This window comes from Nitratireductor sp. CH_MIT9313-5, assembly GCF_037029545.1.
In the GTDB taxonomy this organism is placed as follows: domain Bacteria; phylum Pseudomonadota; class Alphaproteobacteria; order Rhizobiales; family Rhizobiaceae; genus Chelativorans.
This window is the reverse complement of the sequence record NZ_JAYMER010000016.1, coordinates 193,578-246,783: the sequence shown is the minus strand read 5'-3', so window position 1 is coordinate 246,783 and position 53,206 is coordinate 193,578. Positions and strand designations below refer to the sequence as shown.

Sequence of the window (53,206 nt, the reverse complement as noted above, 5' to 3'; positions counted from 1 at the left end):
GGTAATGGTGATTAGCTCCACCTGCCCCCGGCTCATCTAACACAACGAGGGCAAGGCGGTCGTTCGCTGCGTTTACAACATGCTCAGTGATCGTGCGCATATGTCACGTCCTTTCGATTAGTCTGTTTGGATTTGTCCCCCGATATTAGCCTATTTACCGCAGGACACCCTCGGGAGCGGGGCAGCGTTCGTGTCAGGACGGAAGGTCGGTCGGCTTTGGGGGCCGATGCATCCAGGTTCGCCGCGTTGCTAGCGTGCGGCTTACTCCCAAGCCTTCATCTCGATGACAGTAGCTTTTGCCGTCCTGATTGAGATGACCCCACGCCCGCTAGCCTCACGGATCGCCATGTTCTCATGACTGGTATGCAATGCAGTGACCGGGGTCTTGTTGAGGTAGCCCGCTCTCGCCTGCTTCTTCGCTACGAGGCTTCTGTGATGTTCAGGGAGGCGGGCTGTTCTTGAATTGGATATGCCAGTTACCAGCTTCTGGCGTCACTGTTACGCCGTGACGGTGCGCTCTGCTTGCGAGGGCGGGACGCTACTCCCGCTCTAAGATGCCTCTGGCGCGTATCACGGCATTACCCGGTTAGGACATCTCACATGCCTGCGCGCTTCTGCTTTCAGCGCCGCCTCGCAACTCACACTGCCATTTGGCAGAAACCAGGGCGAGCGGCCCGAAGACCGCCGCCGGGTGAACCCTACTTGCTAGGTTGTGCCTAGTTTCAGGTTCGAAGAAGAAGACCCGCCCAGAGGCGCATCAGGCCGGAGCACAGAGAGGCGGGGCGGGATAGGCCACACAGACTATAGCGCGCTGCCTGTGCGGCTTGAAACTCGTACCGGCGCAGAAAGCGCCATCTAACATTAATGACTTCCGTAGCCTGATTTGTGACCAATGTCAAGTTATAACATCACCGCTGTTTCTTGCCCTTCGAAAAGTGCCTGTTGAGAACATTCGCAAGCGCCTTCACCGACCCAAGCAGATACGGCACCCGCTCCTTGCGGATCACTGCAAAATCGAGCGCGGCCCAAAGGTTGCTGGACCGGTCACACTGTTGCGCCTCGCGGATAGCGTCACGAATACCGCCTTCACCTGTCCAGCGTGCCTTTGCCATCCTCACCCATTCCTTATGGGCTCCCTCGTCGCCTGTGCTGCCATTATGGCCGTCATAGTACGCTCCTGGCGCACCAATGGCCTTGAGGTAATCGTTGTGCGCCTCCTGACAGCTTAGGAGCGCGTAGTATTGGGCTGTTGAAAGCGAGTGTTCAGGCTGGCACTTGTCGAACTTCTTGCCCTGCCCTGCGGCCTTCTTTGCTTCATCTTTCCAGTTGATATAGGCGAGATGCAGCGTGCCTAGATACGACTCCGCGTCTTGGCTCATTGCCTGCTCAATCGTGATCTGGCGCATTCTTGCCCTCGCTTCCAATGCCAGTTTGCTTGCTGGCTCCTTTGAGCGGCTTTTGCGCCCGTTCGGTTCTCTTGCTACCCCTTCCTCACGCGGTCGCCCACGCTTGGCCTTTATCTTGAGTGAGCGTGTTCTTGCCTTGGTCATTGCCCTCGTATCCCCGCCGCTAATCTTTCAGGCCAAGAAGTTCGTTAAGCTCTTCCTGCCAATAGAACCTGCGCCTACGTCGATATTCATTCTCAATGAACCGGTTCAGCATTCGCGCTTTCTGGGCTGGGGCAACTGACCGCAGCCCATCCAGACGGGAGCGTTCGACAGTCTCCAAGCGTTCTCGACGCTCCATCGAATCCAGCTTCTTCGTCTCTTCATCTTCCCCGAGAAGCCGAGCCTTGAGGCGCTTTATCTGTTTCGCCTTCCAATCATCGTTACCGCCTGCACTCTCAACGCCAGTAGAACCGATGGTTGAGACCCTCGGAATATACTGGGTGGCGTTCTCAGCCACTCCCTGCGCCAGTGTCGGTCCAGAAGCTACAGCCCCGCCTAGGAAGCCTAGAAACCCTCGTCTTTTCATCTCGTATCCCCGCCGCTTGGATCTGGTTAGTACCCTGCTATTCCGTGCCGTCTCCACGCTCGCAGAACACAGGTGTGGTCGCGATCCCCGAATAAGCGAGCCACACGCACCGAACCGATGCCCGGATGCACCCGTTTGATTTCGGCCATGGCGCGGTAGCGGCTATCAACAATCTTCCGCCTCCGGCTTTCCCCGACGAGATCGGCCAAGGTCAGCCCGTCCTCATGTGCGACGCGGGTTGCGATATCGATCGCGCGCACCTTGTGAGATTGCGAAGGACCGCCGAGCCGCTGGATCAGCGAAGAGAACCGAACGTCCGCCTTCATCGTGAGTAGTGCTATATTGTTCATGCTCCCTGCCCTTTTTGTTCTTTCTGAAATTCGCCGTTTTCCCATCGTCTTGAGAAATGGTTCTTGGGGAGGACGGCACGCTGCTTCATGGGAACGACGTTCTCACTGGCCTGCGCTTGGCTGGCATGGAGGCGTGACTGATACTCTCGCCAGAGTTCTGCGCCATCCTCGTAAGCCCTGCGGTTGAGCCACGTCGAAGCATGGACGCGGAAGTCTCCTGCATTGCCGCCATTGTGCAGGAACCACTTTGCACCATCGGCCATGTCCTGCGCATCTGCACCGTAAGACACATGCCTGTAGAACTCGTCGCGGGCCGCGCCCCTGCCATCGTTCTTGTTCATGTTAGGACGCCATGCAGCCCAAAATTCGCGGAAGGCTTCGCACTCGTCTGCCTTGGTTGTTGGTCTTGCTCTTTGTCTGGTCATGCTGCCTCGTCCTTCTTCCGGTTTGCCGCCCGCTCATAGTCAGCAGAGGCTTGCTTGAGTGCGGCTAGGTTTGCCTCTTGATCTTCAACTTCATGACGAGGGCGCTTTGTCCCGTGGTCGCGTAGCCATGTTTCCTTGCTCCAGATCATGCGCTGTAAGCGGAAGGCCATTTGCTCGTGAGGGATGCGCTTCATGCTGCCATCGCCTCTTCTGCTGGCTGGACAATCACCACGCATTCAGCGTCTAGGCCCGCATCCCACTGTAAAGTTATGCGCTCCGCGAGGCAGTCATCCTTGACCACGCCATGCGTAACCAGGAGGTCACTCACCACCTTCTCGATATTGCCGAGATCCCTGCGGCGCTTGTCTGGCCTGCGTGCCGCTATGTGAAGGCTGTAGGGGCCAAGAGCCTGCCGGTGCGCATCCTTGATGCATGTGCCTGCCAGTTGCTCCCATGCGCGATATGCTGCCGTCTTGTGGCGACCGCGCTTGTTGCCTCCATTGGCATAGGCCGCATTGATGCTTGGCGGGTATGGCAGGGATATGCGGATCATGCTGCCTCCCCGCCGAAGAGGCTTTCCTGCTTAGGGGATTCTGCTTTTGTTCCTGCAAAGAGATCTGGTCTTGCCGCCGCATCACGGATGCGCTTCACCGCGATCTCGAAATACGGCTCGTGCAGTTCAATGCCGATGAATGGCCTACCCATACGCACTGCCGCAACGCCTGTACTCCCCGCACCCATGAATGGGTCCAGAACCGTTCCCCGCGTCCATTCCAAGATCGCCGCCATCAATTGAACCGGTTTCTCAGTCGGATGATGTTCATTTCCGGTTCGCGGTGCATGAATAACGTCAGACGGACGCGCCTTTGGGAAATCATGATTGGGGCCGGGGTAAAACGCAGCTACCTCCGTCTGGCGTCCATGTTCGTGCGCAAGGTCGCCCATTGACCAGTTGTTCTTTACCCATGTCACAAGCGACTTTGGTTTTGGAATGTCGCGCAGGTTATCCCACCTGCAGAACACGTATTTTGAATGACCGGCTTCGAGTCCGCAGGCCCACTGGAGCAATTCGGTCTCGCCATCGCCCGCAATTGCCTCGTGCTTCACGGCCCGGTGATTGCTGCGAAACGCCATTCCAAATGGAGGGTCTGTAACAACAGCGTCGAAGCCCTCTAAGACCGGGACAATAGCCGTCGAGTCCCCAAGATACAGCGTCACATCACCAATGCGCTCGACGCGCTTCCATGGATCTTTTTCCGGCCAGTGCTTATCCCCGCGCTTGCGCTTGGCTTCTACCGCCGCGAAATAGCTGTCGTGCGCGTCTTTCTTTGGATCGTAATCAGCCATCACACCCACCCCGCGAGCCAGCAGAGGCCGTAAAGCACCGCGAACAGAACAGGTGGCGCACAAAGGCAAACACCTATCTCTCTTGATGTGGGATGATGCTTGTTGAAGTAGCTCATGATCCCCAACCCCTCAGTCCTCGGCTTCCGGCAGAATCCATGCCGCGAAGTCTCGCCACCACATGCTCTTGTCGCGGTGTCTATGCGCTCGCTTGCGAGCCCAAGTAGCGATCCTGACGCGCATCGAGTGCGGCAAGTGTCGCATCCAGCTCAGAAAGCCGCTCACGAAGTTCCCGTTGTTCACGCTTTGCCTCTTCAAGCTTGGCCAGACGCAGCACTTCCGCTTCTTCCGCATCAATGCGTCTGGCAGTCCCTTCCCAAATCGAACGCGCCCGCCGCTCTGTGAACGGCTTCTGCACCTTCGGTCCCATAAAACGATAGGCGGCATAGATCGCGGCTTTCGCGGCCCCATAGCGGGCCTTTGGAAAGGCTTCGCGCATCAAGTCGCTGTAATAGGCCGTGTCACTCATCGCCTTGTCCTTGTCACGCTGTGACAACACCTTGCGTCTCCTTCGGTCTACGGTTGTTCTCGTAGACGAAAGGAGCGTTAGAGAAATGATCGACATAGGCGCAGATGCTGCTCGACTGCTGCGAACTCTTGAACAGCGCAAGCGCCTGGTGGGTGGGGTTTCGGGCGTCCCAAAACAAAGGCCCGAAGAGATTCCGAATACGCGCTATGCCCTCGGCGCGTTTGTGCAGGGAGGCGGATATCCCCGTCCTCGTCTTAGCCGCCTCCCTGCGCTCAGGCTTGCCGCCGCAAATTGCAATGAGAGAGTTCATGCCGCATTCCTCCGCTCGTGACGAAAGCTTTGCGGCTTGCGCCCCTCGTACCAAAACATGACGCGAGGCGGCTCTTGATAAGCGGCGAGCGTCAGCGGGTTATTCTCCCGATACCGACGCGCTGCTTTACGTATCGTTTTGCCAGTTTGGGTGGCCGTGTCCACAATGAGAAGGCGACCCAGATGATCCGGTGCCGGAGACCCAAAAGGGATGAATGGAACGCGAAGGATGTGGGATGCGTAAACAGCCGCGACGGCACCAGACCTGCCGGGGCCAGTCACACACCCCACCTCTGCGAAATCACCTTGCAGAAGCAAGCGCTGTAACCGTAAGCGGAACTCAATCTCCGTCACGACACGGTTCATAGCGCCCTCCTGCCGGTAGTGGTGGAGAGGCATATCGCCGCGAAGAAGAACGGCCACAGGATTACCGCCAGAACAGCGCGAGCAACCGGAACAGGCCGCTCAAGCGTGTAGTAAAGCAGGCAGGCCGTTGGAAGAACGCCAACGAAATAGAGATATGACGCGACAAGCCAAGCCATCAAAGCTGCTCCGCTTCTTCGACGGTCAACGTCTCGCTGGTGATGTGCTGAAACCGCGTGATGGTGCAGGACACAAGGCAATCCCAATGTGGGCCGCGTTCGATCAGGTCATGCACTTCCGCGATTTCATTGACATAGTGCGTGATATCCAGCGGGCCGCTTTCCGTGCGGTAGACGATAAACACCTTCCAGCGCTTCTTCCCCTGGATCTGTCCAGCGATCTTTCCCATCACCAGTACCTCGCTTTGCTGACGGTCCACGGCGAATACAATTCCGAGCAGGCCGGTCGGTCATCACGGATTGGGGTCGCCCCCGCATCTGCATTGGAAACCCGCTGCAATGCGGTTTCTCCACCTGCTCGGATACTGCCGATAACAAGGCGGAGTGACCTTGCTTTCCCGCTTGAAACACGTTCGGCAGTGGAAGAAGTGGCACCGGAGGCCGGGAGGAAAGCCCCCGGTGCGCGGTCAACCGTGGGGAGGTGGCCACGGTTATTCGTGTTGGCTGGTGAGAGGGTCATGTTAGCGGCCCTCTGCTTTGGAAACAGCGGCAGAAGCGCGGCGAAGGTCGCCAATGGTCACGACGATCTTGACGGTATCCCCGTCTCTCCAAGTGGGGTCATCTGCACGGCGGTCTTGCGCGTGATCTGCGAACGTCTTGAGCGCTTCCAGCAGATCGGGTGCAGCGGCTATGAGGCGGGCGTTGGCTTCTCGGTTCTGCCCCTCGTATTGAGGCTCGTATGTGCCGCGCCCGTCTTCCCACTCCGCGCTACCCTTAAGTTCGCAAATGCTGTTCCACGAGTCGCCGGTGAGAACCTGGAAACCGAATTTAGATGCCACCCACGGCCCAGGAGTGTGCTTTGCGCGCTCCTCAGCCAGCGCCTCCTGATAGGCAGCTTCATTGATGAACATGCTCTTGGAGAGGTTGCTCATGCCGCGTTCCTCCGCGCTATGAATGCAAGGATGGTGATGAAGGGAAAGGCCAATAGGTCGGTGAAGGTGATAGCGTCAGCGTATGTCATCGGGACGCCTCCAGAACGGAGTAGTACTTGCGGTATTTGGGGCAGATGCGCTTGACGGCCTCACCCTCGTGTCCGGTGTCCTCAAGGATGCGGCACACGCTGGCAATCTGCCCTATGCGGATGCCCCCCATTTTGGAGTAATGGTTCATCACCACCACCAGAGCGACGCAGAGCGCTACGGCACATAAGCGCAGGAAAACACTGGTCATTGGACCACCTCGCGAGGTGTAACCGGCCAGTTAACTAAACTTTTAAGAAAATCTGACGGAACCCAAAGCCATGCTAGCCTTGTTTTGTTTGCGAGGAATGAGAGGAGGCAAGCATGGTCAAGATGATCGAACTCACGCCAGTTCAAGACACCTACATCGATGGCATTGGAAGCGTGGACCAGATAGCGCGTGGCGTCTTCCGGTTCACCTTCTACAGCATCCAGAACGACCCATTCACGGGCGGTACGCAGCGTGTCGTGGTGGCAAAGAATATCTGCGCTCTGGAGAACGTCGTTCCGGCGCTTGTGGTTTGCGCGGATGCCATCGGCTGGCAACTCACCGGAGAGGTGCAGGCTATGAAGCGATTTATGCAGCAGCATTAGCTTTCTTCCTCCCCTTTATCTCGAAGAAGTCGCTGGCCGTGACTGCGCCCCGCGTGACAGCGGTCAGCGCTTTCATGGCATCCCAATCGGGCCGCGTTTCCATCCGACGCCAGCGGCTGATCGTGGAGCGGTCGCGTACAACGCCCGTCTCCTTCTTCATCTCCGCAGACAGAGACGAGTCGGATTTCTTGGTCAGGGTCATGTATTCAGCGAGTTTCATGCTGATATGTGTACCACCTACACGGTGAATGTCAAACACAAATGTGTATCGGGCGCTATAGACGTTATTTTTCAACGGGATAATCTGGATTTATGCCAGCCGTGAAGAAACCGCGCCGCACTTGGCGCAAGACATTTTTGAAGGAATGGCGCTTGTATCGTGGGCTTTCCCAGGAACAGGCGTCCTTGCGTCTGGATATGGACCGCTCGAACTTGTCCCGCGTGGAGCGCGCCGAAATCCCCTACAGTCAGGGGCTTCTTGAAGCAGCAGCGGAAGCCTACGCTTGCGAGCCGTGGGATCTGTTGAACGTGAACCCGCTTGTTGAAGGCGAGGTCATCGACATTTCCAATATGCTCAAGAACGCCAGCCCAGAAGAACGCGCCGAGATTATCGGTTTTGCGAAAGGGCGCTTGAAGGCTGCAAACTAGCCAAATCAATTGCGTCTAATTTTTAGACTCAAGATATATGGTCTTTATCTTTCTTACTCCGTAAGGAGTATATAATAGAGACCGTATATCTACCGTCTAATTTTTAGACTCAATGGTTTTGCGCTTCCGCCTCCCCTTGGGCGGGTTCTTCATCTGCTTTGGAACATACGGTGTCGCACGATCACGCGTCCATTTCCCATTGCCATCAAACGGCATGGAGTAGTGCGTTCCTTCCGCATGATAGCGCCTCGTCCTGATGAAACCGGCTTCCTCCAACTCGTTCAAAGCCTTCGCTATTGTGCCACGGCTCATGTGCGCGTTCTCCACAAGCCACTTGTAACTTGGGTGCACTTCCTCGCGCTCATCAGGCTGTAGGAACGTCGCGAAAAGCAACCCGAGCCGCACCGCGCTAGGGCTTACTTCCGCGCATCTGGCGATCTGATACAGCCAGTCAACGCGGTTCTCATTCCAGGTTTTCACATACGGGTCTATCTGCGTCATAGGCCGGTTGTATGCGCTCCCCGCTTCACAAGCAAGAAATTTCGTGCACGGCATACACCGATTTTAGTTGACAACGATGTGTATCTGGTTCACATTCGCGATTGTCAGAAGCCGATATGGCGCTGGGAACACCAGTCTAGCGATGGAGGCGACGATGCGAACGAGGCGGAGAAAGCCCGCCTGAGAGAGTGACGGGGCGCAAATGCCCCTCCTCTCAACAACGACACGAGAGGACGACGCAATGAAGTCTCTTGCAGAACAACACCCGGAAGCATGGGCTGCGATCGAGAAAGCGGGATTCACAAGCTTGGCCGAGATGGCGCGGCGCATGACCGCTCCCGGAACCATGGACGCGGCGCTTGGATACGCATCTGCGGCTCACAAGTGGAACAAGGGCCGCATGCCTGGCGCAGGAGCAGAGCGCAGAGCCGCAGAGTGGCTAGCCCGTACGAAAGCACCCGCAGATTCCGACATGCTCATAGTGGTGTGCCCGGAAGGTGTTTCGCCAAAGGCACGAAGACTCCTGACCGTCCTCGGCTGCGAAGTCGAAGCGCTCTAGCACCCTAACCCTCAACAGCAGACGAGAGGACGACGCAATGATCAACATCAAGCAGACCAAAGCTGGCGACATCACCATTCGCATCCCACGGTCGTATCTGCGCTATGCCGTGAGCATGGCGGAGTTCCTGCCGGAAGGCACGCGCGTCACGAATACGAAGGCATTCTCCGATGCCATTGTCCGCAAGCTGGAGTGCCAGGAGGAAGACGGAACTACGCCCGTCCATCTGATGCTCGATGGAGCCATTGATCGCGCATTTGAGGATGGCGAGGAAGGCATTCATTGCCCTGACTATGACTGAAGCCGCCTAACCCGTCTCAACAACGACACGAGAGGACGACGCAATGAAGCGCCCCAGCTACCGCCACGCTATCGCTTGGCTTGCCCATAACGACGATACGCAATGGCTGAATGATGAAGACCCAATTGAGAGCGTTTCGACTGCGCTGGTAGCCGACTTGTTCGGAGTCGATGTTGAGCGCGTCACCCGCGACTTGCGCCGGTTCATCAAGCGGACAGCCAAGGACGCACGTTCCGCGTCCTAACCCTCAACAGCAAACGAGAGGACAGAGCAATGAGCATGTGGTGGCTACAACCAGGATGGACTGAAGCGTGCTGCTCAAGCTGCGGGGCAAAAATCTGGCCCGAGGGAGACCCTGATTGGGGTTTGTGCTGGCCCTGCATGCAGCACCAGAGCGAAGCGCAGCAGCATGAGCAAGAGGAAGAATCTCGCTACCAGCACGAAATGGAAGAGATGGAACGGCAGTACAGGCTCGAATCTCTTTCCAAAGCCACAGGAGAACAGTCATGACCATCACCATCGACCAACAGCGCCTTGCTGAAATAACCAAGCTGGATAAGGGCTCACATGACTCAATCAGCGCGGGCGTCTGCGCAATGGAGGCAGCAGCTTACATCGCTGGTGAGCCGTGGTCGGATCAACCGCAATGTGTTTGCCCTGTGATCGCGGCTTTTATGCGCTCATGGAACGACGCTCTGCCGGACATTGAACGCACGGAGCTTTTGTTGCCTCTGATCACCAAGACAGTGGGGACGCGAGGCAGCGCTGAATTGGCTGAACGCCGCTCGCTCATGGCTGCTGATTGGCTCGTTCGTGTCAATACCCCTGCATGGCTCAGGCTGGCAGGTCTGAACACTCACGCAGATAATCTCGCCGCACTGCCGGAAATCACAGACATGGCACAAGTCCCGTCCATTCGCGGGCCAATCGAGGCTGCGCGTAAAGATGCTGACGCGGCGAGGGGCGCAGCGAGGGACGCAGCGAGGGGCGCAGCGAGGGGCGCAGCGAGGGACGCAGCGAGGGGCGCAGCGTGGGCCGCAGCGAGTGACGCAGCGTGGACCGCAGCGTGTGACGCAGCGTGGGACGCAGCGGGGGTCGCAGCGTGGACCGCAGCGTGTGACGCAGCGGGGGTCGCAGCGTGGACCGCAGCGTGTGACGCAGCGGGGGTCGCAGCGTGGACCGCAGCGTGTGACGCAGCGAGTGACGCTCTAAAGCCTACGACGCACGAATTGCAGAAATCAGCCGTCACTCTTGTGGAGCGCATGTGCGCGCTAACCGAAGAGGATATCCGCCCCGCCACAGGAGAACAGTCATGAGCCAGTTCAAGCCGATAAGCGAGTGGATCGCGGAGGGCGTGAACCCTGTGGGGTATGTGGACAAGGGCGGCGCACTGCTGGTTCACGTCAGTATCTCCAGCGCCACTTATGACGCGACGATGCAGCTGCAAGACGGTAGCTATGAAGATGGATTTGCCCTCTCCCACCCCGTCGCACCACCAGCACGGAAGCGGGTGAGCGATGAAGAGTTGTTGTCCCGGTACGTCTGTTTCACCGGAGAAACAAACGGCAGCCCTGCGGAAGCAGAAGAGAGGCGCGAATACTACCGCACCCAAATCCTCCAGCGCATGAAGGGACCGACGCGGGGAGAGGTGAGGCCGCTTGACCTGTCAAACCTTTTGAAGCACGCATTTCTTTCCGGGGTAGTTGCAGCACGTAACATCCCCGGTCACGAAGAATGCATCGGCCCCGAACTTTGGCCTGACTACGACCCGACAGCGTGCCCGGCGTATGACCGCATCCTATCCATGTTCCCGGAGGGCGAGTGATGCGCGTCACCTACGAAGCAGACCTGCGCACAGCAGCCGGAAGCGTATGGCTCCCTGACTATGCGTGCGACCTGATCGTCTCCCCAGATTGGGACAATGGCGAACCATGCCTTTCTGTCGATGATGTTCTTGTTGACGTGTCCGGTTATCGCGAGCCGTCCAATTACATCTCGATGCTAGGCGGGGAAGCTGACCCGCTCATGGCGCAAGTTGGTCAAGCCATTCAGAAGCAGGCGGAAGAAGATGACGCGCTTCTGGCACGGGTTCTCGCAGAAGAAGGCATCTACTGGATAGGCGGGGCTAACAACCCTGATGGCCGGTGGAGGGTCGCGTCATGAAGTGGCAACCGATTGAAACAGCGCCGCAAGACGGGAGCGTAATCCTTGTCTATCGATCAGATGCAGGTGTCTTCGCGGCGCATTACGTTGAAGAAGACGCCCACTTATCTACCGCACTCAACCCTCCAGAGGGCAATTGCTATTGGTTCTCTACCAGCGGGGAAGACCTAACGGGTGACATGCCAACACACTGGATGCCGCTTCCTTCGCCGCCGGAGGATAAGCCATGACCTCCCAAGCCCTAGACCGCCTCGTTCGTCACATCATCGCGGCAACCGTCGCAGGACAGACACAGCTAGCCCAAGAGCTACGCAAGGAAATGGAGAAGTCCAATGCTTGACTATCTCGCAAGCCGCAGAGCCACCATTGAAGGCACGCTCACGGACGTAATCAGCGGCATTGCGATTGTCGCCTTCACCTTCATCGCTGCGGCTTATCTGGGAGCGCTGTGACATGAGCAAGATCGAACGTTTCCTGGCAGAGGACTACAAGAACAGCGCTTTGGAATGCCGCCGCTTTGCCCGAGTCCTTCTTCGCTGGGGAAGGCCGAACGCGCACCGCGAATGGATGCGCCGTGCAATCCGCTACTGGAAGAACTTCAAGCACTACAGCAGGAGGGCCGCAGTATGAATGTGGCAGTCGCGACAATCGGGCATAACCGCAGCCCGTTCGAACTCTCCAAAGAGGAAATTGAAGACCTTTATGGCGAAGCCAAAAACTGGATGGACGGCGAGCCTATCGCCAGCCAGGAGCGGGCCGATATGGTTCAAAAGCTTCTGCGCGATATCCAGAAGGCGAAGAAGGAAGCAGACGAGCGCCGCAAGGAAGAGGTCAAGCCTTACGACGAGGCTAAGGCTGAAATTCAGGAGCGCTATAACACGCTCATTGGCAAAACCAAGTCTGTAACCGGCATAGCCATTCTTGCGGAAGAAGCCTGCAAGGAAGCCCTCGCCCCTTGGCTGGCGAAGATCGAGGAAGAGAACCGCCGCAAGGCCGAGGAAGCCCGCAAGGAAGCGCTAGCGAAGCAGCAGGCCGCAATGGAGGCCATGCAGAACCGCAAGAGCCTCGAAGACCGCGAGGCGGCAGAAAGAGCCGTGCAGGAAGCCAAGGCGGCAGAAGCAGAAGCACGCAAACTGGACAAGGCGAAAGCGTCTGCAAAGGGCGCAGGACGTGCCGTCACCTTGCGCGATTACTACGAGGCGCACGTCACCAACGAAGTCGAGTTCGCCCGTTGGCTCTGGACCGCGCATCGCGTTGAGATGACCAACTTCCTTCAAGTCATGGCAGCGAAGCTTTGCAGCGCAGGCATTCACAAGATGCCGGGTGTGGACGTGAAGCACGAGCGGAGGCCGGTATGACCTTTTCAGACGAGCAGGTAAAACAGCTTCAAGCCAAGCTGGACCCGTCGCACATCAAGCCGCCGTCACAGTACGGGCCAAAGGGTGATTATCTCGAAGGCTGGTTTGTTATCGCGGAAGCCAATCGCATCTTTGGCTTTGATGGCTGGTCTTATGAGGTGGTCGATAGCCGCCCTGTTTCAGAAGCCCCGCGCAAGATCGGTAAGCAGCAGCGTGACGGATGGGGTGTGACCTATACGGCCAAGGTTCGTGTGGTTGTGAACGGTATTGTTCGCGAGGATTGCGGAGCTGGTCACGGCTATGATGTGGACGTGGGCCTTGCTCATGAGAGCGCGGTCAAGGAAGCCGTCACGGACGCTTTGAAGCGCGCCCTACGCACATTCGGCAATCCATTTGGCTTGGCTCTCTATGACAAGACGCGGGCCAATGTGGGACCGGCTGAAAGCGAGCCAGCAAAGAGCGAAACTCGCACCACCGACCAGCGCACCTTTACTGGACGCAGGGAGTCCGAACAGCAGTCGCAACCGAAGGCCAGCAGCGCAGCGCAGAAGCGTGGGCTTGAGGAAATCGAGCGCGAATTGCTCGACTGCAAAAGCGTCCCTGCCGTCATGAACTGCGCAAAGGCATGGAAGCACATTTTTGAGCGGGACGGGTGGTCGCAAGACTTCATCGACTTGGCCCGCGACAAGTTCAACGCACGCAAGGGCGTCCTCAAGGAAGCCGAGGCCGCAGACGTGTTTCCAGGCGACATGCCGTCACCGACCGGCAACCCACTAACCGACAACTACATGGCAGGATAAAACATGAAGACGATTGTTATCGCAGGACGCACCGGCAAAGACGCTGAATTGCGCCACACGCAAGATGGAACCGCCGTCCTACAGTTTAGCGTAGCCGTGGATGATGGCTATGGCGACCGCAAGAAAACGCTTTGGTTCGATTGCAGCCTGTTTGGCAAGCGCGGCCAGTCTCTAGAAAGCCACTTGCGCAAAGGCTCGCAGGTGACTGTCAGTGGCGATTTCTCCACCCGTGAGCATGACGGGAAAACCTACATGCAGGTGCGGGTGAATGACCTCACCTTGCAGGGCGGCAAGCCGTCAGAAGACCGCGCACCACGCCAGGAGCCAGAAGGCAGCTATGGCGGGGCACCGGCTGACTTCGATGCAGACGCAGAGATTCCATTCTAGGGGCTGACCAATGGCTAGAGCGCTCGTCGTAATCAACTCCCAAGCCGCAAGGCAGAAGGTCGCCACATGGGCCGCGAAAGCCCCGTGGGGAACCCGCGTGGAGTTCAAAGAGCAAAAGCGCACAACGGAGCAGAATGACCGGATGTGGGCGATGCTGACCGATGTGGCGCAGCAAGTCGATTACCACGGCATGAAGCTTTCGCCCGATGACTGGAAGCTGATCTTCATGGACGCGCTCAACAGCGAAATGCGGATCGTGCCGAACTTGGAAGGCACCGGCTTTGTGAATCTTGGCCGGTCTTCCTCGAAGCTATCGAAGGCGGAAATGACGGACTTGATCGAACTGATTTTCGCATACGGCGCGAAGTACGGAGTGCGCTTCAACGAGCCGAAGGAGCAGGCAGCATGACTGATTACCCAATGAACGGCGCACCCTTCACCACGGAACGGGTGATCCACGAAACCTACCGCTGGAAGGTGTACCACCCGAAAGCGCAGAAGCAGCTCAAGAAGACAGGCCGCTGGCAGAAGATGGAGTGGCACGGCGACTTCTTCAAATGGGCGAATTGTGACGAGCCGGAAGGCACGCTCGTTCAAGAGGAGCCAGCAGCATGACCAAGACACTCAGCGTCACAGGCTACATTCGCCGCGCACCATCAGATCCATATGCAGAAGCACGGGAGCGCAAAACAAGGCAGCTACAGGCGGAAGTGCGAGAGATGAAGCGCAAGGCCCGCCATGAGCGCGCATTGAAGCGATTGCAGGAGCGTCTTGTGAAGGAACTGGACGAGGAACTGTCCAAGCAGCCGCCTTCCTTCTGGCAGACATTGGGGCTGGTGTGATGGGTAAGCGCCTGGAGTTCTCCCGCAAGGTCAAGCGCCAGATCATCGAGCGTGCAGGCGGATGCTGTGAGCGATGCAGCGCCAAGCTTAAAGCCGGTGAAGGCGAGGTTGACCATATCCTTCCCTCCGAGCTTGGAGGCGAGGCCACGCCGAGTAACGGACAGCTTTTGTGCCGTCCGTGTCACCGCGAGAAGACCACGCGCGACGTTCGCATGATCCGCAAATCTGACCGGATGCGCGACAAGCACACCGGCGCAATGAAACGCAAATCCAGCTTTGGCCCTCCGCATTTGAAGAAGAAGATTTCCGGCGAAGTGGTCGATACGAGAACAGGCGAGGTAGTGGGACGATGAACATAGAGCAGCTTGAAGAAGAGATCACTTGCACATGCGGCGCAGGGCACGGGAGCTTGGAAGGACACATGCCTTGGTGCGATTGGACTGAAAGCAACGTTGCTGTGGAACCGACCATGACACGCGAACAGAAGCTTGAGCAGGCCATTGAGAAGCTGCTCGCCTGCCCCGCTATTGCGGATGGCAACCACAGCGAACCCGCATGGGGCTGCAAGGAAACGGCGGAGGCCGAAGCATTCGCCCGCGCCGCCCTCGAAGCCGCTCAGGGAGGGGAAGGATGAGCATGTTCTGGACCATCTGGTTGATTGCGTATCTGATGTTCCCGGTCGCGGTCGTGGCTCTTGGTGCTGCTGAACTGATCGCCGCATCATTAAAGGAAGAGGAAGGATGAAGCCGACACCACCGGACGTGTACACGTTCACCACGCCGCAGAAGACTGCGAATGAAAAGTTCAGCACAGGAACAAGTGCCGGGAACCTCGCCCTGCCGAGAGGCTACCGCATTCTAGCGCCCGGAGAACTGTGCACGGAGACATTGGAGAAGGCTGCACAGGTGGCTGACCAGTACAGCACGAAGCCACTTGTGGCCGCTAAGGGCTGGGATGACGAGCAGAGAGATTACCACGAGACAGGGCAGCTTGATGCGTCCTTGGCTATAGCCGCCGCCATCCGTTCATTAAAGGGAGGGAGCGAGTGACGAAGCCCCTCCGACACCGTCGCTGCGAGATTGAAAACGCAGCAAGAATTGCGGCTGACATGGGCCTGCCTGTGCGGCTGGAAGCAGACGGCGCGATAACCATCCTGCCGAAAGACACTGTTGACAAAAAAGAGAAGGCCATAGGCAATAGCCTCTCCGCGTGGAGGGAGCGCCATGGTGAAGGTCGAACTGGTGGGCGTGCATAGCGTCAAAAAGCGGCTGGCAGACGGGTCAGTCAAAACCTACTACTACGCATGGCGGGGCGGGCCAGCCATCAAGTTCGACCCTGCAAAGGAGCGGCGCAAGTTCACGGAAGAATACCTGCGCCTCACCCGCGAGCGTGACGACGCGCCCTATCAAGGCTGCATGGCTGAAATTATTCGCGGCTATCTCAAATCGCCGCATTATCGCGATCTAAAACCGTCCACACGCGAGGGCTATGACTTCGCCATTCGAGCCATAGAGTCCGAATTTTACGACATGACGGCAAAGCAGATATCCGCGCCAGGAACGCGCTCCATCTTCCTGCAATGGCGCGACGAGATGGCAGAGACGCACAAGCGTAAGGCAGACCTATATATGAGCGTCCTCCAGAGAGTCCTTTGGTACGCGCTCGACCGTGAGATGATCGAGAAGCACCCGCTGGAGCGGGTCACGAAGGTCAATGACGGCACGCGCCGCGACATCATCTGGTCAGATGACGATATCGCCACGTTCAAGGCAAAAGCGCGAGAACCTCTTGTCAGAGCGTTGCTGCTGGCTGCGTGGACCGGGCAAAGGCAGGGAGATTTGTTGGCGCTGACGTGGAGCGCGTATGACGGCCATGCGATCAGGCTGCGCCAATCAAAAACAGGCGCGCATGTTGCCGTGAAGGTATCGGCGGAACTTAAGAGGATACTCGATAGTGCTAAGGCAGTGAACGCCAAGCAGGAGACGCCAGCCGCGACGATACTGACGAACCGAAGCGGGCAACCATGGGGAAGCGGCTTCAAATCATCATGGCGTAAGGCCATGGCAGCAGCAGGCATTGAGGGAAGGACCTTCCACGATCTGCGCGGGACGTTTGTCACCCTTGCCTATCGCAATGGAGCGTCCATCAGGGAAATAGCGGAGATCACAGGGCACACGGAGAAAGACGCGGAAACGATCATCCGCAAGCATTATCTCGTTTCGAGCGCGGCTGTGGAAAAGATCGAATCGAGAACGCTGACTGTAAACCAAGGCGAATTTAGTAAACTGGCGAGCGGTGATAATGAATAACTCACCCGTAACGCCTTGTAAATCAAGGGAAAATGGTCGGAGCGGCGGGATTCGAACCCACGACCCCTTGACCCCCAGTCAAGTGCGCTACCGGGCTGCGCTACGCTCCGAACCGCGCAAATCCCTATAGATTCGAACCTGTGGGCGCAAGTACAAAACGAGTTTTCCGCGTGAAAAGACCGAAGAAGGTCAGGGCTTGAGGCGGGCCGGTGCAGTGGCCAGCCCACCTCTCCCGCCAATAATTACTGAAGCGGAACGTTGATCGGGCCGTCGGCACCACTGGCGGGGGTATCCACGTCCGTTGAGCCGGGGCCGAAGTCGTAGGTGTCGTTGTCGTTGGTCTCGTAGTGCAGCATCAGGGTGATGCCGCTGGCGGGATCAAGTTCCCCGTCTGCCTCGATCGAAAGATCGGAGGTTTCACCGGGCTCCACGCGCATGTGACCGAGAGATTCCGGCGGGGCGCCCTCACCACTGTTGTGAATGACGACATAGGCCGGCTGGTTGGTTGTGACCGACACGCCGGTGATCTTGTTGCCCTCGATCATAGCGTTGGATACGTCGATGGCGGGCATCATGTCGGTCATGTTGTTGTCATTACTGTTGGTATCCGGCGAGGTCTGCGCGAAAGCGGAGCCCGCCAGAACAACGGCTGCAGCAGCCGTAATCATCAGGTTTTTCATGAAAGTTCCTCCTAAAGACGCGGGCCTCGTGGCACTCGCGCCTAAAGAGAAACTGGTAAAGCCGGTTCACCGTTCCCGCCTCACGCAGTCGTGATGGCCGGCGGTCAGTCTCAGCGCACCTGATCAAGAAGGCGTTTGCACTCCAGCAGGTCAAAGAGCGCTTCCTGGAGAAGCGCGCGGTTTTCCCGCGTCAGCTTCTCGCCATCCTTTACCGGCCCTTCCTCGTCGCCGCGCGAAAGACCGAAAAAGCGGCGGTTCGGCTTCACCTTTGGAGTGCCGACGAGCATTTCCTCGTCGCCGGACTTTTCACCCTTGGCTTCGGCTTCGGCAATCTTCTGGGCGGCGATGGCCTCTACTGCCGCGACATCGCCGCGGCCGATGGCCACAACGAACTGGTTGCCGTTCTCGCGCAGGAGCTTCTGCACACCCTTGATGGTGTAGCCCTGATCATAGAGCATGTGGCGGATGCCCTTGATCAGCTCGACGTCCTGCGGGCGATAGTAGCGCCGACCGCCGCCGCGCTTCATGGGCTTGATCTGCGAGAAACGCGTTTCCCAGAAACGCAGGACGTGCTGCGGCAGGTCGAGTTCTTCCGCGACCTCGCTGATGGTTCTGAATGCGTCGGCGCTCTTCTCCATCCAACCTGCTCCTCGTGACTATGCGACTCAAGCCCTTACAGGCTGATCATCTGGCAGCAGCGGGCGGGAGAAGGCAAGATGGCGGGTAAGGCTTCAGGCCTTGCCGTTCAGCTTCTTGCGCTCCTGATGCGCTTTCAGGATCTGGTTCTTCAGCACATTCGATGCCTTGAATGTCATGACACGGCGGGGAAGAATCGGGACTTCCTCGCCGGTTTTTGGATTGCGCCCAACCCGCTCATTCTTGTCGCGCACCTGAAAGGTGGCGAAGGATGAGAGTTTCACGGTCTCGCCACGCACGATTGCATCGCAGACTTCCTGCAACACCATCTCGACGATCTGAGACGATTCGGTGCGCGACAGGCCGACCTTGCGGTAGACCGCCTCGGCCAGATCGGCACGCGTAACAGTCTTTCCCCCCATTCGGCCCAAACCTTCGAAACTATTGAAATTTTCAATGACGGAGCGACGTTAAAAAATTCAATGGAATAGGTCAAGAAGTGTTGCAACCTGTGATTCGCAACCAAACCTACCAGCGCAGGAGAACAGCTCCCCAGGTGAAGCCGCCGCCCATGGCCTCAAGCAGAACCAGGTCACCTTTCTGAATGCGTCCGTCGGCCACGGCATGAGAAAGTGCCAGCGGAACGGATGCGGCGGAGGTATTGCCGTGAAGATTGACGGTGATGACGACCTTCTCTTCCGCGATGCCAAGTTTCTTTGCGGAGGCATCGATGATGCGCTTGTTTGCCTGGTGCGGCACGAACCATTTCAGGTCGTCCGCCGACAGCCCGGTCTGGTCGAAGACGTTCTCGATCACATCCGTGATCATGCCGACGGCGTGCTTGAAGACCTCGCGGCCTTCCATGCGCAGATGGCCGATGGTGCCGGTGGTGGATACGCCGCCATCCACATACAACTTTTCCTTGTGAGAACCGTCGGAGCGCATGCAAGAAGCCAGAATGCCCGTGTCGTCGACCGTTCCTTCGCCTTCCTGTGCTTCGAGAATGACAGCGCCAGCACCATCGCCGAAAAGAACGCAGGTGGTGCGGTCTTCCCAGTCGAGAATGCGTGAAAAGGTCTCCGCGCCGATTACAATGGCGCGCTTGGCCTGGCCGCTGCGCAGATACATGTCGGCAGTGGAGATTGCGTAGACGAAGCCGGAGCAGACAGCCTGCATGTCGAAGGCGAAGCCATGCGTCATGCCTAGCCGCTTCTGGATCTCGACGGCAGTCGCCGGGAAGGTGTTGTTTGGCGTCGAGGTGGCGAGGATGATCAAATCGATGTCGTCTGGCGTCATGCCAGCGGCATCAAGGGCCTTGCGTGCAGCTTCCTCGCCAAGCGATGCCGTGGTCTCGTCATCACCGGCGATATGACGCTGCTGAATGCCGGTGCGCTGGACAATCCATTCGTCGCTCGTATCGATGAATTTCTCGAACTCGGCATTTTTCATGACCCGGCGCGGCAGAGCCGAACCAACGCCGCGCACGGCAGACCTGATCATCCTGTTACCTCAAATGTTAGTCGCCGCCTCACCCGACACCGGGCCGGGCTTGCGTGCATGATAGAGGTCGAGCGTCGTTCTGGTCTTGTCGAACAGACCGGCCTTGACCATCTCGTAACCCAGTTCGACGGCAGCGGCGAAGCCTTCATCATCCGCGCCGCCATGGCTCTTGACCACCAGGCCCTTGAGCCCAAGGAAAACGCCGCCATTGACCTTGCGCACATCCATCTTCTCGCGAAGGCGCGAAAAAGCGCCACGCGCAAACAGATAACCAATGCGCGACATCAAGGTTGCGCCCATGGCCTCGCGCAGATAGCCGCCAATCTGGCGTGCGGTGCCTTCCGCGGTTTTCAGGGCGATATTGCCCGAAAAGCCTTCGGTGACGACAACGTCAACGGTACCTTTGCCAATGTCATCGCCTTCAACAAACCCATGATAAGACATGGTGTCGAGCGCGGCTTCGCGCAACATGCGACCGGCCTCGCGCACCTCTTCCTGGCCCTTGATCTCTTCCACGCCGACATTCAGAAGGCCCACGGAGGGACGTTCCACATCGAACAGTGCATTGGCCATGGCAGCACCGAGGATGGCGAAATCGACAAGCTGCTGAGCATCCGCGCCAATGGTCGCGCCAACATCCAGGACGATGCTTTCAGAGCGTGCCGTCGGCCAGATTGCTGCAATGGCGGGACGGTCGATATCGGCCATGGTGCGCAAGCAGAATTTCGACATGGCCATCAGCGCGCCGGTATTGCCTGCGGAAACGCACACATCCGCCTCGCCCGCCTTCACCGCCTCGATCGCTTTCCACATGGAGGACTTCCAGCGCCCCTGGCGAAGCGCCTGGCTGGGCTTGGCATCCATGCGTACGGCAACGTCGCAGTGGTGAAACTGGCTAACGGCGGCAAGGCGCGGCATCTTCGCCAGCACGGGCTCGACGGCCTCGGAGCGACCGAAGATGACAAAGCGCGCATCCGGCCTGCGCTCGGCGACGCGCTGCAGGCCCTGCAGTGTAACCTCAGGGCCGTGGTCGCCGCCCATTGCGTCAATCGAGATGCGTATCACGCGAGAAATGCCTCACTGTCTGGCCCCCGGAGAAAGTGCGGCGAAAATAGCGTTTTTGCGCCACGGCACAACCACCCTTCTGTCGCAGAACACTTCAATGACGGTTTTGCAGTTTCTTGAGCTGTTCATAAAGAGGGCCGGAGCCTTCCTGCTCTTCCGTTTCCTTGTTCTTGGGCGCGGGAACACTCGCACCGGGTTTGCGCGGATAAGGATCGATCTCCAGCGCGAAAAACTCCTCGACCAGATGGCCGACATTGACCGAATCGCCGGTGAAGGCCTCCGGGATGTCGTCGCCCTCGGCCTCGACGACAATCTCGCCGCCTTCAATATCATGGCGACCGATGCGTGAACCTTCGGGGATGAAGATGCCCGAGACTTCTGTCTCGATCCGGCTTATCATCGGCTCCAGCGTGACGACACATGTCTGCTCGATCTCGGCGGAAAGCGTTCCGCTGATCCGCACGCCTTCACGCTTCCACGGCTTTGCCAGAAGTTCCGCGTAATAGTTTTTCACCGAGACAAGATCATGGCGTTCGGCCAGTTCGTTGCGGTTCTTTTCGTCCAGTTCGATGAGCACGGTCTGGCCGCGCGCTGGCAAGCGGTTCACCTGCAGCGGAAAAGAAATGGAGTTGGTCTTGTGGTCGAATTTCGTAGTCATGTCTCTGCTCAGGCCGGTTCCGGAAAGGCGATCTTGCCGGACTGGATATCCTCATCCGGCGTCGCCACCAGCGCTTCATGCGCCTTCAATACGTAGGACGCGAGGTGGCTTGCTTCATCCCAATCTTGTGCATCGGGCCGCAAATTGCGCTTCAGTGCGGCGGCAAGCGCCGCTTCATCGCCCGCATCGATTGCGTCTCCATAGGACGAAAGCCGCCCGTAGAACATGCGCGCCAGCTTCTTCATGCGCTTGGGCACGCCCATGTCGCCAATGCCTAGTTCGCGCAGGGAATGGTCCACATCCTTGAAGAACTGGTCGGTGACCTCCTGGCCGATATCGGCAAGCGCGCCCTCGCGACCACGAATGCGATGGAGGAACAGAAACAGATGCAGCGACAGCATCTCGAAGCGTCCGAGCGGAGTGTCGGGCACCTGCCATTCGGCATAAGGCACCGGCTGCCGCGCCGCCGCCACGATCTCGGCATAGAGCCTATCCACGACCGCACGCCGGTTGCGGCGGGCAGTGCCTGACAGCCATTGCAGCATATCGTATGGTCTCCTAATTCCGCGATGCGGGCCTCATCTGGCCCAAAACCGCGGTCAGGCGGTCAGTTGCATCGGCACGCAAGCTGGTTTACCGCTTTTGCCGACAGGTTCAAGTTCGCTTTCCGGTCCCGGCCGAATAGCTTTGAGGATGGAGATGTTGTTGCGGGTGCGTAAATTCAACAGGAACATTGTGGCCCGAAATCTTTTCGTGCTCACTTTCGCAGCTGGCGCGATGGCGCTTGCAGGCTGCAGCAATGTGGCGGGAACGCTTGATGCGAAGGAAACGCTGACACAGGGCTATGTGATCGATCAGGACTCGCTCGACCTCGTTCCGGTCGGCTCGAGCCGCGATCAGGTGCTTTTGGCACTTGGCACGCCCTCCACGACAGCGACCTTCGACAACGAGGTTTTCTACTATATTTCTCAGAAGCGCGTGCGTAACGCCGCCTTCATGCGGCCCCGGCTGGTCGACCAGCGCGTTCTGGCCGTCTATTTCGGCCCCGATCAGCGCGTCACCCAGATCGCCAATTACGGCATGAAGGACGGCAAGCTGTTCGACTTCATCTCCGAGACGACACCGACCGGCGGGCGTGACCAGAACTTCCTGGCGCAGATGATTGCCGGCGTGGCGGCAGGCGGTGCTCCGTCCAATCCGCTGGGCGTGCAGTAGTCTCAAGATATTCCGAACATGCAAAAGCCCGCGATGCACTGGCATTGCGGGCTTTTTCTTTCATGGCACTTGAGCGGCTAGTGCGCGAGCACAGCCAGAAGCAGAAGCGCGATGATATTGGTGATCTTGATCATCGGATTGACTGCGGGGCCTGCCGTATCCTTGTAGGGATCACCCACCGTGTCGCCGGTCACGGAAGCCTTGTGGGCTTCCGAACCCTTCAGATGCTTGGTGCCGTCCTTGTCGACGAAGCCGTCCTCGAAGGATTTCTTCGCATTATCCCAGGCCCCACCGCCGGCGGTCATGGAAATTGCGACGAAGAGGCCTGTCACGATCACACCGAGCAGCATTGCGCCCAGTGAAGCGAAGGCATGGTTCTTGCCTGCGATCAGATAGATGATGCCGAACACTACCAGGGGCGACAGCACCGGCAGCAGTGAAGGCACGATCATTTCGCGGATGGCCGCCCGGGTCAGAAGATCCACGGCCCGACCATAATCGGGCTTCTCGCGCCCTTCCATGATGCCCGGCTTCTCGCGGAACTGACGACGCACCTCCTCGACGATGGCGCTGCCCGCGCGTCCGACGGCTGTCATGGAAAGACCGCCGAACAGGAATGGCAACAGGCCACCGAAGAGAAGACCGACCACAACGAAGGGGTTGGAGAGCGAAAAGTCCACGCTCACGCCCTCGAAAAATGTTCCGGGCTCAGCATTGGCGGCGAAGAATTTAAGGTCCTCGGTATAAGCGGCGAACAAGACCAGGGCACCCAGACCGGCTGAGCCAATTGCGTAGCCTTTGGTCACAGCCTTGGTGGTGTTGCCCACCGCATCCAGCGCGTCTGTCGTCTGGCGCACTTCCGGCGGAAGATCAGCCATCTCGGCAATTCCACCGGCATTGTCGGTGACGGGGCCAAAAGCATCCAGCGCGACGACCATGCCCGCCAGGGCAAGCATTGTGGTGACCGCAATCGCGATGCCGAACAGGCCCGCCAGGAGGAAGCTTGCGATGATGCCCGCAATGATGACGATTGCCGGCAGTGCAGTCGCTTCGAGAGACACGGCCAGACCCTGGATAACATTGGTTCCGTGACCCGTGACGGATGCCTGACTGATGGAGCGCACCGGACGGTAGTCGACGCCGGTATAGTATTCGGTGATGACGATGATGAGGCCTGTGACAGCGAGGCCGATGACACCGCAAAGCAGAAGATCCAGACCGGTGAAGCTGGTTTCGTTGCTGGCCTGGAACTCCGTTCCCATACCCAGCCAGAACATGATGACCAATGCGATGGCAATCAAAGACAGCACCGCGGTGGCCCAAAAGCCCTTGTATAGCGCACCCATGATCGAGTTGTTGGTGCCAAGCTTCACGAAGAATGTGCCCGCAATCGAAGTCACGACGCAAACGGCACCAATGACAAGCGGGAACAGCATCAAGGTCGTTGCCGCTTCGCCAGCGAAGAAGATCGAGGCGAGGACCATGGTGGCGACAACAGTCACGACATAGGTCTCGAACAGATCGGCCGCCATGCCCGCGCAGTCGCCGACATTGTCACCCACATTGTCGGCAATGGTGGCGGGGTTTCGCGGATCATCCTCCGGGATACCCGCTTCCACCTTGCCGACCAGATCGCCACCGACATCGGCACCCTTGGTGAAGATGCCACCGCCCAGACGGGCGAAGATGGAGATAAGCGAAGCGCCGAAGCCGAGTGCGACAAGCGCATCAATCACGAGGCGGTCGGTGGGAGCGTTGCCCATCGGGCCGATCAGCACCCAGAAATAGACAGAGACGCCGAGAAGCGCGAGGCCGGCGACGAGGAGACCGGTTATCGCACCGGACTTGAAGGCGATGTCGAGACCTGCCGCAAGGCTGTTTGCGGAAGCCTGAGCGGTTCGAACATTGGCCCGCACCGAAACATGCATGCCGATGAAACCGGCGGCTGCGGAGAGGACCGCACCGATCAGAAACCCGATCGCCGCACTGGCGCCGAGCAGCCACCAGGCGATGGCGAAGACGATGATTCCAACAATTGCGATAGTGGAGTATTGCCGCGTCAGATAGGCCTGCGCCCCCTCCCGGATTGCGCTGGCGATTTCCTGCATGCGTGCATTGCCCTGATCGGCGGCGAGCACCGATCGTGTAGCCCAAATGGCATATAGGACAGAAAGCAGGCCGCAGGCGATGACGACGTAAAGCATGGTCATTGCCGATTATCCCCTGTTTGTTAGGCCCGCCGGACCTCCCCCCGGGCCACCGAAGACGGACCGGAAAGACGTGACCGGCCCACCGAACTGTTGCGGAGAAACAGGTGCGCGTCAATCTGTGCTGCGACGTTTTGCCCCAACTTCGCCTTCAGGTCAGACCGATTGGACTGTGCGGCGACGGCGAAGGGCGAGAGCGCCAAGAGATATGAGGCAAAGGCCCGTAACGGGGAAGATCACCCAGTTGAGCATGTCCCAGCCAAAGGCATTGTAGACCTGGCCCGACATGAGCGAGGAGAATGCAACCAGCGAGAAGAGTAGGAAGTCGTGCATGCCCTGCACCTTGTTCTTCTCGGAGGGGCGGTAGCAATCGGCGACCATTGCTGTGGCACCGATGAAGCCGAAATTCCAGCCGATGCCGAGCAGGATCAGGGCGGTCCAGAATTGCCAGAGCGCAATGCCGGACAGCGCGACAAGTGCGCAGCCGATCAGCAGGAACATTCCCGCAGCGACGACCCTCTCCTTGCCGAAGCGCGTGATCAGGCGTCCGGTGAAGAAGCTTGGACCGAACATGGCAATCACGTGCCAGGAAATGCCGAGCGTCGCGTCATCGGGGGAGAAACCGCAGCCGACCATGGCCAGTGGTGCGCCCGTCATGACAAAGCTCATCAGGGCGAAGGTTCCCACGCCGCAGAACAAAGCCACGAGGAAGCGTGGTTGGCTGAGGATCACACCCAGCGGACGGGCCTCGCCGCCGGCCGGCGGTCCGGTTTCCACCGGCTCCTTGCGAAGGCGCAGGAATGACAGGATGACAGCGCCAACAACGCCCAGAAACGCGACCGAAAGAAAGGCTCCGGCAAAAGAGACAGGAGCGAAAACTTCGCGCGTGTTGATGGCAAGCTGGGGACCAATAATGGCGGCAAAGACCCCGCCACCCAGTACCCAGGAAATGGCACGCGGCTTGAAACTGTCAGGTGCGTTATCGGCAGCGGCGAAGCGGTATTGCTGAACAAAGGAGTTGCCGAGGCCGACCATCAGCAAAGCGGCAGCGAAGAGCCAGAAGCTTGCCTGAAAGAGTGCCAGCGTTGCCACCACGCCTCCGGCAAAGGTCGCGATGCAGCCGCCCATGAAGCCGTTGCGCCGCCCAACGGCGCGCATGATCAAGGCTGCAGGCAAAGCGCCCAGCGCCACGCCTATATTGAACGAGGTGACCGGCAGGGTCGCCAGCGACTTGTCGGTGGAAAGGAGATAGCTGCCTGCCAGGCCGCCCATGGAAATGGTGATGGGCGTTGCTGCCCCCACAAAGGCCTGGGCCGCCGCCAGAACGAGGGCGGTGCGTTTGGCTTCGTGGAGGCTCTGATCCGTCAATTGCGGTCTTTCCCCCGCCCCTCATTGCGGGTGCGGCGGGCAACGCGATCAAGCACCGCATTCACGAGCTTGGGCTCGTCCTCGGTGTAGAATGCCTTGGCGATGTCGACATATTCGGAAACGATCACGGCCACGGGCACGTCGGAACGCTGGGTCAGCTCATAAACGCCCGCACGCAGAATGGCGCGCAGCGTGGAGTCAAGGCGGGACAGCGGCCAGTCGTCAGTCAGGGACTGGCGGATGATCGGGTCGATCGTCTTCTGGTTCTCGACGACGCCGGCAAGGATGGCGCGGAACCACTGATTGTCCGCCTCGCGATAGGTTTCGCCGTCGATTTCCTTGCCAAGCCGGAAGGTCTCGTATTCCGTCGTGGTTTCAAGAAGGCCGGTGCCACCGACATCCATCTGATAGAGTGCCTGCACCGCGCCAAGTCGCGCGGCGCCGCGCTTGTTGGCGGGCTTGAATCCCGGCTGCATCTTCGGCTGCCCGTTTTCTTCGGTCATGCCGTTCTAGCTCCCGAAACTTTTTCTGATTTCAATCATCTTAAGTGCGGCCAAAGCTGCCGCAGCACCCTTGCCAGGTGCGTTCTCCGCGCCTTCGCTCTTGGTGATGCGCGCGCGGGCCTGCTCCATATTCTCGACAGTGAGTATGCCGTTTCCGATTGCAGCACAATGCTTGACGGCAAGATCGGTCAGACCGCGTGCGGATTCGTTGGCGACGATCTCGAAATGATAGGTTTCACCGCGGATGATGCAGCCGAGAGCGACGAAGCCGTCGAACTGCTTTCCGCCGCGATAGGCTGCATCGATTGCCATGGAAATGACGCCAGGAACCTCGAGCGCGCCCGGCACGGTCACGACCTCGTAGGCAGCACCGGCAGCATCAAGCGCCTTCTTGGCGCCATCCAGAAGTCCGTCTGCGATGTCGTCGTAGAAGCGCGCTTCAACGATGAGAAGCTTCAGCTGTTCGTCTGCCATGAAATCCGTGCCCCTTGCGGCGAAGTCGTGTGAGAGCGGTGCAATTAGGCCGGATTGGCCGTCTCTGCAAGTCGTGCGGCATAGCGCGCCATCGTATCGACCTCCAGATTGACCACGTCACCCGTTTTGCGATCCCCCCAGGTGGTTACGCTCAATGAATGTGCAATCAGGAGAACGTCGAACCGGTTCCCCTCCACCTGATTGACGGTAAGCGATGTTCCATCAAGCGCGACGGAGCCCTTGGGTGCGATGAAGCGCGCCAGATCCGCCGGAGCTTCGAGGCGGAAGCGGGTTGCATCCCCTTCTTCGATACGCTCGACAATTTCCGCCTGCCCGTCGACATGGCCTGAGACGATGTGGCCGCCCAGTTCGTCACCGATCTTCAGCGCCCGCTCGAGATTGATCCGGGTGCCTTCGGTCCAACGGGAAGCAGTGGTCAGGCGCAGCGCTTCTTCCCATGCCTCGACCTCGAACCAGCGGCCATTCGACTGCGCGTCCGGCAAGGCCACGACGGTAAGACAGACGCCCGAACAGGCGATGGAAGCGCCTATGTCGATTGTCTTCGGGTCGTAGCTGGTGCGAATGCGCAGGCGCACGCCTTCCTTGAGCGGCCGAACGCTTTCCACCTCGCCGATATCGGTGACAATGCCGGTGAACATTCAGCCTTCCCTCACATATTCGAAATAGCGGTCCGGACCGTATTGCGCTTCGCGCTTCAGCACCATCCCATGTGGCACATCCTGTGGCGTGACGGGAGCCGGAATGCCACGCTCACCGATTTCCGCCGGCCCCACATAAAGCGCCAGACGGTCGACCATATGCTCGGCCAGAAATGCTTCGGCCGTAAAGGCACCGCCTTCGACGATGAGTGTGGAAATGCCGCGTTCGGCAAGATCTTCCAGCAGTTCGGGGATGGCAATCTCGCGGCCCTCAACGTCCACGGCAATGAAACCGACGCCCTGATCCGCGAAGGGCTGTCTTGCCGCTTCACAATCGGCTGCGGACGTCAGCAGCAGGGGTGTCTTTCGCGCCGACCCGACCAATCTTGAATCCAGCGGCAGCCGCATGTTGCGATCGAGCACGATACGCGTTGGCGAGCGCGCCTCGAGCCCCTCGAGACGACAGGTCAGTTCGGGATCATCGGCCAGTGCGGTGCCGATACCAATCAGGATGGCATCGCTTTCGGCACGCAGACGATGCACCTGGCGTCGCGCAATGGCACCGGTAATCGCGACTTGCCCCTCACCTTCAATGCCGATCTTGCCATCGGCGGAAAGCGCAAGCTTCAGAATCACTTCGGGGCGCTTCTTCGAAGACCGATTCAGGTAGCCGCGGAGTTGGTCGGCGGCTTCTTCCGCCAGAACGTTTTCCACCACTTCGATGCCAGCCTCGCGCAGCATGGCATAACCCCGGCCACTGACCCGTGGGTCCGGGTCGCTAGCTGCGCCGACAACGCGGGTGATGCCCGAGGTGATGAGGGCTTCCGCGCATGGGGGCGTTCGGCCGTGATGGGCACAGGGTTCCAGCGTCACATAGGCTGTTGCGCCGCGCGCGAGCTCACCCGCTTCATCAAGAGCCTGCGGCTCTGCATGCGGACGACCGCCGATATGGGTGACACCGCGGCCAACGATGCGCGGGCCATCGCCGTCATCGCGGACGATCAGCGTTCCCACGGATGGGTTGGTCCCGGTGAGGCCAAGATTGCGGCGCGAATAGCGGATCGCCGCCGCCATGAAGCGGCGATCCTGTTCACTTGCAGCCGTTTCTTCAGGCTCAGACATCTGCCTCGCCTATTCCGCGTCGGGCTCGCCCTTGAGCTCGCCCAGCACATCCTGAAAGTCCTTCGCCTCGCGGAAATTGCGATAGACAGAGGCGTAGCGCACATAGGCGACGTCATCGAGCTGCTTGAGCGCTTCCATGACAAGAAGACCGATCTGATCCGACGGCACTTCGTTCTCACCGGAGCTTTCGAGTTGGCGCACGATGCCATTGACCGCCCGCTCGACACGCTCGGGCTCGACATTGCGCTTGCGCAACGCGATGTCGACGGACCGGTTGAGCTTGTCGCGGTCAAAAGGAACCTTGCGGCCCGAGCGTTTCAGCACCACGAGATCGCGAAGCTGAACACGCTCGAAGGTGGTGAAGCGCCCCCCGCAGTCGGGACATGCGCGGCGACGGCGGATCGCGCCGCCGTCTTCCGCGGGACGCGAATCCTTCACCTGCGTGTCTTCCGACTGGCAATAAGGGCAGCGCATACCGGTTGCCTGCCTCAGCCGAGATAGGGATAGAGCGGGAAGCGCTCGGTCAGAGCCATGACCTTGTGCTTCACGGATTCTTCCACGGCGTGATTGCCCTCGTCGGAATTGGCTTCCTTGAGGCCATCAAGCACTTCGGCGATGAGGCGGCCAACTTCGGCAAATTCTGCAACGCCGAAGCCGCGCGTCGTGCCGGCTGGTGTCCCAAGGCGGATGCCGGAGGTCACGAAGGGCTTTTCCGGATCGAAGGGAATGCCGTTCTTGTTGCAGGTAATGTTGGCGCGGCCAAGGGCTGCCTCGGCGCGCTTGCCGGTGGCGTTTTTCGGGCGAAGATCAACCAGCATCGAGTGGTTGTCGGTGCCGCCCGAGACGATGTCGAGACCGGTTTCCTGCAGGCTTGCAGCAAGCGCGCGCGCATTGGACACAACAGCCTGTGCATATTCCTTGAAGTCCGGCTCAAGCGCCTCCTTCAGTGCCACGGCCTTGGCGGCGATGACATGCATCAGCGGACCACCCTGAAGACCGGGGAACACGGCCGAATTGAACTTCTTGGCCAGTGCTTCGTCATTGCACAGGATCATGCCGCCGCGCGGGCCGCGCAGGGATTTGTGCGTCGTCGTGGTTACAACATGAGCATGCGGGATCGGAGACGGATGGGCACCACCGGCCACGAGACCCGCAATATGCGCCATATCCACCATGAGATAGGCGCCAACCGCGTCAGCGATTTCGCGGAAACGCTTCCAGTCCCAGATACGTGAGTAGGCGGTGCCGCCTGCAAGGATCAGCTTGGGCTTGTGCTCATGTGCCTTGCGCTCGATCTCGTCCATGTCGAGGCGATGGTCGTCTTCGCGCACGCCATAGGAGACGACATTGAACCACTTGCCGGACATGTTGACCGGTGAACCATGGGTCAGGTGACCGCCGGAATTAAGATCAAGCCCCATGAAGGTGTCGCCGGGCTGCAGAAGTGCAAGGAACACGGCCTGGTTCATCTGGCTGCCGGAGTTGGGCTGCACATTGGCGTAGTTGCAGCCAAACAGCTTCTTGGCGCGCTCGATGGCGAGTTCCTCGACCACGTCGACATATTCGCAGCCGCCGTAATAGCGCTTGCCGGGATAGCCTTCGGCATATTTGTTGGTGAGGACGGTGCCCTGCGCTTCCAGAACAGCGCGTGACACGATGTTCTCGGACGCGATCAGCTCGATTTCGTGGCGCTGACGGCCAAGCTCACCGCGGATCGCGTTGAAGATCTCGCTATCGGCTTCCTCGAGCGGGCGGGAGAAGAACGTCTCGGTCTGAACCGAGGCGGCGGATGCATTGGCCATGGTGTTACCCCTATAGGTCGGAAACAGTGGCAGAGTGTGAAGGGCACCTAGCACCTTTCACGCAGCTCCACCACTCGCCGAAGATAGAATCTTACCCAGGGGGACAATTTCCACAGAGGCGCGTGTCAGGCAAGCCGAACGCGCCTCCGTGAATGGTCGGATCAGACTTACAGCACGTTGGACATCTGCAGCTCGGCTGCACCGTCCATGCCGTAAATATCGTCGCGGAAATGGACCGCACCGTCGCCTGTGGACCATGCGGAGATATAGGTGAAATGCACCGGGACGGGGTTGGAAACCGGGATACGAACATCCGAGTCGGTTTGGATCGTCTGCTCAATCCGGCGGCGATCCCAGCCGGGCGTGTCGCGCAGGATCCAGGTGACAAGATCGCGCACATTCTGCACGCGCACGCAACCTGACGAGTGGAAACGCTCCTGATCGCGGAACAGGCTCTGCTGCGGCGTGTCATGCATGTAGACGGCATGCGGATTGTGGAAGTTGATCTTCACGGAAGCCATGGCGTTGATCTTGCCCGGATCCTGGCGGAAGCGGTACTTCGTTGCCTCATCCGTGGACCAGTCGACCGTCAGCGGATCGATCTCCTGACCATCGGGCGCGATCATCCGGATATTGTTATCGGCCAGATAATTCGGGTTCTTTCGCATCAGCGGAATGATGTCCTTGCGGACGATCGACACCGGCGCGTTCCAGTACGGGTTGAGAATGATCTCGTGGATCTTGGAGGTCAGGATCGGGGTCTGACGATCGACCTTGCCGACGACGCCCGTATGGCGCAGCGTGACGCGGCCATTTTCCACAGCCTCGATATCGGCGGCGGGAATGTTCACCATCACGAAGCGGTCGCCCGCATTATAGGCCTGCTCGCGCAGTCGCTGCAGGTTGGTCTGCAACTGGCCCAGACGCACCTGCGCCGATACGTTGAGGGCGGAATAGGTATATTTGCCTGTGACGCCGTCATCCGGCAGGCCATGGCGACGTTGAAAACGCTTCAGCGCGGCATCGACATAAGAGTCGAAAGCCGGAGACATGCCGGCCTGCTGAGCCAGATCACCCGAGATCATGAGGCGACGGCGCAGCATCTCGACATCAGGGTCAATCACGCCGATCTCAAGCTTCTTGGTGTCCGGGACACGTGGCCAGCCGCCGGACATGGCGATGCGGGAATAGTCAACAATAGCCCGCTCCACGTTCGATACCGTTGCAGGGCTCAGGACAGGCTGGCTGGTCACCACCTTGCCGCCATTCGAAGCCTGTGCATCGAACTGGTCATCCCATGCCCCGCGGCGCGGCGAACGGATGACTGCATCGAGCAGCCCCTGAGCCTCAGCCGATCCCGTTACCGCGGCAGCTGCGGCTGCGCTGGCACCAGTCAGGAACATGCGGCGAGTGGTATTCTTCATTGGCCGAACCTCAATTTCCTTCAGACCGCGTGATGACGATCTGCGGGACTATCAACTGTTGTGGTTAACATACCGCCAATGGCGGGATCTGCGCCCTGCCCTGTCGACTAGGCGACCCCCGCATGGCTGCAACATCCATCCCTTCCACCCGATTTTGGTCTAAACGTGACGGAGCCGGTCAGTGCATACGAAAAAGGCCAGCGCCCATCGGACGCTGGCCTGCCGTAACACGGCCCCGCATATGACCAGGTGCCCCCGGCCGTCAAACTGGCAGAATGATCACATACGGTAGGCGATGGTGTCGTTCCAGAAGCGGTCCAGACGCTGGAGCGCGCGATTCAACTGGGCGAACTCGTCCATGCTGATACCACCGACCTGTTCGATGGAACCGATGTGACGGTCGTAAAGACGCGAGACAACCTTGGCGATTTCCTGTCCCTTCGGCGTCAGGCTGATGCGCACCGAGCGGCGGTCAACGCGGGAACGCTGGTGATGGATGAAGCCGAGATCGACAAGCTTCTTGAGATTGTAGGATACGTTGGATCCCAGATAGTATCCGCGTGAGCGAAGCTCGCCTGCGGTCAGCTCCGCACTGCCGATATTGAAGAGAAGCAGTGCCTGGATCGCGTTGATGTCGCTGCGGCCCTGGCGCTCGAATTCGTCCTTGATGACGTCGAGCAGGCGGCGGTGCAGACGCTCGACCAGCTGGAGCGATTCCAGATAGAGCGAGCGAAGTGCATCTTCGCGGTTCTCGGTGGATTTACTTTCCTGTGTCGCGGGTCGCGTGTTCATCATGGTTTGGTACCTTTCGTTTTGACGCCGGTGAGTTGTTTTTGTTCTTCACCTTGATCGCGAACCTAACGAAGGCACCTAAAATTCGACTTAAAAACCAGCCTTAACAAGGCCTTACATAATAGTACCCTGCCATTACGGCTAAAAAGGCGTTAACTCGGGTTAATGCGGGCGGGAGCGCTCCGCCAGGTGGCGCGCAACCCTGAGCGCCAGATAGCCAAGCAGCACCGCAAGGTGGAAACCCAACAGCAAAGGGCGACTGCCAAAGAGTTCGGGAAACCCGAGATACATCACCGCTTCCATAAATGCCGCGGCAAACCAGATGACTGGCCCCCATGAGGCAAGTGCCCAGAGGCCTATTGCGGCAAAGGGAAAGAGAACGGCCAGCGGGGCAGCGGTCGCGCGCCAGTGCAGGGGCATCAGATCGAAGCGCCAGACATCACCCGGATAGACACCTATCAGCCTCACCCAATAGGCAATGCCCAGCGCTAGGCTCACGAGCGCAAGAGCGCGCAGAAACAGTTCGGCTACTGCATCCAGCGCCGCTGGCCGCAGCTGCATGCCACCTGCGCCCTCGCCTGTCATAGATCGAGGTCCCCGCCCTCAGGCTCTGCGAAATAGGGCTCTATGTCCTGCGAGCCTACCTCCGCGAGAGTGGCGGGTTGCCACTGCGGATCGCGGGTCTTGTCCACCAAAGCTGCGCGCACGCCTTCAAAGAAGTCATGGCCGATCAGCATCTGACGGAGAATGCGATAGTCGGTGACCAGACAGGCATCGATGTCACGCGCTCGTGCCTCGTTGATCTGGCGGAATGTCACGCGAAGGCTCGTGGGCGAGCGCGCGGCAAGGGTGGAAAGCGTTTCGCGAGCGAATTCCGTGTCAGATCCCGTGAGGCTTTCCACGATCTCCTCTACCGTGGCCTTGGAGAAATGATGCTCGATTTCCGCCAGCGTGTGTTCACCTGCCTCTCGTTCAAACTGCGTGCCGTGGCGCGAGATCAGCTCGTCCACATGCACGCCCTCGCAAAGGGCCTCTTCCATCTGCGCCAGCAGGTCGCTCGGCACGCACGCCTTCACGAGGCCGGAGGCGGCAAGATCGCCGGCGGCGATCTTCTGGCCGGTCAGTCCCAGATAAACGCCATAGGCACCAAGGCGTGACAGCAGATATCCCCCGCCGACATCTGGAAAGAAGCCGATTGCCGTTTCCGGCATTGCAAACAGTGCCTTTTCCGTGATGAGCGGATGCGAGCCGTGCAGCGAGAGGCCCACTCCGCCGCCCATAACAATGCCGTCGATCAGACTGACATAGGGTTTGGGATAATGTGCAATGGCGGAGTTCAACCGATATTCATCGGCGAAGAAGGAATGCGGGGAGTTACCGGCCTTGCCGTCGCGGTAGACGGCCACGATGTCGCCACCAGCGCTGAAGGCCCTGCCCTCACCTTTCAACATGATGCACTGTACCGCATCATCATTGCGCCAGGCCTCCAGCGCACGCGCGATCGCGTTGATCATGGCGTGGTTGATCGCGTTCAGCGACTTCGGGCGATTGAGCGTGATGATGCCGGCCTTGCCGCGCCGGGAGAAAAGAACGTCCTCTCCGCCTCCGAAATCCATTTCCACCGCTGCCTCCCTTGATTACCTTCTAGGTGATTATTGGCCGCACCCCTGGCAGTCAATGCTGGCGGCGATTGCGGCAGTGGACGGCGAAGTGCTAGACAGCGCGGCGGATCAGGAGCCTGCCGATGAACAGACAAGAAGCAGTATCAGCCATGCAGCGCAGCGTTGACGAGATTACCGGCGGCCGTCGCCTCAGGCGGATGCGCAAGGCCAACTGGTCGCGCCGCCTCGTGCGCGAGCATCACCTGAGCGTTGACGACCTGATCTGGCCAATATTCCTTATCGAGGGCGAGAACCGGAAGGAAAGCGTCGACGCCATGCCGGGTGTCTTCCGCTACAGTGTGGACATGGCCGTGCGCGAGGCGGAACGTGCCGCTAAACTCGGCATCCCGGCTATTGCGACCTTCCCGAATATCGACAACAGCCTGAAGGATGAGCGCGGCAGTCTCATTCTTGATGCGGATAATCTCATAAACAAGGCAAGCCACGCCATCAAACAGGCCGTTCCGGAACTTGGCATCATCACCGATGTGGCGCTCGATCCATTCACCAGCCATGGCCATGACGGCGTGCTGCGCAACGGCAATATCATCAATGACGAGACGGTGGAGCTGATCGCCCAGGCAGCCGTGTTGCAGGCAGCGGCTGGCGCAGACGTGATTGCACCTTCCGACATGATGGATGGGCGCGTGGGCGCGATCCGCGATGCGCTGGATGTGGCCGGATACACCGACGTTTCCATCATGGCCTATTCCGCAAAATATGCTTCCGCATTTTACGGGCCCTACCGCGAGGCGATCGGCACGAGCGGGCTGCTGAAGGGTGACAAGAAGACCTATTATGTCGATCCCGCCAATGGCGAGGAGGCCGTGCGCGAAGCGGAGCAGGATCTTGCCGAAGGCGCAGACATGCTGATGGTCAAGCCCGGACAGCCCTATCTCGATGTGATCTACAGGTTGAAGCAGGCTTTTTCGGTTCCCACATTCGCATATCAGGTCTCAGGCGAATACGCGATGATCCGCGCTGCTGCGGCAAATGGCTGGATCGACGGTGACCGCGTCATCATGGAAAGCCTTTTGGCGTTCAAGCGCGCGGGATGCGACGGCATACTCACCTATTTTGCGCCTGAGATCGCAGAGAAACTGAAGGGGTAAGAACCCTTCGAACAGGAAGGCAAGCGGATGAGCAATGAAAGCCGGGCGGACGATCGCGGATTGATCCTGCATGACGAGGCGCTGGACGGTGTACGCACGCGGCGTGTTCTTGCCTTTTGCGTGGATTACCTGCTGATCGGCCTGTTGCTCATCCCCGTCGCGATCGTGGTCTTCTTTCTGGGGATCATCACGCTTGGGCTAGGCTGGTTTCTGTTCGGCATCCTCGCACCGCTGACTGCGCTTCTTTATGTGGGCGCCACGCTTGGCGGTTCTGCTCAGGCCACCGTCGGCATGCGGATGATGGGCCTGCGGATGCTGCGTACGGATGGTGGCCGCGTGGACTGGATGTTGGCCATGGTGCATACGGTGCTGTTCTGGGCAGGCAACGCAGTCCTGACACCTCTGGTTCTTCTGGCCTCTCTCTTTCTTTCCAACAAGCGCACGCTCCATGACCTGCTGCTGGGCACCGTCGTCATTCGTGATCGCTAAAGTCATCCTTGTGAGGCCGTGCGGCGGCAAAATTCTTCCTCCCACTTGAGCCGGGACAGACAATTGAATGTTTGCCCGCCAAGGCGCACAGGATATTGTCCGGCCTTGAGAATTTGCGGGCAGCCGCCAAAAGAGTAACGAGGGGACAAGGCGGGTATGGGCGACTTCCATCTATGGATGACCTACGGGATCATCCTGATCAGCGTCGCTGCCTATGTCAGCGAGCGGTTTGCGCTCGAGCAGGTTGCGCTGGCCACGCTCTCGGCGTTTCTCGTGCTTTTCGCAGCATACCCCTATGAAACCCCGGCGGGCGACATGCTCAGGCCGGACGAACTATTGCTCGGCTTTGCCAACCCCGCCCTGGCGACGGTGCTCGCACTGCTTATCGTGGGTCAGGGGCTTTTCGCCACAGATGCGATGGACCGGCCGGCGCGCATGATGGCGCGGGCGGGGGGCCGCTCGGCCAACCGCGCAGTGGTGATAACGCTGCTCACTGCCGCGACACTCAGTGCAATCCTGAACAATACGCCGGTGGTGGTGATCTTCATTCCCGTCATCACGGTCATGGCGGCCAAGCACGGCTTCACCGCTTCCAAGGCGCTCATGCCCCTTTCATTTCTGACCATTCTGGGCGGAATGACGACCCTGATCGGATCTTCCACCAATCTCTTGGTGGCCGGCGTTGCTCAACGCTATGGCATGGAGGTCGGTTTTTTCGAGATCACGCTGCCGGGCCTGATGCTGGCTGCGGTCGGTGCCATTTATGTGCTTGGGATCATGCCGAAAATCCTTGGCCGTGAAACCAATGATCTCACTTTCCGGCAGAGCATTTCCGGTACCCAGTTCATCGGTGAATTGCGGCTTGGGCCGAACCATCCGTTTCTCGGCATTGAATCACGCGCCGGGCTCTTTCCAGGGCTGGGCGAGCTGACGCCGCGGCTTATTATCCGCCGTGGCATGAACTTCTTTCCTCCCTTCGAGAATGTGACGCTTTCACAAGGCGATCGGCTGGTGGTTACGGCCACACGCCGCGCCTTCATGAAGGCGCTATCCATCGGCGGACCAACCCTTGTCTCAAGCGAGGATGCCGAACGGTTCGCGCATACGGGAGACCCCACTCAGCCCCTTGGCCCCGATTACCACGTCGCCGAAGCGGTTATCGCGCCCGGTTCGCGCCATGCAGGGCGTACCATCCGCAATGCAGGCATCGACACCACCCATGGCATTCACCTGCTCGGCGTGCAGCGCAAGAGCCGCATGGGCCGCACTTCCATGTCCGATATCCGCCTGGAGCCCGGCGACACGATCCTGATCGGCGGTACCGACCGCGCCTTCGAGGAACTGCGCGAGAGCCACGATCTTCTGGTGCTGGAATGGTCGGCCGAAGCCGTTCCCCAGAGGCGCAAGGCGGGTATTGCCATCGCCATTTTCGCGACCATCGTCATTACGGCCGCCCTCGATCTCATACCGATCATGGTCACGTCGATCGCCGGTGCATTTGCCATGATCCTGGCGGGCTGCCTGACGCTGCAACAGGCGGGGCGTGCCTTCGACCGGCAGATATTCCTGCTCGTGGGTTCGTCCATTGCCGCGGCGACCGCGCTTGAGCGAACGGGTGGCGCTCAACTGATCGCGGATACGGCCGTCGGCCTGATGGATGGCCAATCTCCCGCAGTCTTTGCCTCCGGCTACTTTCTGGTCGTCGCATTGATGACGAATTTCCTGTCGAACAATGCGACCGCCGTTCTGTTTACGCCAATCGGCATTGGCATCGCACAGGCCATTGGAGCACCGGTGGAGTTTTTCGTCGCGGCAACGATCTTTGCGGCTAACGCCTCCTTCGCCACCCCGATAGGCTATCAGACCAACCTGCTGGTCATGGGCCCCGGTCATTACACTTTCCGGGATTTCATTAAGGCGGGTGCACCACTTGTTGTGATAATGTGGTTGACCTTTTCATTGCTCGGCCCATGGTATTATGGGCTCTGGTAAGGAAGACACCGCCCGGAAATGACGCAGCAACCGAAACATTCGCCGCAATTCTTTCTGACCGCCGCGTCACCCTGCCCCTATTTGCCTGGAGAATATGAGCGGAAGGTTTTCACCCACCTTGTGGGTGACAAGGCGCCCGAACTGAACGACCTTCTGACCCAGGGCGGCTTTCGACGCTCCCAGAACATCGCCTATCGTCCGGCCTGCGAGACATGCCGCGCCTGCGTTTCGGTTCGTATTCTGGCGCAGGAGTTCCAGCCGACGCGCAACATGAAGCGCATTCTCAAGCGCAATTCCGACCTTATAGGCACCTCCAACCCGGCCGAGCCGAGCACCGAGCAATACTCCCTGTTCCGCACCTATCTGGATGCGCGACACAATCGGGGCGGCATGTCCGACATGACAGTTCTCGACTACGCGATGATGATCGAGGACACCCATGTGTCGACCGAGGTGATCGAATATCGTCGGCGCGGCCCCGATTCCTTCGTGACGGGCAAGGGTGAAGGAGAACTCATGGCTGTTGCTCTTACCGATCGCATGGCTGATGGGCTTTCGATGGTCTACTCCTTCTACAATCCGCAGCTTCACGACCGATCACTTGGCACCTTCATGATCCTGGATCATATTCGGCGCGCACAATCGGCCGGTCTGCCCCATGTGTATCTGGGATATTGGGTCAACGGCTCGCGGAAGATGGAATATAAGGTCCGCTTCAAGCCGCAGGAGCATCTGGGCCCTACCGGATGGGATCGGGTGGATTAGCCCTGCATCCGACTGCAATCTTCCAGGACCTCCCGTTTTTTCAGGTGCAAATTGGCCGCGAGTGACGACAACCACACCAAGGGGCTGCTTCTGACCGCGCTTGGTGGCCTGGTGCTCACCGTGGACATTCCGCTGATCCGCCTGGCCGACGGCGATCACTGGCCGATCCTCATGGTGCGCAGTGCGATCACCTTTTCGGTCTCGCTCATCGTCTGGCTGATCTGGCGCAGCCTGTCATCGCGTGCGCCAGCATTCATCCCCGGCAGGACAGGCCTTGTCGTGGCCACGCTTTACGGCATCGGCGCGGTGGCCTTCATGGGAGCGGTGTTCCACACTACTACGGCAAATCTCGTATTCATCCTTGCGCTCAATTCGATGTTTGCCGCCCTCTTCTCCTGGCTTTTTCTGAAGGAGCGCCCCTCGCCTGCGACATTGATTGCCATGATGATGATGCTTGTGGGTGTGCTCATCATTGTCGGCGACAGCATCGGAACCGGCAATCTGCTTGGTGATCTCCTGGCGTTATGTTCCGCCCTCATGATCGCGACCGCGATCACCATTACGCGCCAAAGCGGCAAGGATATGGGCTTTGCCGCTCTGGCAGCGATCCTGCTGCCATTCCTGGTCGGCGCCTTCATGACATCCAAGGTCGGCTACCGCATCGACGACCCGGTCTGGATCATCATCAATGGCGCCATCGTCATGCCCATTGCATTTTTCTGCCTTGCCAATGGTCCCAAATATCTGTCGGGGCCAGAAGTCGCGATGTTCTATCTTCTGGAAACGGTGCTGGCGCCCATCTGGGTGTGGATAATCTTCAGCGAGATCCCCTCCACCCAAAGCCTGATCGGCGGCACGATCCTGATCGTCACGCTTATCAGCCATTCACTGTGGCAACTTCAGCAAGGCAGGCGGCGAAGAAAAGCTGCGCGAGCCTTGCGACATCCCATCTGAAGCAGCTGAGATCCTGATTCACCGAGCGGTTACAAGTCACTGATTTTCCGTGTGCTTCGGGGGGTAACTTTGCCCGCGTGAACTCTCCATTAAAGTTTTGCGTGGATGCTGGCGCCAACTATATTGGGGGGTGTCCGAAATATGGACGCAATGACAATCGCCACCGGCTTTCTGCGCAGCCTTGGCCTCGCCGCCCTCGTGGGCATGTCGTTTGGCGCACTGCTGCGACTGGAACTGCGCGGGCTGAAACTGGGGCTAGCCAGTGGTGCGCTCTTTGGCTTTGCAGCCATAGCCGCGATGGCCGATCCGATCCGCTTTCAGGAGGGCATGATCTTCGATGCCCGCACGGTGCTGATCGTGCTCTCCGCACCGATGGGCGGCCCAGTGGCGACCGCTATCGGTACCATGCTCGCCGCATCCTATCGCGCCTGGCTCGGCGGAGTCGGTGCGGTGGCCGGTGTTTCGGGCCTCATGCTGGCCGGACTCGTCAGCCTTGCCTTCTACTGGCGCAAGGGTGCTGCACGCACGATCCGCGACTTCTCCATTCTAGGCTTTGTCGGCGGCATCACCATCTTCACGATATTCCTGATGCCCCGCCCGCAGGCCATGGCCGCGTTCGAGAACATGGCCCTGCCCTACATCATCACCACGACGCTTGGCACGATCCTGGTGGGTATTTTCCTGACTGCGGAGAAGCGCCGCCATGACTTCGCACGCGCCTTGAAGCATGCTTCGGAGACGGACGCGCTCACCAAGGTGTTCAACCGGCGCAAGCTGGACCGACTGGCCAACAAGCTGGAGAACAAGGCGGCTACGCAGCAGGGCTACGCGGTCATCATGTTCGACATCGACCACTTCAAGCGGGTGAACGACACCTACGGTCATGCAGCCGGCGATGCCGTTCTGACGCGCGTTGCCGAGATCGTTTCAGCGCGCACGCGCAATATGGATCAGGTCGTGCGCTACGGCGGCGAGGAACTCGCTGTCATTCTGCCGGACGCCAATGAAAAGGGTGCAGCGTCCGCCGCTCAGGCGATCCTCAAAACCATCGAGAACTCGAAGATCGAATGGGATGGCGCGGATATAGCCGTCACAGTCAGCGCTGGCGTTGCCGCATCCAACAGTCACGGGCCAAGCCTTGTGGATGTGGTAGCTGCTGCGGACCAGGCCATGTATGCGGCCAAGCGCGCCGGCCGCAATCGCGTTCAGACCGCATCCACCATGCATCGCGTGGAGGTTGGCGCCGCACCTGCGTTGCAGGCCGATGCGAGCCAACAGGAAAAAGCAATCTGATCCATCGTCGGCTTCAATTAACAAAAACGGGAGCTCGTATAGCTCCCGTTTCTTTATGCGCTATTGCTGGCTTGCGAACTTGCCCGTTCGAGGGAAGCCCTTCGGGGCCAGGCGTCCTGCTCCGGCCCGATTGCCGATCCATTCCAGCAGTTCTTCCCTTTTGCGGTTGAAGGTGCGGTCGGCCGAATCCTGCCAGCTCAGCCCCTCCTCCATCGTGAAGGTCTTGATGTCGGAGACGCCGCCGTCCTTGTAGCGTTGCAGACGCACGCCTTTCCCGCGGGTCATTTCGGGGATCTCTGACAGAGCAAAGACCAGAAGCTTGCGGTTCTCGCCGACAATGGCAACGTGATCGCCGGAAACGGGCACGCAGAGCTTAGCCTCGTCAGGCGACTTCACATTCATGACCTGCTTGCCCTTGCGGGTATTGGCCACGATGTCCTTTTCGGCAACAACGAACCCATTGCCTGCATGCGAAGCCAGCAGCAGCTTGCGCTCGGGGTCATAGGGGAATGCCGTAATGATGGCCTGGTCATTTTCCATGTCCACCATCAGGCGCACCGGCTCGCCATGACCGCGGCCACCGGGAAGCCTGTCGGCACCGACGGTGTAGACCTTGCCGCCGGTGGTGAACATCAGGATCTTGTCGGTGGTCTGCGCGTGGAAGGCCAGTTTCAGGCTGTCGCCTTCCTTGAAGGAGAGCGTTGAGAAGTCAGCCAAATGACCCTTCAGGGCGCGCATCCAGCCCTTCTCCGACAACACGACAGTAATGGGCTCGCGCTCGATCAGGGCAACCGCTACGTCTTCCAGGTCATGCTCGGGCGCATCGGCGAAGCTGGTGCGACGCTTGCCCAGAGCCGGATTCTTCTCCGGATCATAGGTCTGGCGCACCTTGGCCACTTCCCAGCGCACGGTTTTCCACTGCTTGGCCGTGGAGCCCAAAAGATCCTCAATGCCCGCCTTTTCCTCCGAAAGCGCATCATGCTCCTTGCGGATCTCGAATTCCTCGAGCTTGCGCAATGCACGCAGGCGCATGTTCAGGATGGCTTCGGCCTGGGTGTCGGTGAGATCGAAGCGGGCGATCATCACCTTTTTCGGCTCATCCTCCTCGCGGATGATGCGAATGACCTCGTCGATATTCAGATAGGCGATGAGGTAGCCGGCCAGCACTTCAAGGCGGCGCTCGATCTCGGCAAGGCGGTGGCGCGAACGGCGCAGGAGCACTTCGCGGCGGTGGTCGAGCCACTCGCGCAGAACCTGCTTCAGCGACAGGACGCCTGGCACCTTGCCCCGTGAAAGCACATTCATGTTGAGCGGGAAGCGCGTCTCCAGATCGGTCAGCTTGAAAACCGATTCCATGAGCAGTTCCGGCTCGACCGCCCTGCTTTTCGGCACCAGGATCAGACGGATGTCTTCCGCACTTTCGTCGCGAACATCATCGACCAGCGGTAGCTTGCGAGCGATGATAAGCTCGGCGATCTTCTCGATCAGGCGTGACTTCTGAACGCCGTAGGGGATCTCGGTGATCACGGCCTGCCATTGGCCGCGACCCTGATCTTCCTTCGCCCAGCGCGCGCGCACGCGGAAACCGCCGCGACCGGTCTCATAGGCCTCGCGCATGGATGCGCGGTCTTCGACGATCACGCCGCCTGTCGGGAAATCCGGCCCTTTCACATGCTTGAGCAGACCATCCAGATCGAGTTCAGGATCATCGATCAAGGCAAGTGCGGCATCGCAGATTTCAGCTGCATTGTGCGGCGGTATGGAGGTTGCCATGCCAACCGCGATGCCGGACGAGCCGTTGCACAGCAGGTTCGGAAAGGCACCAGGAAGAACCGTGGGCTCTTCCGTTTCCTCATTGTAGGTCAGGCGAAAGTCGACGGCATCTTCGGTGATGCCTTCAAGAATGCCCGTGGCGGCCTCGGTCATGCGCGCTTCGGTGTAGCGCATGGCTGCGGCACTATCGCCATCGATATTGCCGAAATTGCCCTGCCCGTCCACCAGCGGATAGCGCATGGCAAATGGCTGGGCGAGACGCACCAGCGCGTCATAAATCGAGCTGTCGCCATGGGGGTGGAACTTGCCCATGACGTCGCCCACGATGCTGGCACATTTGGAAAAACGCTGCCCCGGCTCCAGCCGCTGCATGCGCATCGTATAGACAATGCGCCGATGCACAGGCTTCAGGCCATCGCGCACATCGGGCAGCGCCCGGTGCATGATGGTCGAAAGTGCATAGGCCAGATAGCGCTCTTCAAGCGCTTTCTTCAGGTCCACCGGTTCGGAGGACGCTCCGTCTCCGCCGCCGGGCGGTAGCAGTTCTTTTCCCATGGATTCGGGTTAACGGACCCGGCAACACAAGGCAATAGCAGGCGTCCGCTCATCCACTGATCTGGTCCGTCAGCGCGTCACTTGTGCCAGAAAACGCTCGATAGCCACCGTTGCGGGATCGCCGGGCTGGCCGAGTTTGCGTGCGATGGATCCATGGGTGTAGCGCCCGCCATCAAAGACCGCGACGCTCGTGCCGCGCGCGCGCAGAATGTTTGCGTAACCATTGGTCAAAGCGCGGCGGCGCGCGCCATTGGAGCCTGAATGCAGGAACAGATGAGGCGCGTAGCCGGAGCCTTGCCTTGCATAGGTGACGGGCGACCAGCGAACCCAGTTCTGCGGATTGGAGCCGAAAGCATCCAGATAGGGATAGCCGAGCGAGCCGCGCATACCCGCATAGGCGACCATGTCATATGCCTGCACATCGTTCGGGATCACCCCCCTCACCCTGCCGCACAGCTTGCGCGCCTCGCAAAGCGCTACCAGATGCGCACCGGCGGAATGGCCCATGAGCACGATGCGATTGGGATCACCGCCATAACGACGGGCATTGCGGCGCAACCACTGCACCGAACGTGCAAGGTCCTCCACCTGTCCCTCGACAGTGGTCGCCGGCACCTTGCGGTAGTCTATGGCAACAAGCACATAACCCTTGGAATTGAGCCATTGCGGCAGGGAGTAGACCTTCTTGCGGTTGCCCTTCACCCAGCCGCCGCCGTGCACATAGACGACGATGGGTCTGTCGCGGCCCCCTGCCAGCGAGAAGAGATTGAGCGCCGAGGCGCGCTTGACCTGTGGCGTGTGGATGTCGAGGGCCAGCCCCCGCGCATAGGTCAGGCCGTCATGGAGCTGGCCTGCATGTGCGAGAGTAAGACTGGTGATGAGAATAAAGATCGCCAGCTTGAGCGGTCGCAACATATGGAATGCCCCGTCTTGATTGCCTGAAACCTGAAACAAATCGCCTGCGGGCAAATTGACACAAGAGCAGCCGCTCGTCATCTTTCCTTCGGAATTTTCCCTTTATCTGTGCGGCAAATCGGTCCGGGAGTTCTTTTCATGAAGCGTATCACCTCACTCTCTGCGTCGCTGGCACTTGCCGGACTGACCAGCACCGCCCTTACCGGCCCGGTTCTGGCATTCGAAGCCGATGTGGTTGCCAAGCGTTTCGAGGAGCTGGTCGAGAAGCAGCAGGTCGATGTCGAATGGTCGGCAGTGCGTCAGGACGGCCAGTCGATCATCCTCGAAGATGTGACCGCCACGGCCGAAGGCGAGGATGACAGGCTGGATCTGGGTGATCTCGTTCTTCAGGACGTCAGCGAAGATGACACCAGCTATCGGGTCGGCGCGGTCAATATAGAGGACTATTCGGTCAAGGATGACGATGTTTCCTTCTCCCTGAAAGGCCTCTCAATTGCAGGGCTGGTTCTGCCGAAACAGGATGAGACCGATCCCTATGGCGGCGTCATTCGCTATGACAGCATGAAAGTTGCCGAGGTGTCGGTTCGCGACGATGATGGCGATCTTGTGCAGGCGCGCAATGCCGCGATGAGCATGGATGCCGATGGGGAGGATAGTCTTACCTTCTCCGGCAGCGTGGAAAGCTTTACCGCCAATCTCGACAATCTGATGGAGAGCGGAAACGCCAAGGCTGCCATCAATCAGCTTGGCTATTCCACCATTTCAGGCTCGGCCAGAATGGGTGGCGCCTGGCGGGCTTCAGACGGTCTTGCCACACTCGACACCTATGAGGTCAGCGTGGAAGATGCCGGGACCTTCACGATCTCCGGCGAAATCAGTGGCTACACGCCCGAATTCGTCAATGCGCTGACGCAGATGACTTCCAAGATGCAATCAGGCAGCGAGAATTCCATGCAGGGCATGGCGATGCTCGGCCTGATGCAGCAGCTCAACTTTCATGGGCTGTCGCTGCGTTTCGACGATGCATCGCTCACCGGAAAGCTGCTCGAGTTCGTGGCCTCCAAACAGGGCGGCAAACCGGCTGATGTGGTGAAACAGGCCGAAGCCATCATCCCGCTGCAGGTCTCACCCTATCTCGGCCCCGACATGACGCGGGAGCTGACAGAGGCGGTCACGACCTTCCTCAACAATCCGCAGAACATCACGATTGCCGCACAGCCGGAGAACCCCGCTCCCTTCACCATGATCATGGGCGCTGCAATGGGCTCGCCGGAGCTGCTGGTCAAACAGATCGGATTGTCTGCGAAGGCCAACCAGTAAATTTTTGGCCAATCAGAAAATGCAGAAAGGCCCGGCGCGATGCCGGGCCTTTTGCTATCCGTTACTGGCTGATGTCAGCTTTTCGCCTGAGGCGCCAGGCGCAGGTGAAGCTCGCGAAGCTGTGCCGGAGTGGCTTCAGATGGAGCATTCATCAGGAGGTCCTGAGCCTGCTGGTTCATCGGGAACATGGTGATCTCACGCAGGTTCTTCGCACCCACGAGCAGCATCACGATGCGATCCACACCGGCAGCCATGCCGCCGTGAGGCGGTGCGCCATACTGGAAGGCGCTGTAGAGGCCGCCGAAGCGCTCTTCCACTTCGCTCTGCTCGAAGCCGACCAGGCCGAATGCCTTGACCATGACTTCGGGCAAATGGTTGCGGATGCCGCCCGATGCAATCTCGAAGCCATTGCAGACCATGTCATACTGATAGGCCTTGATGGTAAGCGGGTCCTGGTTCTCCAGCGCTTCCATGCCGCCCTGGGGCATGGAGAAGGGGTTGTGCGCGAAGTCGACCTTCTTCTCGTCCTCGTCCCACTCGTAGAAGGGGAAGTCGACGATCCAGCAAAGCTCGAAACGGTCGCGGTCGACGAGATCGAGTTCCTCGCCCGCACGGGTGCGTGCGGCACCGGCAAAGCTTGCAAATTTCTTCGGATCACCGGCAACGAAGAAGCAGGCATCGCCATCTTCCAGGCCAAGCTGCGTGCGAATGGCTTCGGTGCGCTCGGGGCCGATATTCTTGGCAAGCGGACCCGCGCCCTGCAGTTCCTCGCCTTCCTTGCGCCAGAAGATGTATCCAAGACCCGGCTGGCCCTCGCCCTGCGCCCAGGAATTCATGCGGTCGCAGAACGCACGGCTGCCGCCGGTCTTCGCCGGGATGGCCCAGACCTCGTTTTTCGGATCGGCTGCCAAGATATTGGCAAAAACCTTGAAGCCGGAATCACGGAAATGCTCGGAGACTTCCTGCATCTCGATCGGGTTGCGCAGATCCGGCTTGTCGGAGCCATATTTGCGCATGGCCTCGTCATAGGGGATGCGGCGGAAGTTCTCGGTGACCGGCTTGCCGTTGGCGAAGGTCTTGAAAATGTCGCGGACGACCGGCTCCATGGTGGACAGAATGTCTTCCTGCTCCACGAAGCTCATCTCGAGGTCGAGCTGGTAGAACTCGCCGGGAAGGCGGTCAGCACGCGGGTCCTCGTCGCGGAAACAGGGTGCGATCTGGAAGTAGCGATCGAAGCCGGAGACCATGATCAGCTGCTTGTAGATCTGCGGTGCCTGCGGCAGCGCGTAGAACTTGCCCTCATGAAGGCGCGACGGCACGAGGAAGTCGCGCGCACCCTCCGGTGAGGAAGCCGTGAGAATCGGCGTGGAGAATTCGGTGAAGCCTGCTGCGCCCATGCGGTTGCGCATTTCGGCGATGATCTGCGTGCGCTTGACGATGTTCTTGTGCAGCGTCTCGCGGCGCAGGTCGAGGAAGCGGTATTTCAGGCGAATGTCTTCGGGATATTCCGGCTCGCCGAATACCGGCAGCGGCAGTTCCTTCGACTTGGAAAGCACCTCGATCTCGCCAGCGAAAACCTCGACCTCACCGGTCGGGAGATTCGCGTTCACCGTCTCGTCGGTGCGTGCCTTCACCTCACCATCGACGCGAATGACCCACTCGCCGCGCACGGTTTCGGCAGTGGCGAAGCTGGGCGAATCCGGATCGGCAACGATCTGGGTCAGCCCGAAATGGTCGCGAAGATCGATGAAGAGCAGGCCGCCATGGTCGCGCACGCGGTGCACCCAGCCTGAAAGGCGGACTGTCTTGCCGACGTCGGATTTTCTCAATTCTGCGCAGGTATGGCTGCGATAACGATGCATGATTTTCAATTCCGCTGTGCTGAAGCTCGTCGGAAGGCGATGCGGGCTATGGCGCACCGGGCCTTGTTATCCGCGCGGGAAAAGCGCATGCGCGCACGGTTTTGTCAAGGATGCCCCCTTGGCTGCCCCCACTCTCGAGCAATGCACCACTATTAATCGTGAAATGTGTGCATGCACACGATTTTCTTCACTTTTGTGCCGGCAGCGCATAAAGAAGAGGCATGGAACTTATCAAGACGCGCGAAGCGCTGGCCGAGGCTGTCAGCAAGCTTTCTCAATCCGACTTCATCACCATCGACACCGAATTCATTCGGGAGTCGACCTATTGGCCGGAGCTCTGCCTAATCCAGATGGCGGCACCGGGTGTTACGGCACTGGTCGATCCTCTTGCCGAAGGCATTGATCTGAAGCCCTTCTTCGATCTGATGGCCGATGAGAGCGTGACGAAGGTCTTTCATGCCGCGCGCCAGGATATCGAGATCATCTACAATATGGGCGGGCTGATCCCCCATCCGATCTTCGACAGCCAGGTCGCGGCTATGGTTTGCGGCTTCGGTGACAGCATTTCATACGACCAGCTCGTCTTCCGCATCACCGGCGAGCGGATCGACAAGACCTCGCGTTTCACGGACTGGCGTCACCGGCCGCTGTCGCAGAAGCAGCTCGACTATGCGCTGGCCGATGTCACCCATCTCATCCCCGTCTACGAGCATCTGAAGGCCCAGTTGGAGCGTGAGAATCGCGCCCATTGGCTGAAGGAAGAGATGGATGTGCTGACCGCGCGCGAAACCTATGACCCGCATCCAGAGGATGCGTGGAGAAGGCTCAAGCTGCGCGTGCGCAAACCGATCGAGCTTGCGGTGCTGCAGCATGTGGCCGCGTGGCGGGAACGCGAGGCGCGTGAGCGCAATGTGCCGCGCGGGCGTGTCATCAAGGACGACGCCATATATGAGGCCGCGCAGCAGCAGCCGAAGGACAGCCAGGCGCTCGGACGCATGCGCTCCATCCCGAAAGGTTGGGAGCGTTCAAGCACGGCGGCCGGTCTGCTGGGTGCTGTGGCCAAAGCTCTTGCCACACCGAAAGAGGAATTGCCCCGCTTGCCCAAGCAGGTTCATGCCCCGGAAGGTGCTGCCGCGGCAGCAGAACTCATCAAGGTCGTGCTGAAGCTGGTGGCCGAGCGCGAAGGCGTTGCGCCGAAAATGCTCGCATCCAGCGACGACATCGACCGCATTGCCGCCGAAGGCGAGAAGGCGAAAGTGGCGGCGCTTTCGGGCTGGCGGCGTGAGGTGTTTGGCGAGGAAGCGCTGAAGCTTCTGCGCGGCGAAACTGCGCTCCGCTTCCGCAATCGGCGCATTGAGACCTTCACGCCTTTGAAGGAAACAGCTGGCGCCGACTGATTGGCGTCGCCAGCTATTCTTGTCGATATTTTTCTAAAGGCTGCATTTCCGCGCGCTGCGCGGAAACAGCTATTCCCTGGCCACATCCAGCACGAGGTTGAGGCCGGTCACGCGGGCGAGATGTGCCATCCGGCCGAGGGGACGTTCGCCCATCAGGTCGGCCCTGTCGCGCGGGATCAGAAGTGCGATTGATCCATCCTCCCGCTTCTCCCATTTCAGCCGCGGAATGACACCCGGCATCGAGGCGGACAAGAGATAGGCCACGCGCATCAATCCGCCCAGAAGGCGAGCCCGTTCAGCATATCTGGGCGTAGCGAGCTGGCGCATTTCCGGCGACAGGTTGTCGTCGAACAGCCCCTCATGTCGGAACATGATTGCAAGGGCGACATAGGCCCGGCCTGGATGATTGATGCCGGAGAAAGAGCCGTGAGCGATGATGTTGAGCGACTGCGTACCGCGATATTCAGGATGCGCGCGCCAGCCGATATCGGCCAGAAGGCAAGCCGCCTGCCGATAGCGCGCATCGTCTTCGCTTTCTTCAACGCCCAGAGCCCTAAAGGCCTCGCCGGTCCATTCGGCCAGTTCCTGCGCATGAATGTGGGAACGTGAGCGCAAGAGCGCCATTTCACGGGCTGCGGACAGGAGCGGATCACTCCTGCGCTGCTCTTCCTTCAAAAGTGAGAAGAGATAGCCTTCGCGAACACCATTGGCCGATATGATCAGCTTGGAAGGCTTCATGGCGCGCATGACCTCAAGAAGGACGGTTGCACCATAGGGCAGCAGCGCACGGCGGTTTTTCGAAACCCGGCCGATGCCGCGCATCTTTTCCAGGTCGCCCCGGGCGACGCGCTTCAGGAAGGCGAGATGCTTTTGCGGGTCGAGCTCGTAATGGTGCATGACCTGCAGCGGATATTTGGTCACGCTCATATGCAGGCGGGCCAGATTACGCCAGGTGCCACCGACGCAGTAGAACGCCCTGCCCGCGCCTTCCTTCAGCCAAGGCGCACGGGCGATCTCATCGCGGGCAATTTTCGCAGCGTTTTGCGTAGATCCCTCGGCCATTTCCTTGAGCCGCAGACCGCCCAGCGGCAGCGTGATGCCATCGCCCATTGTGCTGCCTGCGACATCAACGAGTTCGAGACTGCCTCCGCCAAGATCGCCGACAATGCCGTCTGGTTCGTGGAAACCGGACATGATGCCATAGGCGGAATATCTTGCCTCCTCGCGACCGGAAAGAACCTGGATTTCCGTCCCGAGAATTTCCTCCGCGCGGTGGATGAATTCCGGACCGTTCTCCGCCTCTCGCGCGGCTGCGGTGGCCAGAACATGGAGCGACTGTGCGCCTGCCTGCTGCGACAATGCCCGAAATCTGCGAAATTCCTCGATGGCGCGGCTGACACCGTCCGGATCGAGCTTGCCGGTGGTCACGATGGACTTGCCGAGGCCGGCCAGCATCTTCTCGTTGAAGAGAAGTGTTGGAGACCGGGCGACGCCCTCATAGACCACAAGGCGGATCGAGTTTGACCCGATATCGATGACGGAAACCGGACTCCTGTCCTGCAACCGACCCTGAGTTGACGAGATACTCACGCTGTACAGAAACCACCAGATTTGTCGTTGCCAGCAAACTGTTTGCTGTCTTGGCGGCAATAAATCAACGTAAAGTTATTCTGCAGCCGCTTTCTTCGAGCGCTTGAAGGCCTCGATGCGGCGTGGCGCGTGTGATTTCAGCGAGTCTCCCCGGCCCGACAGACTCGGATTCGTCATGAAATATTCCTGCGCGTTGAAGCTCTCCTCGCCTTCCTGCGGAAGAATGCGGCGGGAGGTACCGTCGGGCAGAACCTCGAAGCTCTGCTGATTGTCCATGATATTGCCCAGCATGATCTGGCCCAGCACCTGCTCATGCACCGTGCGATTGGTGATCGGGACCATGGTTTCAACGCGGCGGTCAAGATTGCGCGGCATCAGATCGGCGGAGGAAATATAGACGATGGCCTCATCGGACGGCAGGCCGTGGCCATTGCCGAAGCAGTAGATGCGGCTGTGCTCAAGGAAGCGGCCGACAATGGACTTTACGCGGATCTTTTCGGACAGTCCCGGCACCTGCGGGCGCAGGCAGCAAATGCCGCGCACGACCAGATCGATCTCGACACCGGCATTGCCAGCCTCGTAGAGCGCGTCGATGATGGCCGGATCAACCAGCGAATTCATCTTCATCCAGATTTGTGCAGGCCGCCCGGCCTTCGCATGCTCAATCTCGGCGTGAATATGCTCGATGATGCGATTGCGCAAAGTAAAGGGCGACATGGCAAGCTTCATGTCCACATCCGGCTCGGCATAACCGGTGATGAAATTGAAGACCTTTGCCACGTCATGCGCAATGGCGGCGTCGTCTGTGAAATAGGACAGATCCGTATAGATGCGCGCGGTGATCGGGTGATAATTGCCCGTGCCCAGATGGCAGTAATTGCGCAGGCGCCCATCCTCGCGGCGCACAACCAGTGACATTTTCGCATGGGTTTTCAGTTCGATGAAGCCGAAGACCACCTGCACGCCGGCGCGTTCGAGATCACGCGCCCAACGGATATTGGCTTCCTCATCGAAGCGCGCCTTCAGCTCCACGAGAGCGGTGACCGATTTCCCCGCCTCCGAAGCGTCGATCAGCGCGCGCACGATCGGGCTGTCATTGGATGTACGGTAAAGGGTCTGCTTGATAGCGACCACGTCGGGGTCTTGTGCTGCCTGACGCAGGAACTGCACGACCACGTCAAAACTCTCATATGGGTGATGGACCACAAGGTCCTTCTCGCGAATGGCGGCGAAGCAGTCGCCATTATGTTCACGAATGCGCTCGGGAAAACGGGCGTTGTAGGGCTCGAATTTCAGGTCGTCGCGGGCGACCTTCACGATTTCGGAAATCTGGTTGATCGCCAGGGGGCCATCCAGCACGCTGATACGCCCCGAGGGCACACCGAGCTCCGACGCCACGAAATCGCGAAGCGATTCGGGCATGGAGCTTTCAAATTCGATGCGGATCACCGAGCCGCGGCGCCGCCGCTTCAGAGCGCTTTCGAACAGGCGCACAAGATCTTCGGCCTCTTCCTCAACCTCGATATCGCTGTCGCGGATGATGCGGAACGTGCCCGAGCCGTTGACCTTGTAGCCCGGAAACAGCTTGCCGATGAACATTTCCACGATGTCTTCAAGCGCAATGAAGCGTACCTTGTCCGAACGCATTGGCAGTTCTATGAACCGTCGCAGTGCGACCGGCAGTCGCAAGAGCGCAGTCATGCTCTCGCCATCTGAGAGCTTCTGCAGGTCGAGTGCTATGGAGAAGCCCAGATTGGGAATGAAGGGGAACGGATGAGCCGGGTCAATCGATAGCGGCGTCATGACCGGATAGATCGCATCAAGGAAATGCTCCTCAACCCAATCCCGATCCGCCTTGGACAAAGCGTCCGGACGGACAAGCTCGATGCCTTCCTTCTTCAGCAATTCCAGAAGCACACCGAGATTTTCGTGCTGCTCCTGCTGCAGGCGCGCCACTTCCAGCAGAATCTGGTGAAGCTGCTCCTCGGGCGTGCGGCCATCGGCGCTGCGGGTGGTGATTCCCTCGCGCACCTGGCCTGCAAGACCGGCCACGCGGACCATGAAAAACTCGTCGAGATTGTCAGCGGAGATGGAAAGGAAGCGCACGCGCTCCAGAAGCGGGTGGCAAGTATTCTGCGATTCCTCAAGAACGCGCCGGTTGAACTGCAGCCAGGAGAATTCGCGATTGACGAAGCGGTCCGGACTGGCGGCAGCCACCTCATCGGCCTTTTCTGGCTCGACCGGAAATTCGCTTTTGACCGGCTTCAGCTCATTCATCGCTTCATCTTCCTCAAAACTCACGGGCGCAATGCAGCACTCGCTGCCAGTTTACGTCCTGACAGGCTTTTGCGACAGTTTCATATCACGGGCTTGCAAATAACCCATTTATGCTACAAACGCAGTGAAAGACTGACACCGAGCGGGAGACAGAAATGGCGGGCCACGCGATACCGCATTTCCACAACACTG

71 protein-coding genes and 1 tRNA gene (2 of these 72 only partly in view) are annotated in these 53,206 nt (G+C 59.3%); 29 read left to right on the top strand and 43 right to left on the bottom strand.

The window, feature by feature from the left end:
* The 15 genes from WA367_RS13905 to WA367_RS13835 form a co-directional block, all read right to left on the bottom strand.
* Positions 1–100, bottom strand: partial view of a hypothetical protein gene (locus tag WA367_RS13905; RefSeq protein ID WP_336057361.1) — the beginning only. 263 nt of this gene lie to the left of the window's left edge; only the first 100 of its 363 coding nucleotides appear in the window; the start codon lies at positions 98–100; its stop codon lies off the left edge, out of view.
* Positions 101–908: 808 nt separating this feature from the next.
* Positions 909–1,406 (bottom strand): hypothetical protein, encoded by a 498-nt coding sequence (locus tag WA367_RS13900; RefSeq protein ID WP_336057360.1) that lies wholly within the window; start codon positions 1,404–1,406, stop codon positions 909–911.
* 163 nt (positions 1,407–1,569) lie between these two features.
* Positions 1,570–1,905 carry a hypothetical protein gene (locus WA367_RS13895; RefSeq protein ID WP_336057359.1) on the bottom strand — a complete coding sequence of 112 codons (336 nt, stop codon included), beginning with the start codon at positions 1,903–1,905 and terminating at the stop codon, positions 1,570–1,572.
* Between the two features lie 95 nt (positions 1,906–2,000).
* On the bottom strand, positions 2,001–2,324 hold the full coding sequence (locus tag WA367_RS13890) for a helix-turn-helix domain-containing protein (RefSeq protein ID WP_336057358.1): 324 nt from the start codon (positions 2,322–2,324) through the stop codon (positions 2,001–2,003).
* Entirely contained in the window at positions 2,321–2,665 is a 345-nt protein-coding gene (locus tag WA367_RS13885) for a hypothetical protein (RefSeq protein WP_336057357.1), read from the bottom strand. The genes WA367_RS13890 and WA367_RS13885 overlap by 4 nt, the downstream gene beginning before the upstream one ends.
* Before the next feature lie 80 nt (positions 2,666–2,745).
* Positions 2,746–2,943: a hypothetical protein gene (locus WA367_RS13880; protein WP_336057356.1), complete on the bottom strand. Its 198-nt coding sequence runs from the start codon at positions 2,941–2,943 to the stop codon at positions 2,746–2,748.
* Positions 2,940–3,302 carry a RusA family crossover junction endodeoxyribonuclease gene (locus WA367_RS13875; RefSeq protein ID WP_336057355.1) on the bottom strand — a complete coding sequence of 121 codons (363 nt, stop codon included), beginning with the start codon at positions 3,300–3,302 and terminating at the stop codon, positions 2,940–2,942. The genes WA367_RS13880 and WA367_RS13875 overlap by 4 nt, the downstream gene beginning before the upstream one ends.
* A complete protein-coding gene (locus WA367_RS13870; RefSeq protein WP_336057354.1) occupies positions 3,299–4,096 on the bottom strand; it encodes a DNA-methyltransferase in 798 nt (265 codons plus the stop codon). The genes WA367_RS13875 and WA367_RS13870 overlap by 4 nt, the downstream gene beginning before the upstream one ends.
* A gap of 196 nt (positions 4,097–4,292) precedes the next feature.
* A complete protein-coding gene (locus WA367_RS13865) occupies positions 4,293–4,652 on the bottom strand; it encodes a hypothetical protein (protein WP_336057353.1) in 360 nt (119 codons plus the stop codon).
* Entirely contained in the window at positions 4,636–4,932 is a 297-nt protein-coding gene (locus WA367_RS13860) for a hypothetical protein (protein WP_336057352.1), read from the bottom strand. The genes WA367_RS13865 and WA367_RS13860 overlap by 17 nt, the downstream gene beginning before the upstream one ends.
* Positions 4,929–5,297 carry a hypothetical protein gene (locus WA367_RS13855; RefSeq protein WP_336057351.1) on the bottom strand — a complete coding sequence of 123 codons (369 nt, stop codon included), beginning with the start codon at positions 5,295–5,297 and terminating at the stop codon, positions 4,929–4,931. Before WA367_RS13855 ends, WA367_RS13860 begins: the two co-directional genes overlap by 4 nt.
* Positions 5,294–5,473, bottom strand: a complete 180-nt coding sequence (locus WA367_RS13850) for a hypothetical protein (RefSeq protein WP_336057350.1) — start codon at positions 5,471–5,473, stop codon at positions 5,294–5,296. The genes WA367_RS13855 and WA367_RS13850 overlap by 4 nt, the downstream gene beginning before the upstream one ends.
* Positions 5,473–5,733, bottom strand: coding sequence for a hypothetical protein (locus WA367_RS13845; RefSeq protein ID WP_336057349.1), 261 nt, complete (start codon positions 5,731–5,733; stop codon positions 5,473–5,475). The genes WA367_RS13850 and WA367_RS13845 overlap by 1 nt, the downstream gene beginning before the upstream one ends.
* A gap of 261 nt (positions 5,734–5,994) precedes the next feature.
* Positions 5,995–6,405 carry a hypothetical protein gene (locus WA367_RS13840; RefSeq protein WP_336057348.1) on the bottom strand — a complete coding sequence of 137 codons (411 nt, stop codon included), beginning with the start codon at positions 6,403–6,405 and terminating at the stop codon, positions 5,995–5,997.
* 85 nt (positions 6,406–6,490) lie between these two features.
* Entirely contained in the window at positions 6,491–6,703 is a 213-nt protein-coding gene (locus tag WA367_RS13835) for a hypothetical protein (RefSeq protein ID WP_336057347.1), read from the bottom strand.
* 113 nt (positions 6,704–6,816) lie between these two features.
* On the opposite strand from WA367_RS13835, the gene WA367_RS13830 reads away from it, so the two are divergent.
* Positions 6,817–7,086 carry a hypothetical protein gene (locus tag WA367_RS13830; RefSeq protein WP_336057346.1) on the top strand — a complete coding sequence of 90 codons (270 nt, stop codon included), beginning with the start codon at positions 6,817–6,819 and terminating at the stop codon, positions 7,084–7,086.
* On the opposite strand, the gene WA367_RS13825 is transcribed toward WA367_RS13830, so the two are convergent.
* Positions 7,070–7,306, bottom strand: a complete 237-nt coding sequence (locus WA367_RS13825) for a hypothetical protein (RefSeq protein WP_336057345.1) — start codon at positions 7,304–7,306, stop codon at positions 7,070–7,072. The genes WA367_RS13830 and WA367_RS13825 overlap by 17 nt on opposite strands.
* Before the next feature lie 92 nt (positions 7,307–7,398).
* On the opposite strand from WA367_RS13825, the gene WA367_RS13820 reads away from it, so the two are divergent.
* Complete coding sequence (locus WA367_RS13820) at positions 7,399–7,734, top strand: helix-turn-helix domain-containing protein (protein ID WP_336057344.1); 336 nt, start codon at positions 7,399–7,401, stop codon at positions 7,732–7,734.
* Between the two features lie 96 nt (positions 7,735–7,830).
* Here WA367_RS13820 and WA367_RS13815 read toward each other — a convergent pair whose 3' ends face one another.
* Complete coding sequence (locus WA367_RS13815) at positions 7,831–8,235, bottom strand: helix-turn-helix domain-containing protein (protein WP_336057343.1); 405 nt, start codon at positions 8,233–8,235, stop codon at positions 7,831–7,833.
* A gap of 241 nt (positions 8,236–8,476) precedes the next feature.
* Between WA367_RS13815 and WA367_RS13810 the strand changes: the two genes are divergently transcribed.
* From WA367_RS13810 to WA367_RS13735, 17 genes are all read left to right on the top strand, one after another.
* Positions 8,477–8,794 carry a hypothetical protein gene (locus WA367_RS13810; RefSeq protein ID WP_336057342.1) on the top strand — a complete coding sequence of 106 codons (318 nt, stop codon included), beginning with the start codon at positions 8,477–8,479 and terminating at the stop codon, positions 8,792–8,794.
* Between the two features lie 37 nt (positions 8,795–8,831).
* Complete coding sequence (locus WA367_RS13805) at positions 8,832–9,095, top strand: hypothetical protein (RefSeq protein WP_336057341.1); 264 nt, start codon at positions 8,832–8,834, stop codon at positions 9,093–9,095.
* Between the two features lie 43 nt (positions 9,096–9,138).
* Entirely contained in the window at positions 9,139–9,339 is a 201-nt protein-coding gene (locus WA367_RS13800; RefSeq protein WP_336057340.1) for a hypothetical protein, read from the top strand.
* 1,068 nt (positions 9,340–10,407) lie between these two features.
* Complete coding sequence (locus WA367_RS13795; RefSeq protein ID WP_336057339.1) at positions 10,408–10,920, top strand: hypothetical protein; 513 nt, start codon at positions 10,408–10,410, stop codon at positions 10,918–10,920.
* The gene (locus WA367_RS13790; RefSeq protein ID WP_336057338.1) at positions 10,920–11,258 is read left to right on the top strand and encodes a hypothetical protein; all 339 of its coding nucleotides are present in this window, start codon (positions 10,920–10,922) and stop codon (positions 11,256–11,258) included. Before WA367_RS13795 ends, WA367_RS13790 begins: the two co-directional genes overlap by 1 nt.
* The gene (locus WA367_RS18200) at positions 11,255–11,488 is read left to right on the top strand and encodes a DUF551 domain-containing protein (RefSeq protein WP_442935585.1); all 234 of its coding nucleotides are present in this window, start codon (positions 11,255–11,257) and stop codon (positions 11,486–11,488) included. The genes WA367_RS13790 and WA367_RS18200 overlap by 4 nt, the downstream gene beginning before the upstream one ends.
* 223 nt (positions 11,489–11,711) lie before the next feature.
* Positions 11,712–11,888, top strand: coding sequence for a hypothetical protein (locus WA367_RS13785; RefSeq protein ID WP_336057337.1), 177 nt, complete (start codon positions 11,712–11,714; stop codon positions 11,886–11,888).
* Entirely contained in the window at positions 11,885–12,616 is a 732-nt protein-coding gene (locus tag WA367_RS13780; protein WP_336057336.1) for a hypothetical protein, read from the top strand. Before WA367_RS13785 ends, WA367_RS13780 begins: the two co-directional genes overlap by 4 nt.
* Positions 12,613–13,416 carry an RAD52 family DNA repair protein gene (locus WA367_RS13775; RefSeq protein ID WP_336057335.1) on the top strand — a complete coding sequence of 268 codons (804 nt, stop codon included), beginning with the start codon at positions 12,613–12,615 and terminating at the stop codon, positions 13,414–13,416. Before WA367_RS13780 ends, WA367_RS13775 begins: the two co-directional genes overlap by 4 nt.
* A 3-nt stretch (positions 13,417–13,419) precedes the next feature.
* A complete protein-coding gene (locus WA367_RS13770; RefSeq protein WP_336057334.1) occupies positions 13,420–13,803 on the top strand; it encodes a single-stranded DNA-binding protein in 384 nt (127 codons plus the stop codon).
* A 10-nt stretch (positions 13,804–13,813) separates the two neighbouring features.
* Positions 13,814–14,212: a recombination protein NinB gene (locus WA367_RS13765; protein ID WP_336057333.1), complete on the top strand. Its 399-nt coding sequence runs from the start codon at positions 13,814–13,816 to the stop codon at positions 14,210–14,212.
* On the top strand, positions 14,209–14,418 hold the full coding sequence (locus WA367_RS13760) for a hypothetical protein (protein ID WP_336057332.1): 210 nt from the start codon (positions 14,209–14,211) through the stop codon (positions 14,416–14,418). The genes WA367_RS13765 and WA367_RS13760 overlap by 4 nt, the downstream gene beginning before the upstream one ends.
* Positions 14,415–14,645: a hypothetical protein gene (locus WA367_RS13755; RefSeq protein WP_336057331.1), complete on the top strand. Its 231-nt coding sequence runs from the start codon at positions 14,415–14,417 to the stop codon at positions 14,643–14,645. The genes WA367_RS13760 and WA367_RS13755 overlap by 4 nt, the downstream gene beginning before the upstream one ends.
* The gene (locus WA367_RS13750; RefSeq protein ID WP_336057330.1) at positions 14,645–14,998 is read left to right on the top strand and encodes an HNH endonuclease; all 354 of its coding nucleotides are present in this window, start codon (positions 14,645–14,647) and stop codon (positions 14,996–14,998) included. The genes WA367_RS13755 and WA367_RS13750 overlap by 1 nt, the downstream gene beginning before the upstream one ends.
* 116 nt (positions 14,999–15,114) lie before the next feature.
* On the top strand, positions 15,115–15,279 hold the full coding sequence (locus WA367_RS13745) for a hypothetical protein (RefSeq protein WP_336057329.1): 165 nt from the start codon (positions 15,115–15,117) through the stop codon (positions 15,277–15,279).
* A gap of 106 nt (positions 15,280–15,385) precedes the next feature.
* On the top strand, positions 15,386–15,694 hold the full coding sequence (locus WA367_RS13740) for a hypothetical protein (protein ID WP_336057328.1): 309 nt from the start codon (positions 15,386–15,388) through the stop codon (positions 15,692–15,694).
* Positions 15,695–15,868: 174 nt separating this feature from the next.
* Complete coding sequence (locus WA367_RS13735; protein ID WP_336057327.1) at positions 15,869–16,954, top strand: tyrosine-type recombinase/integrase; 1,086 nt, start codon at positions 15,869–15,871, stop codon at positions 16,952–16,954.
* A gap of 33 nt (positions 16,955–16,987) precedes the next feature.
* Here WA367_RS13735 and WA367_RS13730 read toward each other — a convergent pair.
* From WA367_RS13730 to WA367_RS13690, 9 genes are all read right to left on the bottom strand, one after another.
* Positions 16,988–17,064, bottom strand: a tRNA-Pro gene (locus tag WA367_RS13730).
* A 132-nt stretch (positions 17,065–17,196) separates the two neighbouring features.
* On the bottom strand, positions 17,197–17,634 hold the full coding sequence (locus WA367_RS13725; RefSeq protein WP_336057326.1) for a DUF7282 domain-containing protein: 438 nt from the start codon (positions 17,632–17,634) through the stop codon (positions 17,197–17,199).
* Positions 17,635–17,744: 110 nt separating this feature from the next.
* Positions 17,745–18,272, bottom strand: coding sequence for a MerR family transcriptional regulator (locus WA367_RS13720; RefSeq protein ID WP_336057325.1), 528 nt, complete (start codon positions 18,270–18,272; stop codon positions 17,745–17,747).
* A 93-nt stretch (positions 18,273–18,365) separates the two neighbouring features.
* Complete coding sequence (locus WA367_RS13715) at positions 18,366–18,692, bottom strand: integration host factor subunit alpha (protein ID WP_336057324.1); 327 nt, start codon at positions 18,690–18,692, stop codon at positions 18,366–18,368.
* Between the two features lie 106 nt (positions 18,693–18,798).
* Positions 18,799–19,770: a beta-ketoacyl-ACP synthase III gene (locus WA367_RS13710; RefSeq protein ID WP_336057323.1), complete on the bottom strand. Its 972-nt coding sequence runs from the start codon at positions 19,768–19,770 to the stop codon at positions 18,799–18,801.
* Between the two features lie 9 nt (positions 19,771–19,779).
* Entirely contained in the window at positions 19,780–20,835 is a 1,056-nt protein-coding gene (plsX, locus tag WA367_RS13705) for a phosphate acyltransferase PlsX (protein WP_336057322.1), read from the bottom strand.
* A 94-nt stretch (positions 20,836–20,929) separates the two neighbouring features.
* Complete coding sequence (locus WA367_RS13700) at positions 20,930–21,493, bottom strand: YceD family protein (protein ID WP_336057321.1); 564 nt, start codon at positions 21,491–21,493, stop codon at positions 20,930–20,932.
* A gap of 8 nt (positions 21,494–21,501) precedes the next feature.
* Positions 21,502–22,038, bottom strand: coding sequence for a ubiquinol-cytochrome C chaperone family protein (locus WA367_RS13695; RefSeq protein ID WP_336057320.1), 537 nt, complete (start codon positions 22,036–22,038; stop codon positions 21,502–21,504).
* Positions 22,039–22,092: 54 nt separating this feature from the next.
* Positions 22,093–22,227, bottom strand: coding sequence for a hypothetical protein (locus tag WA367_RS13690; protein WP_336057396.1), 135 nt, complete (start codon positions 22,225–22,227; stop codon positions 22,093–22,095).
* On the opposite strand from WA367_RS13690, the gene WA367_RS13685 reads away from it, so the two are divergent.
* Positions 22,187–22,708: an outer membrane protein assembly factor BamE gene (locus WA367_RS13685; protein WP_336057319.1), complete on the top strand. Its 522-nt coding sequence runs from the start codon at positions 22,187–22,189 to the stop codon at positions 22,706–22,708. The two genes, WA367_RS13690 and WA367_RS13685, sit on opposite strands and share 41 nt — an antisense overlap.
* Positions 22,709–22,785: 77 nt before the next feature.
* Here the strand turns inward: WA367_RS13685 and WA367_RS13680 are convergent, their stop codons facing one another.
* From WA367_RS13680 to WA367_RS13625, 12 genes are all read right to left on the bottom strand, one after another.
* Positions 22,786–24,918 (bottom strand): sodium-translocating pyrophosphatase, encoded by a 2,133-nt coding sequence (locus tag WA367_RS13680; protein ID WP_336057318.1) that lies wholly within the window; start codon positions 24,916–24,918, stop codon positions 22,786–22,788.
* Positions 24,919–25,071: 153 nt separating this feature from the next.
* Positions 25,072–26,283, bottom strand: coding sequence for an MFS transporter (locus tag WA367_RS13675; protein WP_336057317.1), 1,212 nt, complete (start codon positions 26,281–26,283; stop codon positions 25,072–25,074).
* Positions 26,280–26,786 (bottom strand): transcription antitermination factor NusB, encoded by a 507-nt coding sequence (gene nusB, locus WA367_RS13670; protein ID WP_336057316.1) that lies wholly within the window; start codon positions 26,784–26,786, stop codon positions 26,280–26,282. The genes WA367_RS13675 and nusB overlap by 4 nt, the downstream gene beginning before the upstream one ends.
* Before the next feature lie 6 nt (positions 26,787–26,792).
* On the bottom strand, positions 26,793–27,260 hold the full coding sequence (gene ribH / locus WA367_RS13665; RefSeq protein WP_336057315.1) for a 6,7-dimethyl-8-ribityllumazine synthase: 468 nt from the start codon (positions 27,258–27,260) through the stop codon (positions 26,793–26,795).
* A gap of 44 nt (positions 27,261–27,304) precedes the next feature.
* On the bottom strand, positions 27,305–27,919 hold the full coding sequence (locus WA367_RS13660) for a riboflavin synthase (protein WP_336057314.1): 615 nt from the start codon (positions 27,917–27,919) through the stop codon (positions 27,305–27,307).
* A complete protein-coding gene (ribD, locus tag WA367_RS13655) occupies positions 27,920–29,041 on the bottom strand; it encodes a bifunctional diaminohydroxyphosphoribosylaminopyrimidine deaminase/5-amino-6-(5-phosphoribosylamino)uracil reductase RibD (protein ID WP_336057313.1) in 1,122 nt (373 codons plus the stop codon).
* A 9-nt stretch (positions 29,042–29,050) separates the two neighbouring features.
* A complete protein-coding gene (nrdR, locus tag WA367_RS13650; protein ID WP_336057312.1) occupies positions 29,051–29,515 on the bottom strand; it encodes a transcriptional regulator NrdR in 465 nt (154 codons plus the stop codon).
* A 14-nt stretch (positions 29,516–29,529) separates the two neighbouring features.
* Complete coding sequence (glyA, locus tag WA367_RS13645) at positions 29,530–30,843, bottom strand: serine hydroxymethyltransferase (protein WP_336057311.1); 1,314 nt, start codon at positions 30,841–30,843, stop codon at positions 29,530–29,532.
* Positions 30,844–31,010: 167 nt separating this feature from the next.
* Positions 31,011–32,267 (bottom strand): L,D-transpeptidase family protein, encoded by a 1,257-nt coding sequence (locus WA367_RS13640; protein WP_336057310.1) that lies wholly within the window; start codon positions 32,265–32,267, stop codon positions 31,011–31,013.
* A gap of 279 nt (positions 32,268–32,546) precedes the next feature.
* Complete coding sequence (gene ldtR / locus WA367_RS13635; protein ID WP_336057309.1) at positions 32,547–33,062, bottom strand: transcriptional regulator LdtR; 516 nt, start codon at positions 33,060–33,062, stop codon at positions 32,547–32,549.
* A 159-nt stretch (positions 33,063–33,221) separates the two neighbouring features.
* The gene (locus WA367_RS13630) at positions 33,222–33,620 is read right to left on the bottom strand and encodes a DUF6163 family protein (RefSeq protein ID WP_336057308.1); all 399 of its coding nucleotides are present in this window, start codon (positions 33,618–33,620) and stop codon (positions 33,222–33,224) included.
* A 20-nt stretch (positions 33,621–33,640) separates the two neighbouring features.
* Positions 33,641–34,675, bottom strand: coding sequence for an enoyl-CoA hydratase/isomerase family protein (locus WA367_RS13625; RefSeq protein WP_336057395.1), 1,035 nt, complete (start codon positions 34,673–34,675; stop codon positions 33,641–33,643).
* A gap of 128 nt (positions 34,676–34,803) precedes the next feature.
* On the opposite strand from WA367_RS13625, the gene hemB reads away from it, so the two are divergent.
* The 6 genes from hemB (at position 34,804) to WA367_RS13595 (ending at position 41,325) form a co-directional block, all read left to right on the top strand.
* Positions 34,804–35,832, top strand: a complete 1,029-nt coding sequence (hemB, locus tag WA367_RS13620) for a porphobilinogen synthase (protein WP_336057307.1) — start codon at positions 34,804–34,806, stop codon at positions 35,830–35,832.
* Between the two features lie 27 nt (positions 35,833–35,859).
* Positions 35,860–36,321, top strand: a complete 462-nt coding sequence (locus tag WA367_RS13615) for an RDD family protein (protein WP_336057306.1) — start codon at positions 35,860–35,862, stop codon at positions 36,319–36,321.
* Between the two features lie 156 nt (positions 36,322–36,477).
* Positions 36,478–38,313, top strand: a complete 1,836-nt coding sequence (locus WA367_RS13610; protein ID WP_336057305.1) for an SLC13 family permease — start codon at positions 36,478–36,480, stop codon at positions 38,311–38,313.
* An 18-nt stretch (positions 38,314–38,331) separates the two neighbouring features.
* A complete protein-coding gene (locus WA367_RS13605; protein WP_336057304.1) occupies positions 38,332–39,078 on the top strand; it encodes an arginyltransferase in 747 nt (248 codons plus the stop codon).
* 51 nt (positions 39,079–39,129) lie between these two features.
* The gene (locus WA367_RS13600) at positions 39,130–40,032 is read left to right on the top strand and encodes a DMT family transporter (protein WP_336057303.1); all 903 of its coding nucleotides are present in this window, start codon (positions 39,130–39,132) and stop codon (positions 40,030–40,032) included.
* 141 nt (positions 40,033–40,173) lie between these two features.
* On the top strand, positions 40,174–41,325 hold the full coding sequence (locus WA367_RS13595; RefSeq protein ID WP_336057302.1) for a GGDEF domain-containing protein: 1,152 nt from the start codon (positions 40,174–40,176) through the stop codon (positions 41,323–41,325).
* Positions 41,326–41,385: 60 nt separating this feature from the next.
* Here WA367_RS13595 and parC read toward each other — a convergent pair whose 3' ends face one another.
* Together parC and WA367_RS13585 are read right to left on the bottom strand one after the other, a co-directional pair.
* A complete protein-coding gene (parC, locus tag WA367_RS13590; protein ID WP_336057301.1) occupies positions 41,386–43,653 on the bottom strand; it encodes a DNA topoisomerase IV subunit A in 2,268 nt (755 codons plus the stop codon).
* A 69-nt stretch (positions 43,654–43,722) separates the two neighbouring features.
* Positions 43,723–44,568, bottom strand: a complete 846-nt coding sequence (locus tag WA367_RS13585) for an alpha/beta hydrolase (RefSeq protein WP_336057300.1) — start codon at positions 44,566–44,568, stop codon at positions 43,723–43,725.
* A 138-nt stretch (positions 44,569–44,706) separates the two neighbouring features.
* On the opposite strand from WA367_RS13585, the gene WA367_RS13580 reads away from it, so the two are divergent.
* Positions 44,707–45,888 carry a hypothetical protein gene (locus WA367_RS13580; protein ID WP_336057299.1) on the top strand — a complete coding sequence of 394 codons (1,182 nt, stop codon included), beginning with the start codon at positions 44,707–44,709 and terminating at the stop codon, positions 45,886–45,888.
* 74 nt (positions 45,889–45,962) lie between these two features.
* On the opposite strand, the gene aspS is transcribed toward WA367_RS13580, so the two are convergent.
* Positions 45,963–47,750, bottom strand: a complete 1,788-nt coding sequence (gene aspS / locus WA367_RS13575) for an aspartate--tRNA ligase (RefSeq protein ID WP_336057298.1) — start codon at positions 47,748–47,750, stop codon at positions 45,963–45,965.
* A gap of 221 nt (positions 47,751–47,971) precedes the next feature.
* On the opposite strand from aspS, the gene rnd reads away from it, so the two are divergent.
* A complete protein-coding gene (gene rnd / locus WA367_RS13570) occupies positions 47,972–49,147 on the top strand; it encodes a ribonuclease D (RefSeq protein WP_336057297.1) in 1,176 nt (391 codons plus the stop codon).
* A gap of 69 nt (positions 49,148–49,216) precedes the next feature.
* On the opposite strand, the gene ppx is transcribed toward rnd, so the two are convergent.
* Together ppx and WA367_RS13560 are read right to left on the bottom strand one after the other, a co-directional pair.
* On the bottom strand, positions 49,217–50,710 hold the full coding sequence (ppx, locus tag WA367_RS13565) for an exopolyphosphatase (protein WP_442935584.1): 1,494 nt from the start codon (positions 50,708–50,710) through the stop codon (positions 49,217–49,219).
* 102 nt (positions 50,711–50,812) lie between these two features.
* On the bottom strand, positions 50,813–53,014 hold the full coding sequence (locus WA367_RS13560; protein WP_336057295.1) for an RNA degradosome polyphosphate kinase: 2,202 nt from the start codon (positions 53,012–53,014) through the stop codon (positions 50,813–50,815).
* A gap of 155 nt (positions 53,015–53,169) precedes the next feature.
* Between WA367_RS13560 and WA367_RS13555 the strand changes: the two genes are divergently transcribed.
* Positions 53,170–53,206, top strand: partial view of a zinc-finger domain-containing protein gene (locus WA367_RS13555; protein ID WP_336057294.1) — the start only. The gene runs 209 nt beyond the window's last position; the window shows 37 of its 246 coding nt (coding positions 1–37); its start codon is at positions 53,170–53,172; the stop codon falls past the right edge of the window.

Excerpts from the sequence above, each read along its gene's own strand:
- WA367_RS13900 (WP_336057360.1), bottom strand. The coding sequence starts at position 1,406 with ATGCGCCAGATCACGATTGAGCAGGCAATGAGCCAAGACGCGGAGTCG.
- WA367_RS13890 (WP_336057358.1), bottom strand. The coding sequence starts at position 2,324 with ATGAACAATATAGCACTACTCACGATGAAGGCGGACGTTCGGTTCTCT.
- WA367_RS13885 (WP_336057357.1), bottom strand. The coding sequence starts at position 2,665 with ATGAACAAGAACGATGGCAGGGGCGCGGCCCGCGACGAGTTCTACAGG.
- WA367_RS13880 (WP_336057356.1), bottom strand. The coding sequence starts at position 2,943 with ATGAAGCGCATCCCTCACGAGCAAATGGCCTTCCGCTTACAGCGCATG.
- WA367_RS13875 (WP_336057355.1), bottom strand. The coding sequence starts at position 3,302 with ATGATCCGCATATCCCTGCCATACCCGCCAAGCATCAATGCGGCCTAT.
- WA367_RS13870 (WP_336057354.1), bottom strand. The coding sequence starts at position 4,096 with ATGGCTGATTACGATCCAAAGAAAGACGCGCACGACAGCTATTTCGCG.
- WA367_RS13860 (WP_336057352.1), bottom strand. The coding sequence starts at position 4,932 with ATGAACTCTCTCATTGCAATTTGCGGCGGCAAGCCTGAGCGCAGGGAG.
- WA367_RS13855 (WP_336057351.1), bottom strand. The coding sequence starts at position 5,297 with ATGAACCGTGTCGTGACGGAGATTGAGTTCCGCTTACGGTTACAGCGC.
- WA367_RS13850 (WP_336057350.1), bottom strand. The coding sequence starts at position 5,473 with ATGGCTTGGCTTGTCGCGTCATATCTCTATTTCGTTGGCGTTCTTCCA.
- WA367_RS13840 (WP_336057348.1), bottom strand. The coding sequence starts at position 6,405 with ATGAGCAACCTCTCCAAGAGCATGTTCATCAATGAAGCTGCCTATCAG.
- WA367_RS13835 (WP_336057347.1), bottom strand. The coding sequence starts at position 6,703 with ATGACCAGTGTTTTCCTGCGCTTATGTGCCGTAGCGCTCTGCGTCGCT.
- WA367_RS13830 (WP_336057346.1), top strand. The coding sequence starts at position 6,817 with ATGGTCAAGATGATCGAACTCACGCCAGTTCAAGACACCTACATCGAT.
- WA367_RS13825 (WP_336057345.1), bottom strand. The coding sequence starts at position 7,306 with ATGAAACTCGCTGAATACATGACCCTGACCAAGAAATCCGACTCGTCT.
- WA367_RS13820 (WP_336057344.1), top strand. The coding sequence starts at position 7,399 with ATGCCAGCCGTGAAGAAACCGCGCCGCACTTGGCGCAAGACATTTTTG.
- WA367_RS13815 (WP_336057343.1), bottom strand. The coding sequence starts at position 8,235 with ATGACGCAGATAGACCCGTATGTGAAAACCTGGAATGAGAACCGCGTT.
- WA367_RS13810 (WP_336057342.1), top strand. The coding sequence starts at position 8,477 with ATGAAGTCTCTTGCAGAACAACACCCGGAAGCATGGGCTGCGATCGAG.
- WA367_RS13805 (WP_336057341.1), top strand. The coding sequence starts at position 8,832 with ATGATCAACATCAAGCAGACCAAAGCTGGCGACATCACCATTCGCATC.
- WA367_RS13800 (WP_336057340.1), top strand. The coding sequence starts at position 9,139 with ATGAAGCGCCCCAGCTACCGCCACGCTATCGCTTGGCTTGCCCATAAC.
- WA367_RS13795 (WP_336057339.1), top strand. The coding sequence starts at position 10,408 with ATGAGCCAGTTCAAGCCGATAAGCGAGTGGATCGCGGAGGGCGTGAAC.
- WA367_RS13790 (WP_336057338.1), top strand. The coding sequence starts at position 10,920 with ATGCGCGTCACCTACGAAGCAGACCTGCGCACAGCAGCCGGAAGCGTA.
- WA367_RS18200 (WP_442935585.1), top strand. The coding sequence starts at position 11,255 with ATGAAGTGGCAACCGATTGAAACAGCGCCGCAAGACGGGAGCGTAATC.
- WA367_RS13785 (WP_336057337.1), top strand. The coding sequence starts at position 11,712 with ATGAGCAAGATCGAACGTTTCCTGGCAGAGGACTACAAGAACAGCGCT.
- WA367_RS13780 (WP_336057336.1), top strand. The coding sequence starts at position 11,885 with ATGAATGTGGCAGTCGCGACAATCGGGCATAACCGCAGCCCGTTCGAA.
- WA367_RS13775 (WP_336057335.1), top strand. The coding sequence starts at position 12,613 with ATGACCTTTTCAGACGAGCAGGTAAAACAGCTTCAAGCCAAGCTGGAC.
- WA367_RS13770 (WP_336057334.1), top strand. The coding sequence starts at position 13,420 with ATGAAGACGATTGTTATCGCAGGACGCACCGGCAAAGACGCTGAATTG.
- WA367_RS13765 (WP_336057333.1), top strand. The coding sequence starts at position 13,814 with ATGGCTAGAGCGCTCGTCGTAATCAACTCCCAAGCCGCAAGGCAGAAG.
- WA367_RS13760 (WP_336057332.1), top strand. The coding sequence starts at position 14,209 with ATGACTGATTACCCAATGAACGGCGCACCCTTCACCACGGAACGGGTG.
- WA367_RS13755 (WP_336057331.1), top strand. The coding sequence starts at position 14,415 with ATGACCAAGACACTCAGCGTCACAGGCTACATTCGCCGCGCACCATCA.
- WA367_RS13750 (WP_336057330.1), top strand. The coding sequence starts at position 14,645 with ATGGGTAAGCGCCTGGAGTTCTCCCGCAAGGTCAAGCGCCAGATCATC.
- WA367_RS13745 (WP_336057329.1), top strand. The coding sequence starts at position 15,115 with ATGACACGCGAACAGAAGCTTGAGCAGGCCATTGAGAAGCTGCTCGCC.
- WA367_RS13740 (WP_336057328.1), top strand. The coding sequence starts at position 15,386 with ATGAAGCCGACACCACCGGACGTGTACACGTTCACCACGCCGCAGAAG.
- WA367_RS13735 (WP_336057327.1), top strand. The coding sequence starts at position 15,869 with ATGGTGAAGGTCGAACTGGTGGGCGTGCATAGCGTCAAAAAGCGGCTG.
- WA367_RS13725 (WP_336057326.1), bottom strand. The coding sequence starts at position 17,634 with ATGAAAAACCTGATGATTACGGCTGCTGCAGCCGTTGTTCTGGCGGGC.
- WA367_RS13720 (WP_336057325.1), bottom strand. The coding sequence starts at position 18,272 with ATGGAGAAGAGCGCCGACGCATTCAGAACCATCAGCGAGGTCGCGGAA.
- WA367_RS13715 (WP_336057324.1), bottom strand. The coding sequence starts at position 18,692 with ATGGGGGGAAAGACTGTTACGCGTGCCGATCTGGCCGAGGCGGTCTAC.
- WA367_RS13710 (WP_336057323.1), bottom strand. The coding sequence starts at position 19,770 with ATGATCAGGTCTGCCGTGCGCGGCGTTGGTTCGGCTCTGCCGCGCCGG.
- WA367_RS13700 (WP_336057321.1), bottom strand. The coding sequence starts at position 21,493 with ATGACTACGAAATTCGACCACAAGACCAACTCCATTTCTTTTCCGCTG.
- WA367_RS13695 (WP_336057320.1), bottom strand. The coding sequence starts at position 22,038 with ATGCTGCAATGGCTGTCAGGCACTGCCCGCCGCAACCGGCGTGCGGTC.
- WA367_RS13685 (WP_336057319.1), top strand. The coding sequence starts at position 22,187 with ATGGAGATGTTGTTGCGGGTGCGTAAATTCAACAGGAACATTGTGGCC.
- WA367_RS13690 (WP_336057396.1), bottom strand. The coding sequence starts at position 22,227 with ATGTTCCTGTTGAATTTACGCACCCGCAACAACATCTCCATCCTCAAA.
- WA367_RS13680 (WP_336057318.1), bottom strand. The coding sequence starts at position 24,918 with ATGACCATGCTTTACGTCGTCATCGCCTGCGGCCTGCTTTCTGTCCTA.
- nusB (WP_336057316.1), bottom strand. The coding sequence starts at position 26,786 with ATGACCGAAGAAAACGGGCAGCCGAAGATGCAGCCGGGATTCAAGCCC.
- ribH (WP_336057315.1), bottom strand. The coding sequence starts at position 27,260 with ATGGCAGACGAACAGCTGAAGCTTCTCATCGTTGAAGCGCGCTTCTAC.
- WA367_RS13660 (WP_336057314.1), bottom strand. The coding sequence starts at position 27,919 with ATGTTCACCGGCATTGTCACCGATATCGGCGAGGTGGAAAGCGTTCGG.
- ribD (WP_336057313.1), bottom strand. The coding sequence starts at position 29,041 with ATGTCTGAGCCTGAAGAAACGGCTGCAAGTGAACAGGATCGCCGCTTC.
- nrdR (WP_336057312.1), bottom strand. The coding sequence starts at position 29,515 with ATGCGCTGCCCTTATTGCCAGTCGGAAGACACGCAGGTGAAGGATTCG.
- glyA (WP_336057311.1), bottom strand. The coding sequence starts at position 30,843 with ATGGCCAATGCATCCGCCGCCTCGGTTCAGACCGAGACGTTCTTCTCC.
- WA367_RS13640 (WP_336057310.1), bottom strand. The coding sequence starts at position 32,267 with ATGAAGAATACCACTCGCCGCATGTTCCTGACTGGTGCCAGCGCAGCC.
- ldtR (WP_336057309.1), bottom strand. The coding sequence starts at position 33,062 with ATGATGAACACGCGACCCGCGACACAGGAAAGTAAATCCACCGAGAAC.
- WA367_RS13630 (WP_336057308.1), bottom strand. The coding sequence starts at position 33,620 with ATGCAGCTGCGGCCAGCGGCGCTGGATGCAGTAGCCGAACTGTTTCTG.
- WA367_RS13625 (WP_336057395.1), bottom strand. The coding sequence starts at position 34,675 with ATGGATTTCGGAGGCGGAGAGGACGTTCTTTTCTCCCGGCGCGGCAAG.
- hemB (WP_336057307.1), top strand. The coding sequence starts at position 34,804 with ATGAACAGACAAGAAGCAGTATCAGCCATGCAGCGCAGCGTTGACGAG.
- WA367_RS13615 (WP_336057306.1), top strand. The coding sequence starts at position 35,860 with ATGAGCAATGAAAGCCGGGCGGACGATCGCGGATTGATCCTGCATGAC.
- WA367_RS13610 (WP_336057305.1), top strand. The coding sequence starts at position 36,478 with ATGGGCGACTTCCATCTATGGATGACCTACGGGATCATCCTGATCAGC.
- WA367_RS13605 (WP_336057304.1), top strand. The coding sequence starts at position 38,332 with ATGACGCAGCAACCGAAACATTCGCCGCAATTCTTTCTGACCGCCGCG.
- WA367_RS13595 (WP_336057302.1), top strand. The coding sequence starts at position 40,174 with ATGGACGCAATGACAATCGCCACCGGCTTTCTGCGCAGCCTTGGCCTC.
- parC (WP_336057301.1), bottom strand. The coding sequence starts at position 43,653 with ATGGGAAAAGAACTGCTACCGCCCGGCGGCGGAGACGGAGCGTCCTCC.
- WA367_RS13585 (WP_336057300.1), bottom strand. The coding sequence starts at position 44,568 with ATGTTGCGACCGCTCAAGCTGGCGATCTTTATTCTCATCACCAGTCTT.
- WA367_RS13580 (WP_336057299.1), top strand. The coding sequence starts at position 44,707 with ATGAAGCGTATCACCTCACTCTCTGCGTCGCTGGCACTTGCCGGACTG.
- aspS (WP_336057298.1), bottom strand. The coding sequence starts at position 47,750 with ATGCATCGTTATCGCAGCCATACCTGCGCAGAATTGAGAAAATCCGAC.
- rnd (WP_336057297.1), top strand. The coding sequence starts at position 47,972 with ATGGAACTTATCAAGACGCGCGAAGCGCTGGCCGAGGCTGTCAGCAAG.
- WA367_RS13560 (WP_336057295.1), bottom strand. The coding sequence starts at position 53,014 with ATGAATGAGCTGAAGCCGGTCAAAAGCGAATTTCCGGTCGAGCCAGAA.